The sequence below is a fragment of the Escherichia sp. 20412-1 genome (assembly GCF_003027595.1).
GTDB lineage: Bacteria > Pseudomonadota > Gammaproteobacteria > Enterobacterales > Enterobacteriaceae > Escherichia > Escherichia marmotae.
Genome location: NZ_PYQM01000001.1, coordinates 1 through 56,267, shown reverse-complemented (window position 1 = coordinate 56,267; position 56,267 = coordinate 1). Strand labels below are relative to the sequence as shown.

Annotated in this window: 62 protein-coding genes and 3 pseudogenes (1 of these 65 running past the window's edge); 29 read left to right on the top strand and 36 right to left on the bottom strand. The window is 48.3% G+C overall.

The window, feature by feature from the left end; all coding sequences use genetic code 11:
• From manY to mntP, 4 genes are all read left to right on the top strand, one after another.
• Positions 1-705 carry the 3' portion of a PTS mannose transporter subunit IIC gene (gene manY / locus C7B16_RS00330; protein WP_000406934.1) on the top strand. Its footprint begins 96 nt before the window's first position, so 705 of the gene's 801 nt are visible here — the last part of the coding sequence; its start codon lies beyond the left edge, outside the window; its stop codon occupies positions 703-705.
• A 12-nt stretch (positions 706-717) separates the two neighbouring features.
• Entirely contained in the window at positions 718-1,569 is an 852-nt protein-coding gene (gene manZ, locus C7B16_RS00325) for a PTS mannose transporter subunit IID (RefSeq protein WP_107179243.1), read from the top strand.
• 54 nt (positions 1,570-1,623) lie between these two features.
• Positions 1,624-2,082 carry a DUF986 family protein gene (locus C7B16_RS00320; RefSeq protein ID WP_107179242.1) on the top strand — a complete coding sequence of 153 codons (459 nt, stop codon included), beginning with the start codon at positions 1,624-1,626 and terminating at the stop codon, positions 2,080-2,082.
• Positions 2,083-2,499: 417 nt separating this feature from the next.
• Positions 2,500-3,066: a manganese efflux pump MntP gene (mntP, locus tag C7B16_RS00310; RefSeq protein WP_001027737.1), complete on the top strand. Its 567-nt coding sequence runs from the start codon at positions 2,500-2,502 to the stop codon at positions 3,064-3,066.
• Here mntP and rlmA read toward each other — a convergent pair.
• The 5 genes from rlmA to mgrB form a co-directional block, all read right to left on the bottom strand.
• Positions 3,063-3,872, bottom strand: coding sequence for a 23S rRNA (guanine(745)-N(1))-methyltransferase (gene rlmA / locus C7B16_RS00305; protein WP_000010094.1), 810 nt, complete (start codon positions 3,870-3,872; stop codon positions 3,063-3,065). The two genes, mntP and rlmA, sit on opposite strands and share 4 nt — an antisense overlap.
• Positions 3,873-4,038: 166 nt before the next feature.
• Positions 4,039-4,248, bottom strand: coding sequence for a transcription antiterminator/RNA stability regulator CspE (cspE, locus tag C7B16_RS00300; RefSeq protein WP_001062678.1), 210 nt, complete (start codon positions 4,246-4,248; stop codon positions 4,039-4,041).
• Positions 4,249-4,287: 39 nt separating this feature from the next.
• Positions 4,288-4,404: a DUF2627 domain-containing protein gene (locus C7B16_RS00295; RefSeq protein WP_032141266.1), complete on the bottom strand. Its 117-nt coding sequence runs from the start codon at positions 4,402-4,404 to the stop codon at positions 4,288-4,290.
• Between the two features lie 659 nt (positions 4,405-5,063).
• Positions 5,064-5,351 carry a YebO family protein gene (locus C7B16_RS00285; RefSeq protein WP_001006870.1) on the bottom strand — a complete coding sequence of 96 codons (288 nt, stop codon included), beginning with the start codon at positions 5,349-5,351 and terminating at the stop codon, positions 5,064-5,066.
• A gap of 74 nt (positions 5,352-5,425) precedes the next feature.
• Positions 5,426-5,569 (bottom strand): PhoP/PhoQ regulator MgrB, encoded by a 144-nt coding sequence (mgrB, locus tag C7B16_RS00280; protein ID WP_000714549.1) that lies wholly within the window; start codon positions 5,567-5,569, stop codon positions 5,426-5,428.
• 157 nt (positions 5,570-5,726) lie between these two features.
• Here mgrB and C7B16_RS00275 point away from each other — a divergent pair, with 157 nt between their 5' ends.
• Positions 5,727-5,966, top strand: coding sequence for a YobH family protein (locus C7B16_RS00275; RefSeq protein ID WP_001211005.1), 240 nt, complete (start codon positions 5,727-5,729; stop codon positions 5,964-5,966).
• Between the two features lie 154 nt (positions 5,967-6,120).
• Here C7B16_RS00275 and kdgR read toward each other — a convergent pair whose 3' ends face one another.
• Positions 6,121-6,912 (bottom strand): DNA-binding transcriptional regulator KdgR, encoded by a 792-nt coding sequence (kdgR, locus tag C7B16_RS00270; protein ID WP_001262177.1) that lies wholly within the window; start codon positions 6,910-6,912, stop codon positions 6,121-6,123.
• 176 nt (positions 6,913-7,088) lie between these two features.
• On the opposite strand from kdgR, the gene C7B16_RS00265 reads away from it, so the two are divergent.
• Complete coding sequence (locus tag C7B16_RS00265) at positions 7,089-8,462, top strand: MFS transporter (RefSeq protein ID WP_010376166.1); 1,374 nt, start codon at positions 7,089-7,091, stop codon at positions 8,460-8,462.
• 46 nt (positions 8,463-8,508) lie between these two features.
• Here C7B16_RS00265 and htpX read toward each other — a convergent pair whose 3' ends face one another.
• The 4 genes from htpX to msrC all read right to left on the bottom strand — a co-directional run bounded on the left by htpX (position 8,509) and on the right by msrC (position 12,942).
• On the bottom strand, positions 8,509-9,390 hold the full coding sequence (gene htpX / locus C7B16_RS00260) for a protease HtpX (protein ID WP_000984500.1): 882 nt from the start codon (positions 9,388-9,390) through the stop codon (positions 8,509-8,511).
• A gap of 191 nt (positions 9,391-9,581) precedes the next feature.
• Entirely contained in the window at positions 9,582-11,630 is a 2,049-nt protein-coding gene (gene prc, locus C7B16_RS00255) for a carboxy terminal-processing peptidase (RefSeq protein WP_001516268.1), read from the bottom strand.
• 19 nt (positions 11,631-11,649) lie between these two features.
• Entirely contained in the window at positions 11,650-12,348 is a 699-nt protein-coding gene (gene proQ, locus C7B16_RS00250) for an RNA chaperone ProQ (protein WP_107179241.1), read from the bottom strand.
• Positions 12,349-12,444: 96 nt separating this feature from the next.
• Entirely contained in the window at positions 12,445-12,942 is a 498-nt protein-coding gene (gene msrC, locus C7B16_RS00245; protein ID WP_001043873.1) for an L-methionine (R)-S-oxide reductase, read from the bottom strand.
• A gap of 129 nt (positions 12,943-13,071) precedes the next feature.
• On the opposite strand from msrC, the gene yebS reads away from it, so the two are divergent.
• The 5 genes from yebS (at position 13,072) to C7B16_RS00220 (ending at position 19,124) form a co-directional block, all read left to right on the top strand.
• The gene (yebS, locus tag C7B16_RS00240; protein WP_001516266.1) at positions 13,072-14,355 is read left to right on the top strand and encodes a membrane integrity lipid transport subunit YebS; all 1,284 of its coding nucleotides are present in this window, start codon (positions 13,072-13,074) and stop codon (positions 14,353-14,355) included.
• A complete protein-coding gene (yebT, locus tag C7B16_RS00235; protein WP_000076949.1) occupies positions 14,324-16,957 on the top strand; it encodes a lipid-binding membrane homeostasis protein YebT in 2,634 nt (877 codons plus the stop codon). The genes yebS and yebT overlap by 32 nt, the downstream gene beginning before the upstream one ends.
• A gap of 79 nt (positions 16,958-17,036) precedes the next feature.
• Positions 17,037-18,476 carry a 16S rRNA (cytosine(1407)-C(5))-methyltransferase RsmF gene (rsmF, locus tag C7B16_RS00230; protein WP_107179292.1) on the top strand — a complete coding sequence of 480 codons (1,440 nt, stop codon included), beginning with the start codon at positions 17,037-17,039 and terminating at the stop codon, positions 18,474-18,476.
• A gap of 115 nt (positions 18,477-18,591) precedes the next feature.
• Positions 18,592-18,828, top strand: coding sequence for a YebV family protein (locus tag C7B16_RS00225; RefSeq protein WP_001516264.1), 237 nt, complete (start codon positions 18,592-18,594; stop codon positions 18,826-18,828).
• A 104-nt stretch (positions 18,829-18,932) separates the two neighbouring features.
• Entirely contained in the window at positions 18,933-19,124 is a 192-nt protein-coding gene (locus tag C7B16_RS00220; RefSeq protein ID WP_001516263.1) for a YebW family protein, read from the top strand.
• Here C7B16_RS00220 and pphA read toward each other — a convergent pair whose 3' ends face one another.
• From pphA to yobA, 4 genes are all read right to left on the bottom strand, one after another.
• Positions 19,125-19,781, bottom strand: a complete 657-nt coding sequence (gene pphA / locus C7B16_RS00215; protein WP_000806226.1) for a protein-serine/threonine phosphatase — start codon at positions 19,779-19,781, stop codon at positions 19,125-19,127. It abuts the gene before it with no gap.
• Positions 19,782-20,190: 409 nt separating this feature from the next.
• Positions 20,191-20,532, bottom strand: coding sequence for a YebY family protein (locus C7B16_RS00210; protein ID WP_000976465.1), 342 nt, complete (start codon positions 20,530-20,532; stop codon positions 20,191-20,193).
• A 12-nt stretch (positions 20,533-20,544) separates the two neighbouring features.
• Complete coding sequence (copD, locus tag C7B16_RS00205) at positions 20,545-21,417, bottom strand: copper homeostasis membrane protein CopD (protein ID WP_107179240.1); 873 nt, start codon at positions 21,415-21,417, stop codon at positions 20,545-20,547.
• A 3-nt stretch (positions 21,418-21,420) separates the two neighbouring features.
• Positions 21,421-21,795: a CopC domain-containing protein YobA gene (gene yobA, locus C7B16_RS00200; protein WP_000168753.1), complete on the bottom strand. Its 375-nt coding sequence runs from the start codon at positions 21,793-21,795 to the stop codon at positions 21,421-21,423.
• A 138-nt stretch (positions 21,796-21,933) separates the two neighbouring features.
• Between yobA and holE the strand changes: the two genes are divergently transcribed.
• From holE to exoX, 3 genes are all read left to right on the top strand, one after another.
• Positions 21,934-22,164 (top strand): DNA polymerase III subunit theta, encoded by a 231-nt coding sequence (holE, locus tag C7B16_RS00195; protein ID WP_000916764.1) that lies wholly within the window; start codon positions 21,934-21,936, stop codon positions 22,162-22,164.
• Between the two features lie 100 nt (positions 22,165-22,264).
• Entirely contained in the window at positions 22,265-22,921 is a 657-nt protein-coding gene (gene yobB / locus C7B16_RS00190) for a carbon-nitrogen hydrolase family protein YobB (protein ID WP_061090866.1), read from the top strand.
• A 24-nt stretch (positions 22,922-22,945) separates the two neighbouring features.
• Entirely contained in the window at positions 22,946-23,608 is a 663-nt protein-coding gene (exoX, locus tag C7B16_RS00185) for an exodeoxyribonuclease X (protein WP_000944296.1), read from the top strand.
• Here exoX and ptrB read toward each other — a convergent pair.
• The 4 genes from ptrB to yebG all read right to left on the bottom strand — a co-directional run bounded on the left by ptrB (position 23,605) and on the right by yebG (position 27,553).
• Positions 23,605-25,665 carry an oligopeptidase B gene (gene ptrB / locus C7B16_RS00180; protein ID WP_016248631.1) on the bottom strand — a complete coding sequence of 687 codons (2,061 nt, stop codon included), beginning with the start codon at positions 25,663-25,665 and terminating at the stop codon, positions 23,605-23,607. The two genes, exoX and ptrB, sit on opposite strands and share 4 nt — an antisense overlap.
• 208 nt (positions 25,666-25,873) lie before the next feature.
• On the bottom strand, positions 25,874-26,533 hold the full coding sequence (locus C7B16_RS00175; RefSeq protein WP_000024720.1) for a tellurite resistance TerB family protein: 660 nt from the start codon (positions 26,531-26,533) through the stop codon (positions 25,874-25,876).
• 306 nt (positions 26,534-26,839) lie between these two features.
• Positions 26,840-27,196, bottom strand: coding sequence for a protein YebF (gene yebF / locus C7B16_RS00170; protein ID WP_001516261.1), 357 nt, complete (start codon positions 27,194-27,196; stop codon positions 26,840-26,842).
• Positions 27,197-27,262: 66 nt separating this feature from the next.
• The gene (gene yebG / locus C7B16_RS00165; protein WP_016248628.1) at positions 27,263-27,553 is read right to left on the bottom strand and encodes a DNA damage-inducible protein YebG; all 291 of its coding nucleotides are present in this window, start codon (positions 27,551-27,553) and stop codon (positions 27,263-27,265) included.
• 141 nt (positions 27,554-27,694) lie between these two features.
• On the opposite strand from yebG, the gene purT reads away from it, so the two are divergent.
• The gene (purT, locus tag C7B16_RS00160) at positions 27,695-28,873 is read left to right on the top strand and encodes a formate-dependent phosphoribosylglycinamide formyltransferase (protein WP_107179239.1); all 1,179 of its coding nucleotides are present in this window, start codon (positions 27,695-27,697) and stop codon (positions 28,871-28,873) included.
• A 55-nt stretch (positions 28,874-28,928) separates the two neighbouring features.
• On the opposite strand, the gene kdgA is transcribed toward purT, so the two are convergent.
• The 4 genes from kdgA to C7B16_RS00140 all read right to left on the bottom strand — a co-directional run bounded on the left by kdgA (position 28,929) and on the right by C7B16_RS00140 (position 33,444).
• On the bottom strand, positions 28,929-29,570 hold the full coding sequence (gene kdgA / locus C7B16_RS00155) for a bifunctional 4-hydroxy-2-oxoglutarate aldolase/2-dehydro-3-deoxy-phosphogluconate aldolase (RefSeq protein ID WP_000800529.1): 642 nt from the start codon (positions 29,568-29,570) through the stop codon (positions 28,929-28,931).
• Positions 29,571-29,607: 37 nt separating this feature from the next.
• Positions 29,608-31,419 (bottom strand): phosphogluconate dehydratase, encoded by a 1,812-nt coding sequence (gene edd / locus C7B16_RS00150; RefSeq protein WP_107179238.1) that lies wholly within the window; start codon positions 31,417-31,419, stop codon positions 29,608-29,610.
• Between the two features lie 234 nt (positions 31,420-31,653).
• Entirely contained in the window at positions 31,654-33,129 is a 1,476-nt protein-coding gene (zwf, locus tag C7B16_RS00145) for a glucose-6-phosphate dehydrogenase (protein WP_000301721.1), read from the bottom strand.
• A 15-nt stretch (positions 33,130-33,144) separates the two neighbouring features.
• The gene (locus C7B16_RS00140; protein ID WP_000155615.1) at positions 33,145-33,444 is read right to left on the bottom strand and encodes a hypothetical protein; all 300 of its coding nucleotides are present in this window, start codon (positions 33,442-33,444) and stop codon (positions 33,145-33,147) included.
• Between the two features lie 22 nt (positions 33,445-33,466).
• Between C7B16_RS00140 and hexR the strand changes: the two genes are divergently transcribed.
• A complete protein-coding gene (gene hexR / locus C7B16_RS00135) occupies positions 33,467-34,336 on the top strand; it encodes a DNA-binding transcriptional regulator HexR (protein ID WP_001056699.1) in 870 nt (289 codons plus the stop codon).
• Between the two features lie 126 nt (positions 34,337-34,462).
• Positions 34,463-35,905, top strand: coding sequence for a pyruvate kinase (pyk, locus tag C7B16_RS00130; RefSeq protein ID WP_000091161.1), 1,443 nt, complete (start codon positions 34,463-34,465; stop codon positions 35,903-35,905).
• Positions 35,906-36,059: 154 nt separating this feature from the next.
• Here pyk and lpxM read toward each other — a convergent pair whose 3' ends face one another.
• From lpxM to znuA, 3 genes are all read right to left on the bottom strand, one after another.
• Positions 36,060-37,031 (bottom strand): lauroyl-Kdo(2)-lipid IV(A) myristoyltransferase, encoded by a 972-nt coding sequence (gene lpxM, locus C7B16_RS00125; RefSeq protein WP_107179237.1) that lies wholly within the window; start codon positions 37,029-37,031, stop codon positions 36,060-36,062.
• Between the two features lie 118 nt (positions 37,032-37,149).
• Positions 37,150-38,472, bottom strand: a complete 1,323-nt coding sequence (gene mepM, locus C7B16_RS00120) for a murein DD-endopeptidase MepM (RefSeq protein ID WP_001184055.1) — start codon at positions 38,470-38,472, stop codon at positions 37,150-37,152.
• A 15-nt stretch (positions 38,473-38,487) separates the two neighbouring features.
• Positions 38,488-39,420 carry a zinc ABC transporter substrate-binding protein ZnuA gene (gene znuA, locus C7B16_RS00115; RefSeq protein ID WP_107179291.1) on the bottom strand — a complete coding sequence of 311 codons (933 nt, stop codon included), beginning with the start codon at positions 39,418-39,420 and terminating at the stop codon, positions 38,488-38,490.
• Positions 39,421-39,498: 78 nt separating this feature from the next.
• Between znuA and znuC the strand changes: the two genes are divergently transcribed.
• Positions 39,499-40,254 carry a zinc ABC transporter ATP-binding protein ZnuC gene (znuC, locus tag C7B16_RS00110; protein ID WP_001516255.1) on the top strand — a complete coding sequence of 252 codons (756 nt, stop codon included), beginning with the start codon at positions 39,499-39,501 and terminating at the stop codon, positions 40,252-40,254.
• Positions 40,251-41,036, top strand: a complete 786-nt coding sequence (gene znuB / locus C7B16_RS00105; RefSeq protein WP_000571466.1) for a zinc ABC transporter permease subunit ZnuB — start codon at positions 40,251-40,253, stop codon at positions 41,034-41,036. The genes znuC and znuB overlap by 4 nt, the downstream gene beginning before the upstream one ends.
• 836 nt (positions 41,037-41,872) lie before the next feature.
• On the opposite strand, the gene C7B16_RS00100 is transcribed toward znuB, so the two are convergent.
• The 3 genes from C7B16_RS00100 to C7B16_RS00090 all read right to left on the bottom strand — a co-directional run bounded on the left by C7B16_RS00100 (position 41,873) and on the right by C7B16_RS00090 (position 43,435).
• The gene (locus C7B16_RS00100) at positions 41,873-42,319 is read right to left on the bottom strand and encodes a YcgN family cysteine cluster protein (protein WP_001516253.1); all 447 of its coding nucleotides are present in this window, start codon (positions 42,317-42,319) and stop codon (positions 41,873-41,875) included.
• Positions 42,320-42,410: 91 nt separating this feature from the next.
• On the bottom strand, positions 42,411-43,070 hold the full coding sequence (locus C7B16_RS00095; protein ID WP_000284291.1) for a fumarylacetoacetate hydrolase family protein: 660 nt from the start codon (positions 43,068-43,070) through the stop codon (positions 42,411-42,413).
• A gap of 71 nt (positions 43,071-43,141) precedes the next feature.
• Positions 43,142-43,435, bottom strand: a complete 294-nt coding sequence (locus tag C7B16_RS00090; RefSeq protein WP_001516252.1) for a YcgL domain-containing protein — start codon at positions 43,433-43,435, stop codon at positions 43,142-43,144.
• A 128-nt stretch (positions 43,436-43,563) separates the two neighbouring features.
• Between C7B16_RS00090 and minC the strand changes: the two genes are divergently transcribed.
• The 6 genes from minC (at position 43,564) to C7B16_RS00065 (ending at position 46,499) form a co-directional block, all read left to right on the top strand.
• Entirely contained in the window at positions 43,564-44,259 is a 696-nt protein-coding gene (gene minC, locus C7B16_RS00085) for a septum site-determining protein MinC (protein ID WP_001516251.1), read from the top strand.
• Between the two features lie 23 nt (positions 44,260-44,282).
• The gene (minD, locus tag C7B16_RS00080) at positions 44,283-45,095 is read left to right on the top strand and encodes a septum site-determining protein MinD (protein WP_000101053.1); all 813 of its coding nucleotides are present in this window, start codon (positions 44,283-44,285) and stop codon (positions 45,093-45,095) included.
• 3 nt (positions 45,096-45,098) lie between these two features.
• A complete protein-coding gene (minE, locus tag C7B16_RS00075) occupies positions 45,099-45,365 on the top strand; it encodes a cell division topological specificity factor MinE (protein ID WP_001185664.1) in 267 nt (88 codons plus the stop codon).
• A 287-nt stretch (positions 45,366-45,652) separates the two neighbouring features.
• On the top strand, positions 45,653-45,799 hold the full coding sequence (locus C7B16_RS25755; protein ID WP_375120766.1) for a hypothetical protein: 147 nt from the start codon (positions 45,653-45,655) through the stop codon (positions 45,797-45,799).
• 16 nt (positions 45,800-45,815) lie between these two features.
• Positions 45,816-46,160, top strand: coding sequence for a YMGG-like glycine zipper-containing protein (locus tag C7B16_RS00070; protein ID WP_000726984.1), 345 nt, complete (start codon positions 45,816-45,818; stop codon positions 46,158-46,160).
• A 3-nt stretch (positions 46,161-46,163) separates the two neighbouring features.
• Positions 46,164-46,499, top strand: a complete 336-nt coding sequence (locus tag C7B16_RS00065) for a YmgD family protein (RefSeq protein WP_000979974.1) — start codon at positions 46,164-46,166, stop codon at positions 46,497-46,499.
• A 307-nt stretch (positions 46,500-46,806) separates the two neighbouring features.
• Here the strand turns inward: C7B16_RS00065 and ymgF are convergent, their stop codons facing one another.
• The 3 genes and pseudogenes from ymgF to C7B16_RS25750 form a co-directional block, all read right to left on the bottom strand.
• The gene (ymgF, locus tag C7B16_RS00060; protein ID WP_001065870.1) at positions 46,807-47,025 is read right to left on the bottom strand and encodes a cell division-associated protein YmgF; all 219 of its coding nucleotides are present in this window, start codon (positions 47,023-47,025) and stop codon (positions 46,807-46,809) included.
• Between the two features lie 170 nt (positions 47,026-47,195).
• A complete protein-coding gene (locus C7B16_RS00055; RefSeq protein ID WP_001246517.1) occupies positions 47,196-48,719 on the bottom strand; it encodes a cyclic diguanylate phosphodiesterase in 1,524 nt (507 codons plus the stop codon).
• A gap of 672 nt (positions 48,720-49,391) precedes the next feature.
• Positions 49,392-49,477, bottom strand: a pseudogene (locus tag C7B16_RS25750) (capsid protein); the annotation flags it as partial.
• 52 nt (positions 49,478-49,529) lie between these two features.
• Between C7B16_RS25750 and C7B16_RS00045 the strand changes: the two are divergent.
• Together C7B16_RS00045 and C7B16_RS00040 are read left to right on the top strand one after the other, a co-directional pair.
• Positions 49,530-49,859, top strand: a complete 330-nt coding sequence (locus tag C7B16_RS00045) for a YkgJ family cysteine cluster protein (RefSeq protein ID WP_032240664.1) — start codon at positions 49,530-49,532, stop codon at positions 49,857-49,859.
• 274 nt (positions 49,860-50,133) lie between these two features.
• Positions 50,134-50,850 carry a YebC/PmpR family DNA-binding transcriptional regulator gene (locus tag C7B16_RS00040; RefSeq protein WP_000532916.1) on the top strand — a complete coding sequence of 239 codons (717 nt, stop codon included), beginning with the start codon at positions 50,134-50,136 and terminating at the stop codon, positions 50,848-50,850.
• 112 nt (positions 50,851-50,962) lie between these two features.
• On the opposite strand, the gene C7B16_RS00035 is transcribed toward C7B16_RS00040, so the two are convergent.
• On the bottom strand, positions 50,963-51,289 hold the full coding sequence (locus tag C7B16_RS00035) for an EthD family reductase (protein ID WP_000092982.1): 327 nt from the start codon (positions 51,287-51,289) through the stop codon (positions 50,963-50,965).
• 228 nt (positions 51,290-51,517) lie between these two features.
• Between C7B16_RS00035 and C7B16_RS00030 the strand changes: the two genes are divergently transcribed.
• A complete protein-coding gene (locus C7B16_RS00030; RefSeq protein WP_016248625.1) occupies positions 51,518-52,429 on the top strand; it encodes a LysR family transcriptional regulator in 912 nt (303 codons plus the stop codon).
• Here the strand turns inward: C7B16_RS00030 and C7B16_RS00025 are convergent, their stop codons facing one another.
• The gene (locus tag C7B16_RS00025; RefSeq protein WP_107179236.1) at positions 52,430-53,539 is read right to left on the bottom strand and encodes an alkene reductase; all 1,110 of its coding nucleotides are present in this window, start codon (positions 53,537-53,539) and stop codon (positions 52,430-52,432) included.
• A 184-nt stretch (positions 53,540-53,723) separates the two neighbouring features.
• Positions 53,724-54,030 (bottom strand): annotated as a pseudogene (locus tag C7B16_RS00020) (terminase small subunit); the annotation flags it as partial.
• A gap of 764 nt (positions 54,031-54,794) precedes the next feature.
• On the opposite strand from C7B16_RS00020, the gene ynfU reads away from it, so the two are divergent.
• Positions 54,795-54,965 (top strand): putative zinc-binding protein YnfU, encoded by a 171-nt coding sequence (ynfU, locus tag C7B16_RS24950; RefSeq protein WP_001405948.1) that lies wholly within the window; start codon positions 54,795-54,797, stop codon positions 54,963-54,965.
• A gap of 279 nt (positions 54,966-55,244) precedes the next feature.
• Here ynfU and cspB read toward each other — a convergent pair whose 3' ends face one another.
• Complete coding sequence (cspB, locus tag C7B16_RS00010; RefSeq protein ID WP_000066486.1) at positions 55,245-55,460, bottom strand: cold shock-like protein CspB; 216 nt, start codon at positions 55,458-55,460, stop codon at positions 55,245-55,247.
• Between the two features lie 372 nt (positions 55,461-55,832).
• A pseudogene (locus C7B16_RS00005) lies at positions 55,833-56,138 on the bottom strand (antitermination protein); the annotation flags it as partial.
• Positions 56,139-56,267: the final 129 nt, after the last annotated feature.

The window sequence follows — 56,267 nt, the reverse complement described above, 5'->3', positions numbered from 1 at the left end:
TTAATCGCCTGTACCCTGGTGGGTATCGTTCTTGGGGATATGAAAACCGGTATTATTATCGGTGGTACTCTGGAAATGATCGCTCTGGGCTGGATGAATATCGGTGCCGCAGTTGCGCCTGACGCCGCTCTGGCTTCTATCATTTCTACCATTCTGGTTATTGCAGGTCATCAGAGCATCGGTGCCGGTATCGCGCTGGCAATCCCGCTGGCCGCTGCGGGCCAGGTGCTGACCATCATCGTTCGTACCATCACCGTTGCTTTCCAGCACGCTGCGGATAAGGCGGCTGAGAATGGCAACCTGACGGCAATTTCCTGGATCCACGTTTCTTCGCTGTTCCTGCAAGCGATGCGTGTGGCTATCCCGGCCGTAATTGTTGCGCTGTCTGTAGGCACCAGTGAAGTTCAGAACATGCTGAACGCCATTCCGGAAGTGGTGACCAATGGTCTGAACATTGCTGGCGGCATGATCGTGGTTGTTGGTTATGCAATGGTTATCAACATGATGCGTGCAGGCTACCTGATGCCGTTCTTCTACCTCGGCTTCGTAACCGCAGCATTCACCAACTTTAACCTGGTTGCTCTGGGTGTAATTGGTACTGTTATGGCAGTGCTCTACATCCAACTTAGCCCGAAATATAACCGCGTAGCTGGTGCGCCTGTTCAGGCTGCTGGTAACAACGATCTCGATAACGAACTGGACTAACAGGTGAGCGAAATGGTTGATACAACTAAAACTACCACCGAGAAAAAACTCACTCCGAGTGATATTCGTGGCGTCTTCCTGCGTTCTAACCTCTTCCAGGGTTCATGGAACTTCGAACGTATGCAGGCACTGGGTTTCTGCTTCTCTATGGTTCCGGCGATTCGTCGCCTCTACCCTGAGAACAATGATGCCCGTAAACAGGCGATTAAACGTCACCTCGAATTCTTTAACACCCAACCGTTCGTGGCTGCGCCAATTCTGGGCGTAACCCTGGCGCTGGAAGAACAGCGTGCTAACGGCGCAGAGATCGACGACGGTGCTATCAACGGTATCAAAGTAGGTCTGATGGGTCCGCTGGCAGGCGTGGGTGACCCGATCTTCTGGGGTACGGTACGTCCGGTTTTTGCAGCTCTGGGAGCCGGTATCGCGATGAGTGGCAGCCTGTTAGGTCCGCTGCTGTTCTTTATCCTGTTTAACCTGGTGCGTCTGGCAACACGTTACTACGGCGTAGCGTATGGTTACTCCAAAGGTATCGATATCGTTAAAGATATGGGTGGCGGCTTCCTGCAAAAACTGACGGAAGGGGCGTCTATTCTCGGCCTGTTTGTCATGGGGGCGTTGGTTAACAAGTGGACACATGTCAACATCCCTCTGGTCGTCTCTCGCATCACCGACCAGACGGGTAAAGAGCACATTACCACTGTCCAGACCATTCTTGACCAGTTAATGCCAGGCCTGGTGCCGCTGCTGCTGACCTTTGCCTGTATGTGGCTGCTGCGCAAAAAAGTTAACCCGCTGTGGATTATCGTTGGCTTCTTCGTCATTGGTATCGCTGGTTACGCTTGCGGCCTGCTGGGACTGTAATACTGTTGTACACTACCGGGGCCTTTTGGCCCCGTTTTTTTATCTGGAGGATTAATGACAATCACGGAACTGGTACTGATTCTGTTCATCGCCGCACTGCTTGCTTTTGCGATATACGATCAGTTCATCATGCCCCGCCGCAACGGCCCCACCCTGCTGGCAATTCCTTTGCTCCGGCGCGGTCGCATCGATAGCGTTATCTTTGTCGGGCTGATTGTCATTCTTATCTATAACAATGTAACCAGCCATGGCGCACAAATAACCACCTGGTTATTAAGTGCACTGGCGCTAATGGGATTTTATACTTTCTGGATCCGGGTTCCGAAAATCATCTTCAAACAAAAAGGGTTTTTCTTCGCCAATGTTTGGATTGAATATAGCCGAATTAAAGCGATGAACTTATCGGAAGATGGTGTACTGGTGATGCAATTAGAACAGCGCCGTTTGTTAATCAGCGTCCGAAATATCGACGATCTGGAAAAGATTTATAAACTTCTAGTTTCAACTCAATAAGTTATCAACTTAGCCAAAGCTATGTGTAGTGTATTTTTAATAACCAGACATAGCTTAGGCTATATTACGTCGTCCCTTATTTGTTATTATTTTTAACGTTTTATTGATATATAAATCTAAATGAAAATCGTTATCAGTAATAGCAATAGAATAATATATTCTGACAGTTGTTTTATATTCTCAAAATATGTTAAGGTTGCGCCCTCATTTGGGGAGTAGCCGATTTCCAGACTCCGGAAATGTACGTGTCAACATACTCGTTGCAAAACGTGGCGCGTACGGACTGAACATTTTCAGTCAGGCGAGACCATATGCACATCAATCGCTATGCCTGCATGAGCGCTTCTTGTCGTTCGTGTGTGCATGTTTGCTGGGGGCGATGATGTGTTTTATGGATACCCCGGTCAGGACATTGTCATGAATATCACTGCTACTGTTCTTCTTGCTTTTGGTATGTCGATGGATGCCTTTGCTGCATCAATCGGTAAAGGTGCCACCCTCCATAAACCGAAATTTTCTGAAGCTCTGCGAACTGGCCTTATTTTCGGTGCCGTCGAAACGCTGACGCCGCTGATTGGCTGGGGGATGGGCATGTTGGCCAGCCGTTTTGTCCTCGAGTGGAACCACTGGATTGCGTTTGTACTGCTGATATTCCTCGGCGGGCGAATGATTATTGAGGGTTTTCGCGGTGGAGATGATGAAGATGAAGAACCGCGTCGTCGTCACGGTTTCTGGTTGCTGGTGACTACCGCAATTGCCACCAGCCTGGATGCAATGGCTGTTGGTGTTGGTCTGGCCTTCCTGCAAGTGAACATTATCGCGACTGCGCTGGCGATTGGCTGCGCCACCTTAATCATGTCAACATTAGGCATGATGGTGGGCCGCTTTATCGGTTCAATTATTGGGAAAAAAGCGGAAATTCTTGGCGGGCTGGTGCTTATTGGCATTGGCGTCCAGATCCTCTGGACGCACTACCACAGCTAATTTATTCGTTGCCAGACGTGAATATTAAAATCCGTCTGGCAATTAAATTCTTCTTTTGCTGCCAACGCTTGCCATACCTCTGGCTTTGCGCGCCAGGCAAACGGCGTCATCTGTAACAACGCAACCGCCTCATCTCCGCGCAGGCGCATCGGATAATGTAATTCATTACTCCGCTGCAGCTCAAAACCATCCAGTTTCTCAGCATGGGGCGCATGTAGATGTACTTCGTCGTAAATTAAACCCTTCAGCTCCATTAAATGCCGTGGCCCAGGAGTAGCGGTAATGACCCACCCACCCGGTTTGACTACTCGCGCTAATTCTTCTGCTTTGCACGGTGCGTAGATACGGATAATGGCATCCATACTGGCATCAGAAAACGGCAGACGGTGGCTGGAAGCGACACAAAAGGTGACCTGCTGATAGCGTTTCGCAGCAGCTTTAATCGCGACCTTAGAGACATCCAGACCAAAAGTCGTCACGCCAGGTAAGACATCGGCAAAAGCATGGGTGTAGTACCCTTCCCCACAACCAATATCCAGTATCGCCGTTGCGTGCTGCTCAAGACATTCACACAATTGAGCGACAATCGCATCGCGAAGCGGCTGATAATGACCGGCATCTAAAAATGTACGCCGCGCTTGCATCATTTCCGCACTATCGCCCGGATCGCGAGAACGTTTATGCTGAACGGGCAGCAAATTAACATATCCCTCTTTCGCCATATCAAATTGATGCCGTTGGGGACAGATATAGCTGTTTTTTTCAAGCGCTAAAGGCTGATGACAAAGTGGACAGGAAAATGACATGACAACTCCGGCAGGATACTAAAGGCCGCAAGTGTAACGCGAATCGCACGACTGGCAAATATCCGGAGACAGGAACGAAAATAAAACAAAGTAAAAAGCCTCGCAAATTCGACGAGGCTTTATAGCGAGATTGAAGCGCGTTTACACTTCAGATCAGTGGATTCGATCAGATAGCTGTTACGTTAACAGCCGCCGGACCTTTCTGGCCGTCCTGAATTTCGAACTCAACGTTCTGGCCTTCGGCCAGAGTTTTGAAGCCATTACCCTGGATAGCAGAGAAGTGTACGAACACATCTTTGCTGCCATCTGCCGGAGTAATGAAGCCAAAACCTTTAGACTCGTTGAACCACTTAACCTGACCTTTAATCTTTGCCATTTGAAAAATTCCTTAGATTGTTTTCTTCGCCCGCAGGCATTACAGAGATAAAACTGACACATTACTGCATGAGGCACTAATATAAGGCTCGGCAGAGAAGCGGTATTCAACGACAACGTGTTTACTCAGGACTTCTTTACTGAAAATGCCACACATAAACAGAACTGTACCTCGTTTAACCCGAAACTGTTATCACATACAACGTTAATTATGGCAAGCCATTTTTAAACATGTCTCGATCAGCCGCACAAATCTCGATACGCCTTCCACTTTTTTTGCACACTTATGCAACGGAATACGTGCCGATATATCGATGCACTTAACCATACCATTACACGCAGATACTTGACCTGATGCAGTTTCTAACATAGTTCAATAAGTTCAGTTCTTCCAGAGCAGCAGTACAAGTTATTACGCAATGCGAGCGATATCACTTTTTATGATATATAACGAATAAAATGTTATATAACTTCACCCAATAAAACAGATAGTTAACAACATACACAGGTGAAATGAAGAAACCAGACTTAATGCTCATTATTAATTTAAAATAAGAAAAATTGATGAATTACTAAAAAGTGAAGGGAGAAACGTTTCGCTAATAAATAATACCGCAATTGATCACAATTCCGATGTAAACATCCCAATAGCTTAGTGCGATTAATATCTTTTTCCGATACCGCTATTATGAAATAAATAACACGATAAATAATCGAAGTCAGACCAGAGTATTAATTTGAATCAATTGCACCACTATAGTGCGGATAAGATGAGTAACCCATCAGCATTAGGGCTACTCAAATTTTGAGGAAAGATTACCGTTCCGCTACCAGGCGGATGATATCTTCATCTTCAGCCGTTTTTAGGTTCTCAGCAGTATTCGCATCCGTTTTTTCAGGTTCGTTTGCTTCGCACAAACGACGTAACAGTGCATTTTGCCGTTTTTGCTGTTCCAGCAATGCCTCAAGAAGTTCAATCTGTTCGTTAGTCCGTGAACTGGCACGGTTGATGAAAAACCACAAGATGAGCCCAATAGCGAGAATTACCACCGATACAACCAAAGACGCAACGTTCATTACGCCTGAATTTACAACTTCGTTCATTTCACCACCTCTAAGTAGAGGTGTCATTCTACCACTGCCACACAGGAAGGAAATCTACTGCTGAAAAAATGATATCACCACGGGATAAATTGATTGATGGCACAAATTCCGCTGAAAAATTGTACATCCTGATCGCACATCATGTTGAATACCTGCGCCCATAGCAGCAAGCAAGCCAGCACAGCAACAACCAGAACGACCCATCGAAACTTTTTCACTCCATTCTCCGTTTAACCTACCTTATGTCATTAAACTATCATGCGTTAGTTAAACAGCGCCTAACCATGTCGATATTCGTGCTTTTTCGGAACTATACGCTTGCTTCAGTCCATATTACCGCTACGATTAAGCGAACAAAAAAGAGAAGAGGTCATAATGCGATTCATTATTCGCACAATTATGTTGATAGCACTGGTATGGACAGGATTATTACTAAGCGGATATGGTGTTCTGATTGGAAGCAAGGAAAATGCCGCTGGGTTAGGGTTGCAATGCACCTATCTGACGGCCCGGGATACCAGTACGGTACAATACCTGCACACTAAAAGTGGTTTTTTCGGGATAACCGATTGCCCACTATTACGTAAAAACAATATCGTCGTCGATAATGGCTAATAGATTAAGGTATAAATACCCACATTAAACTCAATGAATAAAACGTACACTTATCACCAACGTATACGATATTACGCCAGCCATCAGTAACTTTATTTACCCCCCACCAGATAAGAACCTGTCTGAATATTATACAGACAGGTTCTAACTCTAATCAGAACGGATAGTCGTGATACCCCATTTGCGAGGAAATTTTACGTGCGGCCGTATGCAACATAGCTACGTACTCCTGCAAACGCTCTTCAGAGAAACGCAGCGTTGGGAAGGAGATGCTCAGACCGGCAATAACCACACCAAAGCGGTCAAATACCGGAACCGCGATACAGCGTAGTCCTTCTTCCTGCTCTTCGTTATCTTCACCATAACCTTGCTCGCGCACCTGGTCCAACACCGGTAGTAACGCTTCGGTACTGGTAATGGTACGATCGGTACTGCGTTTATACTCAACGCCCTCAAGGATCTGCTTCACTTCATCACGATCGCGCCAGGCCAGCAGCACTTTACCAATCGCGGTGCTGTAAAGCGGATTACGACGACCAATCCGTGAATACATGCGCAAATTGTACATAGAGTCAATTTTGTGGATGTAAACAATGCTGTCTTCGTCCAGTGCGCCAAGGTGGATGGTTTCTTTCGTCAGGCGGGAGATTTCGCGCATCTGGATATCTGCGCTACGAATGAGATCGACGTTTTGTAAGGCACGAGCCCCCAACTCAAACAATTTCAGGGTCAGAGAATATTTCTCCGACTCTCCTTCCTGCGCCACATACCCCAGGGTTTTCATGGTTTGTAAAAAGCGATAAACGGTGCTTTTTGACATCATGACGCGCTGTGACAGCTCGGTTATCCCTATTTCGCGCTCTTCGCCCAGCGCCTGTAAAATGCCAAAAACCTTCAGTACAGAAGATACAGAATCAGGCTGTTTATCCAGATCTGCGTTAGCCATTTATCACCTCATTGCGAGTGTTTTATAAAAATCAGAACTGTTTTTTATTATAATTTCGCGCCTGGGTGGTCGCAATCCATCTTTTGCCGGTTAGTTACAATTCTGCGACATCCGCCGTGAATATCAGTGCTAGAATCATAACCCTGTTGATTATCATCCAAAGATATAAAATTCCTATGCCAAAAGTTCAGGCCGATGGCCTGCCGTTGCCTCAGCGATACGGCGCGATTTTAACCATTATTATCGGTATTTCGATGGCGGTCCTCGACGGCGCTATCGCCAACGTCGCCTTGCCAACTATTGCTACTGATCTTCACGCCACGCCAGCCAGTTCTATTTGGGTGGTGAATGCCTATCAAATCGCGATTGTCGTCTCCCTGCTTTCGTTTTCGTTTCTGGGAGATATGTTTGGCTATCGACGCATTTATAAATGCGGCCTGGTCGTATTTCTGCTGTCATCGTTGTTCTGTGCCCTTTCTGATTCGCTGCAAATGCTAACTCTGGCGCGTGTAATACAAGGTTTTGGTGGCGCAGCACTAATGAGCGTCAATACTGCTCTTATCCGGCTAATCTATCCACAGCGTTTTCTGGGGCGGGGAATGGGAATTAACTCGTTTATTGTCGCCGTCTCCTCTGCTGCCGGGCCAACTATCGCCGCGGTAATCCTCTCCATCGCGTCATGGAAGTGGCTATTTTTAATCAACGTACCGTTGGGTATTATCGCCCTGCTTCTGGCAATGCGTTTTCTGCCACCTAATGGTTCTCGTGCCAGTAAACCACGTTTTGACCTGCCCAGCGCCGTGATGAACGCGTTAACATTTGGTCTGCTTATTACCGCGTTGAGTGGTTTTGCTCAGGGGCAATCGCTGACGTTGATTGGTGTAGAACTGGCGGTAATGGTTGTCGTTGGTATTTTCTTTATTCGTCGTCAGCTTTCTCTTCCCGTGCCGCTGTTGCCAGTGGATTTACTGCGTATTCCGCTTTTTTCACTGTCTATTTGCACGTCTATTTGTTCTTTCTGCGCACAGATGCTGGCAATGGTCTCCCTGCCCTTTTATCTGCAAACGGTGCTCGGACGTAGTGAAGTGGAAACAGGTCTACTTCTGACCCCATGGCCGCTGGCAACAATGGTGATGGCACCGCTGGCAGGTTATCTGATAGAACGCGTGCATGCTGGGTTACTTGGAGCTTTAGGGTTGTTTATTATGGCGGCGGGGCTTTTTTCGCTGGTTCTCTTGCCTGCTTCACCTGCCGATATCAATATCATCTGGCCTATGATCTTGTGCGGTGCCGGTTTTGGATTATTCCAGTCACCCAATAACCACACCATTATTACTTCCGCCCCGCGGGAACGTAGCGGCGGTGCCAGTGGCATGTTAGGTACGGCTCGTCTGCTTGGTCAGAGTAGTGGCGCAGCGTTGGTGGCACTGATGTTAAATCAGTTTGGTGATAATGGTACGCACGTCTCGCTGATGACCGCGGCTATTCTGGCAGTAATCGCTGCCGGTGTTAGTGGTTTACGGATCACCCAGCCACGATCCCAGGCATAAAAAAAGCGCGTCAACCTGGACGCGCTTTTTGAGTATTTATTTCATCTTACTTCAGGTATTCACCCGTGCGCAGAGCCTCAATACGTTTATCCAGCGGCGGGTGGGTCATGAACAGCTCGCTCAGCGATTTTGACTTACCGTTAATGCAGAAAGCCATCATGCTGGTTGCTTCTTGCGGTTCATAGCTGGTTTTCAGGCGCTGTAGCGCAGCAATCATTTTTTCACGGCCAACCAATTTGGCTGAACCGGCATCAGCGTGAAATTCACGGTGACGCGAGAACCACATGGTGATAATGCTCGCCAGAATACCAAACACTAACTCCAGTACCGTCGCAACTGCAAAGTAGATCAGCGGGTTGCCGTTACTCTCTTCGCCTTCGTCGCGGTTACCGCCCATGAAGCCAGCGGCCAGTTGTGCCAGAATACGGGAAATAAAGATAACAAAGGTGTTCACCACGCCCTGAATCAGCGTCATGGTAACCATGTCACCATTAGCAATGTGGCTAATTTCGTGGGCAATTACCGCCTCGGCTTCATCCGGGCTCATGTTTTGCAACAAACCCGTGCTGACAGCAACCAGAGAGGCATCCCGGCGCGCACCGGTTGCAAAAGCGTTAATGTCCGGCGCATGGTAGATAGCCACTTGTGGCATAGCAATCCCAGCCTGACGCGCCTGGGTTGCAACAGTATTGATCAGCCAACGTTCCCTTTCGTTACGCGGTTGCTCGATCACTTCCCCGCCAACAGATCGTAATGCCATCCATTTGGACATCAGAAGCGAAACGAAGGAACCACCGAAGCCGAACAGCAAGGCCATAATCATCAGCCCCTGAACGCTGCTCGACTGTATCCCTGTCAGGCTCAGTACCAGCCCGAAAACGACCATAACGGCCAGGTTCGTTAGCAGGAAGAGCGCGATTCGCATCATAATTTTCTTTTTACCTCAGTTTAACAAAACGCAATATGCGATACCCACATCGTATGGGTTACTCGACTATTTTCAAGTCTGGATAGAGCGTAAGTCACCAGAAAGACACAACTTTACATTTTGTAGCATCTGATTTACGGCATCTTGCCGCTGTTAAAAAATCAGGCACAATTTCTTGTGCCTGATTGATGTTACTTGACGGGAGCGGGCTGTTCCGCGGGTCTGGCTTTTTCCAGACGCGCCAAATCAAGCGCGATGTTCACTGTCTCATCCAGATATGGATCCGGCTCCTTATAATCTTTTGGCAGATCATCCAGTTTCTTCAATGCCGGTTTTCCTTCGCGTTTAAAGCGATCGTTCAACCGCGCCAGACGCGTCGCATCATCTTCGTTATTCTCTTTTTCACGCACGGCGTAGTTCAGAGAGACGATGTTACGCTTATCCTTCATGGCGTTGAAGCGAGCGATATCCTTCATGATATTCTGGAATTCAGGATCCTTCGCGATACGCGCATTATGTTCCTTCAACAACTCCGGCTCAAATGCCGTTAAGTCTCCTGATTTCACATAGGTTGCTGCGTCGATGCTATCCCACGGCAGCGCATTATCTTCGAATTTCTCACCCGTTTCCGTCTCTTCATTGCCCGTAGGCATGATGATATCTGGCGTTACGCCCTTACGTTGCGTACTGCCACCGTTAACGCGATAGAATTTCTGGATTGTATATTGTACTGAGCCTAACGCAGGCCATTCTGGGCGCAACATCTGATCGTAGATGCGGTTCAGAGAGCGATACTGCTGGACTGTGCCTTTACCAAATGTCGGCTCGCCCACAACCAGCGCGCGACCATAATCCTGCATTGCGGCAGCAAAGATTTCCGAAGCCGAAGCACTGAAACGGTCAACCAGCACCACCAGCGGGCCTTTATAGAAGACCTGGCCGTCGGTATCACTGTCTTCACGGACTTTACCGTTGTTATCGCGAACCTGCACAATCGGACCTGATGGGATAAACAAACCAGAGAGCGATACCGCTTCAGTCAACGCACCGCCACCGTTGCTACGCAGGTCGATGATGACACTGCTGACATTTTGTTTTTCCAGTTTCTGCAGTTGAACTTTGACATCGTCCGTCAAGCCAACATAGAAGCCCGGAATATCCAGCACACCGACTTTTTCTTTGCCAACCGTCTTCACAGACATTTTAACGGCACGGTCTTCCAGACGAATGCGCTCACGCGTCAACGTCACCGTGCGGGTTTTAGTGCCTTTACCCGCAGGTAAAATTTCCAGACGAACCTTACTGCCCTTCGGCCCTTTGATTAAGGCAACAACATCATCAAGACGCCAACCGATCACATCAACCATCGGTTTACCGGTTTGTCCGACCCCGACAATTTTGTCACCAACGCTAATCGCTTTACTTTTCGCAGCCGGACCACCCGCCACCATCGAATTGATAACGGTGTAGTCATCATCCATTTGCAACACTGCGCCAATACCTTCCAGCGATAAACTCATTTCAGTATTGAACTGTTCGGTATTGCGCGGGGAAAGGTAGTTGGTATGCGGATCAATTTCGCGTGCGAAAGCCGTCATTGCCAGCGAGAAAACATCTTCGCTGTTAGTTTGCGCCAGGCGGCGAATAGCAAATTTGTAACGACGCGTCAGGGTTTCACGAATTTCTTTATCCGTTTTTCCCGCCAGCTTCAGGCTTAACTCGTCGAATTTAACTTTGCTGTCCCACAGCGCGTTTAACTCAGCCTCATTTTTCGGCCAGGGCGCTTTGCTGCGGTCAAGGTTATAAGAATCATTACCGGTAAAATCCATCGGTTTTTCCAGTACCGACAATGCATACTGGTAACGTTCGAAGCGGCGTTTTTGCGCCAGATTGTAAAGATCGTAGAAAACGTCGAGTTTGCCGGAACGAAGTTCATCGCCCAACTCGGTTTTCTTTTTCGCGAATTGTTCGACATCGCTAGCCAACAGCACGTTGTGGCTGTAATCAAGCAGATTCAGGTAGCGGTCAAAGATTTTGGCCGAGAACGCCTGATCGAGGTCGAATTGTCGATAATGGGAACGGGTGAAGCGCGACGTTACGCGCTCACTCACAGTTGCATGCTGCGTCTCTTCCTTTAATACCGGAATCTGATCAGCACGCGTAATATCTTCTACAGCGAAGGTCTGGCCTGCTATTGCAAGCAGGCCAGCTAACGCGGTAAGCCTAAAAAACATGTTCATGCCTGGCCCGGCCTCCGTTTCAGAACACCAGGTGTTCTGCGCGCACAATCAAAGACATACCCGAATTCAGTTGGACGCGGACGCCGTCTTTGGTGATTTCTAATACGGTGGCATCCATCGCGTTTTGACCAGCTTTCACCTTCAGGGCTTGTCCGACAGTCAGAGCTGAAATGTCAGAAACCGGGGTATGCTGTTCTTCGCGAGGTGCTTTTACTGTTTTTGGCGCTTTCTCAGCCGGTTTTTGCGCACGAGGTTTGCGCTCGGCGCCTTCTTTACGGCGTTGCGCAACAGGACGTGGTTTACGTTCACGACGTGGTGCATCTTCTTTCTCACCAGCAGCGATGGCAGCTTCGCGTTTTTTAGCTTGCTGTTCAGCACGCTGGGCCTGAACGCGCGCTTTCGCTTCTTCAAGCTGCTTGCGAGCATGTTCTACATGTTGCTCGTCCAGCTCACCGCAAGGGTTGCCGTCAAGATCGACACGCGTCGCGCCTGGTTTAACACCATACAGGTAGCGCCAGCTCGAAGTGTAGAGACGTAAAGCGGATCGCAGTTGCGTTTTGCTCAGGTTCATTTCCCCGGCAACACGATCGACCAAATCCTGAAAAATACCGATTTTCAGCGGACGCGCTTCACCTTCCGCACTGAAACAGTGGGGAAAACGTTCGGCCAGAAACGCGATTACTTCTTTACTGCTATTCAACTTAGGTTGATTTTCCATGAAATTTCCTGATTACAACGGACGTAGCCAACAAGCGCAGGCATGAACAGGCGTCATTATAATGACGCCATCAGTAAATGCTACGTTATCCGTTGATTATCCTGCGACGCTCGCAAAGAATTTTTTGTAATCCGTCGTTGCAAGCACCTTTTCAAGCTGTGCCACAAGCTGACGTAAGCCTTGTTCGTCCTCGTCGGTGAAGCGACCGAAGACGGTACTGTCGATGTCGAGAACGCCAATAATCTGATTTTTCACCACCAACGGTAGAACAATTTCAGAATTACTCGCCGCATCACAGGCAATATGTCCATCGAATGCGTGAACATCCTCGATTCGCTGTACTTCGTTACGGGCAACCGCGGTGCCACACACGCCGCGCCCGACGGGGATCCGTACGCAGGCAATTTTGCCCTGAAACGGTCCGAGAACCAACGTCTCATCTTCGAGTAGATAAAACCCCGCCCAGTTTACGTCGGCCAGACGTTCGTATAATAACGCGCTGGTATTAGCCAGTGTTGCCAGAAAACTGGTTTCTCCCGCCATCAGCGCATTAAAGTCGCGGTTTAAGTCCGCGTAAAATTCTGTTTTGTTCATTATATAATCACTTGGTTGTCTTACCTGGAACTGCCAGCCTATTAAAATAAGCATTAAATGCGTTAATGCTCAAGATCATTCCCATCATGAGTTAAGATTAGTGTTAATTCTTATTACATTTGGCGCGTCATGGCTCTTTACACCCCACAAGTTACGCCAACAAAAAAAATAACAGTGAGATCAATTGGCGAAGCGTTGCCGCATGGTGATTACCAACGCTGCCCGCAATGTGACATGCTGTTCAGCCTGCCAGAGATAAATTCACACCAAAGTGCCTATTGCCCACGCTGCCAGGCAAAAATCCGTGACGGACGCGACTGGTCGCTAACGCGCCTGGCGGCAATGGCCTTCACAATGCTGTTGCTGATGCCTTTTGCGTGGGGCGAACCACTATTGCATATCTGGTTGTTAGGTATTCGTATTGACGCCAACGTAATGCAAGGCATCTGGCAAATGACCAAACAGGGAGATGCGGTAACGGGCGCAATGGTTTTTTTCTGCGTTATCGGTGCCCCCCTCATTCTGGTGACATCTATTGCCTGGTTGTGGTTTGGTAATCGGCTGGGAATGAATTTACGTCCGGTGTTGCTGATGCTTGAGCGGCTGAAAGAGTGGGTAATGCTGGATATCTACCTGGTCGGCATTGCCGTTGCCTCTATAAAGGTGCAGGACTATGCCCATATCCAGGCCGGTGTCGGCCTATTCTCTTTTGTAGCGCTGGTTATTTTAACGACGGTGACGTTGTCACATCTTAATGTTGAACAGTTGTGGGAGCGATTTTACCCTGAACGCCCTGCCACGCGTAGGGATAAAAAACTACGCGTTTGTCTGGGGTGTCACTTTACCGGCTACCCTGATCCGCGCGGTCGCTGTCCCCGTTGCCATATCCCGCTTCGCCTGCGTCGCCATCATAGTATTCAAAAATGTTGGGCGGCGCTGTTAGCTTCAATCATCTTGTTATTTCCTGCCAACCTGTTACCTATTTCGATCATTTATCTGAACGGTGGTCGACAAGAAGATACGATCCTTTCCGGGATTATGTCGCTGGCGAACAGCAATATTGCCGTTGCCGGAATCGTATTTATCGCCAGTATTCTGGTGCCATTTACCAAAGTGATTGTTATGTTCACTTTATTGTTGAGCATTCATTTTAAGTGCCAACAGGGGTTACGTACGCGAATAATGTTACTGCGAATAGTGACCTGGATTGGCCGCTGGTCGATGCTGGATCTGTTTGTCATTTCTTTAACCATGTCGCTGATTAATCGCGATCAAATCCTCGCTTTTACTATGGGACCGGCTGCGTTTTATTTCGGCGCAGCGGTTATTTTGACTATTCTTGCAGTGGAATGGCTGGACAGCCGCTTACTTTGGGATGCACATGAGTCAGGAAACGCCCGCTTCGACGACTGAAGCGCAAATTAAAACTAAACGCCGTATCTCACCTTTCTGGCTACTGCCATTCATCGCGCTAATGATAGCCGGTTGGCTAATTTGGGGGAGTTATCAGGATCGAGGCAATACCGTCACCATCGATTTTATGTCGGCGGATGGCATTGTTCCGGGTCGCACACCTGTTCGCTATCAGGGCGTTGAAGTCGGAACGGTGCAGGATGTCAGTCTGAGCGACGATCTGCGTAAGATTGAAGTGAAGGTCAGCATCAAGTCCGATATGAAAGATGCGTTGCGCGAAGAGACGCAGTTCTGGCTGGTGACGCCAAAAGCTTCGCTGGCAGGTGTTTCCGGGCTGGATGCGCTGGTCGGCGGAAACTATATCGGCATGATGCCAGGTAAAGGTAAAGAGCAAGATCACTTTGTCGCCCTCGATACCCAGCCCAAATATCGGCTGGATAATGGTGATCTTATGATCCATCTGCAAGCCCCCGATCTTGGTTCGCTGAACAGCGGCTCGTTGGTCTATTTCCGCAAAATCCCGGTGGGGCGAGTCTATGACTATGCGATCAATCCCAATAAGCAAGGCGTGGTGATTGATGTCCTGATTGAGCGGCGCTTTACCGACCTGGTGAAAAAAGGCAGTCGCTTCTGGAACGTTTCTGGCGTTGATGCCAATGTCAGTATCAGTGGCGCGAAGGTGAAACTGGAAAGTCTGGCTGCTCTGGTTAACGGTGCGATTGCCTTCGACTCGCCGGAAGAGTCGAAACCTGCCGATCCGGAAGATACCTTTGGTCTGTATGAAGATCTCGCCCACAGCCAGCGTGGGGTGCTCATAAAACTGGATCTGCCAAACGGAGTCGGATTAAGCGCCGATTCAACGCCGCTCATGTACCAGGGACTGGAAGTCGGGCAACTGACCAAACTGAATTTAAATCCAGGTGGCAAAGTTACTGGTGAAATGACCGTTGATCCCAGCGTAGTTACCCTACTTCGTGAAAATACTCGCATTGAGTTACGTAACCCGAAATTATCCCTCAGCGATGCCAATCTGAGTTCCCTACTGACCGGCAAAACCTTCGAACTGGTGCCAGGTAATGGCGAGCCACGCAAAGAGTTTGTTGTTGTACCTGGCGAGAAAGCCCTGCTGCATGAACCGGATGTTATGACGCTGACCCTGACCGCGCCGGAAAGTTACGGTATTGATGCCGGTCAGCCGTTAATTCTGCATGGTGTACAGGTAGGCCAGGTAATTGAACGTAAACTTACCAGCAAAGGCGTCACCTTTACCGTTGCCATCGAACCGCAGCATCGTGAACTGGTAAAAGGTGACAGCAAATTTGTCGTTAATAGCCGTGTTGACGTGAAAGTGGGACTGGATGGCGTCGAGTTCCTCGGTGCCAGCGCCTCAGAATGGCTCAACGGTGGCATCCGCATTCTGCCGGGCGAAAAAGGCGAGATGAAAGCCAGCTATCCGCTGTATGCCAATCTGGAAAAAGCCCTGGAAAACAGCCTGAGCGATTTGCCTACAACGACCGTGAGTTTGAGCGCAGAAACGCTGCCAGATGTGCAGGCGGGATCGGTAGTGCTGTACCGCAAATTTGAGGTTGGTGAAGTTATTACCGTACGTCCTCGGGCCAATGCCTTTGATATCGATCTGCATATTAAGCCGGAATATCGCAATCTCCTGACCAGCAACAGTGTGTTCTGGGCGGAAGGTGGCGCAAAAGTTCAGCTTAACGGCAGCGGCCTGACCGTACAGGCATCACCGCTTTCACGGGCATTAAAGGGGGCTATCAGTTTCGATAACCTCAGCGGTGCCAGCGCCAGTCAGCGTAAAGGCGACAAGCGAATTCTATATGCTTCCGAAACAGCCGCTCGTGCGGTTGGCGGGCAGATTACGCTCCATGCTTTCGATGCCGGAAAACTGGCTGTTGGTATGCCAATTCGCTATCTCGGTATTGATATCGGGCAGATCCAGACGCTGGATCTGATCACCGCACGCAATGAAGTACAGGCAAAAGCGGTGCTCTATCCAGAATATGTCCAGACCTTCGCCCGCGGAGGTACGCGCTTCTCGGTGGTCACACCACAGATTTCGGCAGCGGGCGTTGAGCACCTTGATACCATCCTTCAGCCGTATATCAATGTCGAACCTGGTCGGGGTAATCCTCGCCGTGACTTTGAGTTGCAAGAAGCCACCATTACCGATTCTCGTTACCTTGATGGCTTAAGCATTATTGTTGAAGCGCCAGAAGCCGGGTCATTAGGCATTGGTACTCCGGTACTGTTCCGTGGTCTGGAAGTAGGTACGGTTACCGGAATGACGCTGGGGACATTGTCAGATCGGGTGATGATTGCGATGCGCATCAGTAAGCGATACCAGCACCTGGTGCGTAACAATTCCGTCTTCTGGCTGGCATCGGGCTACAGTCTGGACTTTGGCCTGACGGGTGGTGTGGTGAAAACCGGCACCTTTAATCAGTTTATCCGTGGAGGGATCGCCTTCGCTACCCCACCAGGGACGCCACTGGCACCGAAAGCTCAGGAAGGCAAACACTTCCTGTTGCTGGAAAGCGAACCGAAAGAGTGGCGTGAATGGGGCACCGCCCTGCCTCGTTAATCTCCTCCTGCTCCGGCGTGCCTGCGCCGGAGCGTTTATGCTAAACTGCGCGCCTGTTTTTTTCCGCTGGTACATACTTGTGGCTCAACACACCGTTTATTTCCCGGACGCCTTTCTGACGCAAATGCGCGAAGCGATGCCTTCGACACTCTCTTTTGATGATTTTCTCGCCGCCTGCCAGCGCCCGTTGCGCCGCAGCATTCGCGTTAATACGCTGAAAATCTCCGTTGCTGATTTCCTGCAATTAACCGAGCCTTACGGCTGGACGTTAACACCGGTTCCCTGGTGTAAGGAGGGTTTCTGGATTGAACGCGACGATGAAGAGGCATTACCGTTGGGCAGTACCGCCGAACATTTAAGTGGCCTGTTTTATATTCAGGAAGCCAGTTCGATGTTACCGGTTGCGGCGTTGTTTGCCGATGGTAACTCCCCGCAACGGGTGATGGATGTGGCGGCTGCGCCGGGATCAAAAACCACGCAGATTGCTGCGAGTATGAATAATGAAGGCGCGATCCTTGCCAATGAGTTTTCCGCCAGCCGGGTAAAGGTGTTACATGCCAATATCAGCCGCTGCGGTATCAGTAATGTAGCTTTAACGCATTTTGATGGCCGCGTGTTTGGTGCAGCGTTGCCAGAAATGTTCGACGCCATTTTGCTGGATGCTCCCTGCTCCGGTGAAGGTGTGGTACGTAAAGACCCCGACGCGCTGAAAAACTGGTCACCGGAAAGCAACCTGGAAATCGCCGCCACCCAGCGTGAACTGATTGACAGTGCATTTCATGCCTTACGTCCTGGCGGTACGCTGGTTTACTCGACCTGTACCTTAAACCGTGACGAAAACGAAGCCGTTTGCCTGTGGCTGAAAGAGACTTATCCCGATGCAGTAGAGTTTTTGCCGTTGGGCGATCTCTTCCCTGATGCAAAAAAAGCGCTGACCGAAGAAGGCTTCTTGCACGTCTTCCCACAAATTTATGACTGCGAAGGCTTCTTCGTTGCTCGTCTGCGTAAAACTCAGGCCATTCCTGCCTTACCCGCACCGAAATACAAAGTGGGCAATTTCCCGTTTAGCCCAGTAAAAGATCGCGAAACCGCACAAATTCGGCAGGCGGCTGCGAATGTTGGCTTACAGTGGGACAAAAACCTGCGTCTCTGGCAGCGTGATAAAGAAATCTGGTTATTCCCGGTGGGCATTGAAGCGTTGATCGGTAAAGTCCGATTTTCTCGTCTGGGAGTAAAACTTGCCGAAACGCATAACAAAGGTTACCGCTGGCAGCATGAAGCGGTCATTGCCCTTGCCTCACCCGACCACGCTAACGCGTTTGAGCTAACACCACAAGAAGCAGAAGAGTGGTATCGCGGGCGCGATGTTTACCCGCAGACCGCACCAACCGGGGATGATGTGTTGGTCACCTTCCAGCGCCAGCCAATCGGTTTAGCCAAACGTATTGGCTCGCGACTGAAAAACAGTTACCCGCGTGAGCTAGTGCGCGACGGAAAACTTTTTACGGGTAAAGCCTGACAGTACACAAAAAGCGCACGTTTTGACTGGCGAATCTGACTGCCTTGACTAGGCTGAAAAATGGTGCGATCGGACTGGTCGTACCACAACCAGCACTTCAATGGAGAGCACGAAGATGAAAACCAGTGTGCGCATAGGCGCTTTTGAAATCGATGACGGCGAGTTACACGGCGAATCGCCTGGTGACCGAACGTTGACCATTCCCTGTAAATCTGACCCGGATTTATGTATGCAACTGGATGCCTGGGACGCCGACACCAGCATTCCTGCCCTGCTAAACGGCGAACACTCTGTCCTTTACCGTACCCGCTACGATCAACAGTCCGATGCCTGGATTATGCGTCTTGCCTGATCCAAAAAGAACCCGTCGGCATGACGGGTTATTTATCCCGGTTATTTTCCCGTTGTAAAATCTCTCCTAAACTTAACGGTACGGCAACGCACTTCGAGGATGAAATGTTCGCGCTGGTACTTTTTGTTTGCTATCTGGACGCTGGTTGTGAAGATATTGTGGTTGATGTCTACAATACGGAACAGCAGTGCCTCTACTCAATGGACGATCAACGGATCCGCCACGGTGGCTGTTTTCCCGTTGAAGATTTCATTGATGGGTTCTGGCGGCCTGCGCAAGATTACAGTGACTTTTAATTACTGGAGTCGTTCCAACGTGAGTGTTCCACCAAAGACCGCGCCGGTATCAATATAATGCAAGTTACCGATATCTACGCGATGGCGTAATGGCGTATGACCAAACCAGAAATGATCAGCGCCGGTAATTCCCTGCCCTTTTCGGCCTTCACGCAATCGCGAGCGACTCCACAACACCTGATGCAGATCGACTTCCTTATGCCACTCATAAATATCATTGGGGTAATCCGCATGGGCGATGACATGCAGTCCGCTACTACAGCTTAATTCAATTATCCACGGCAAAGACCCGCACTTTTCCAGCGCCCTTCTCGCTTGCTCACGTTGGTGCTCTGTCAGTGCGGCAAACCAGTCGCCACCATTCATAAACCACAAAGACATCTGCTGCGATGCCAGCGCATCCATCGCCATCTGCTCATGATTGCCTCTTACCGCCCTGACCCAGCGTTGATCCAGTAATTGCAGGCAACGCAAACTCTCCGGGCCACGATCGATAACGTCACCAACCGAGATTAACAAGTCTTGCCACGGGTCAAACCGGCAGAACCATAATTTCTCTCGCAGTTGCGCCAGGCAGCCATGAATATCACCCACCAGCCAAATATGTCGCCACTGACTACCATCAATTCTCTGATAGATGTGGCCTGCCTGTTTCATCAATTCCTTACTCCCGCGCATAAGATCACATTATTTTAACAAAAATGTTAAAAAAGCCTGGACTGAAACAGTAGAGTGTGTGTTATGGTTGATTGTGAAGTCAGTGAGGGAAAAGCAGTAATGCCATTATCAAACTGGCTTTATAGATAAAAAGAGACCGAACACGATTCCTGTATTCGGTCCAGGGAAATGGCTCTTGGGAGAGAGCCGTGCGCTAAAAGTTGGCATTAATGCAGGCTTAGTTGCCTTGCCTTTTAAGAATAGATGACGACGCCAGGTTTTCCAGTCCGCGCGTAAAGTGGTCAGAAAAAAAGCGCGTTTATCATCCTCTAAAATGTTAAAAACCGCCCGTTCTGGTGAAAGCACCCGGGCGGTTTTTTATTTAAAATCAAAAAATTACTATAGATAATTAACAGAGTCTCTCAGCTCTTTCAATAAACGGTGCCAGACTCACTTTTTCACCTGGTTTATTGGGATCATCAATCTGGATCACCGAAATGGGCTGGGCTTTAGTCTTCCCGCTGGCTACTTCCTTTTGTGCGATATCGTTTAAAGGATACTGCACCAGGGTACTTGGGTTAATGACATACAAAGCATTGCCCGGACGACAGGTCAGCATCACCTCTTCGCGATTAAACGCCCATTTGTCTTTACCCATTTCAAAACGGCTGACGGTAATCACCTGCGGAGCCGCCAACGCCGCTGCCGAACTGGTGAGTAACAGAAACGCCAGAATACTTTTTTTCATCATTTTCGTAATCCATCAAAAAGGTTCGAGAGTCGCAAGCAGGCTGATAATCACCAGCACTACCGCACCTATCGCCCATTCGAGTTTAGTCATCCACACAAACCAGGGTGCCGCACGGTCTTCGTCCTGCCCCATGCGCGGAACAAGAACATAACGATTTGCCAGCGCGATGGCCACCATAACCATTACCAGTATGACTTTAAGTAATAAAAGCTGCCCCCAGTACGTCACTTGTGTGGGGGAAAATCCAGTGATTAACAATGTATTAAGCACACCACTGCCCAGTACACCTATCACAGCAAAATGTCCACACCGGGAAAATCGCATCAGTGCATGAATGGCCTCACGTCGCCAACGCCCTTTCACCAACTGCATACACCAGACGACCGGCAGCAAGCCACCAAACCATGCCGCCGCACAGATCAGATGTACGGCGTGATTCGTCTGATGGATTTTCGCCGTTAATCCTTCGTTTAATGTCGCGTGTCCTACTCCCGCCATCAAAATAAATTGCGCGGTAGTTAACATAAACAACAAACGAGGCATATTCCGTGGTTGCATCAGAGCCACGGTCAGCGTAACGAGGGCGAGAACGATTTGCCAAATCCAGACACCACCAAACTGTGTTTGTAACACCGACAACCAAATGTTCAACGACACCACATCCGGCCATCCCGCGCCCATCAACCCTCCCTGAACGGCGAACATCGCAGCGGCACTGCTCAAACTCCAGACGGCGGCGTGCTGTTGTATACGCAGAAAACGTTTCGCCAGTAATCGACGAATTGTTACTGGTGCCAGCCATGCTCCATACATCGCGAAGCCAAAGACCAGCATCAGGGAGATAAAATGGATAAATCGTAGTGCGACCCAGGTAAACGCCAACATGCTTTATTTCACTGTAAAGGTGTATTGCCCTTTGGTTTTATGCCCGTCCACCGAAACAACATGCCAGTTAACGGTATAACTCCCGGGCTTCAGGGCGTCGGCAAGCGGAACAATCAATTGGGTTTTGTCCTGTTCATTACGCTTCGCGGGTAACGTTTTAATATTTTCATTCTTTGAGCCAATGACTTTTGCGCCGCTGAACCCGGGTTCAATACTTTCAGAGAAGTTTAAAGTAATAGCCTGTGGAGCAGCGATAACCTCCGCATTCGCCGCAGGATACTGATGCGTCAAATGCGCATGCGCCCAGGCAGAAGGTACTCCCAGCGAAGCTGTCAGAAATGTCAGCGCATAACGAAGGGAACGTGCAGTTGAAGCCATATTATCTATTCCTTTTTGTAATAACTTTTTTACAGAGCATAACCTTGTCTAATGATAGAGTCGAGGATCATCAATTCCGGCTTGCCATCCTGGCTAACTCTTAGTAACTTTTGCCCGCGATTAATGAGGAGACACAGCATGTTGAAGAATCTGGCCAAACTGGATCAAACTGAAATGGATAAAGTTAATGTCGATCTGGCGGCCGCCGGGGTAGCATTTAAAGAACGTTACAATATGCCGGTGATTGCTGAAGCGGTTGAACGTGAACAACCAGAACACCTGCGAAGCTGGTTTCGTGAGCGCCTTATCGCCCACCGTCTCACCTCTGTAAATCTGTCACGTTTACCTTACGAACCTAAACTTAAATAAACCTTATATTAAGTTACACTTCCTTACATGATGCCTGCTAAATTATGAGTATTTTCTTATTCTCACCAATATTTGCGGACACTGTGAAAAGGAAGTCATCATGTCATACAGGAAAGTCGCAGCAGCACAATATGAGCCTCGTAAAGCCTCACTCACTGAGCAGGTAGCCCATCATCTGGAGTTCGTGAGGGCTGCCGCCAGACAGCAGTGTGAACTTTTGGTTTTCCCCTCGCTTTCTCTACTGGGATGTGATTATAAACGACGCCCTCTTCCTGCCCCGCCCGACCTCTCGCTGTTAGACCCGCTTTGTTATGCCGCAACGACTTATCGAATGACCATTATTACCGGCCTTCCCGTTGAATATAACGATCGATTTATTCGTGGAATTGCCGTATTTGCACCGTGGATGAATGCGCCAGCAATTTATCATCAAAGTCACGGAGCATGCCTGGGGCGACATTCCAAAACCATCACGGTGGTGGATGGACAACCTGAAGGTATTGATATGGACCCGAGCTGCTCACTCTTTACCACCGGTCAGTGTATCAGCGAGCCAGATTTATTGACTTCTACTCGCCACTTACAATTTTTCTCACATCAATATTCCATCGCTGTTCTAATGGCTAATGCCCGCGGTAATAGTGCATTGTGGGATGAATATGGTCGCCTCATCGTCCGCGCCGATTACGGTTCGTTATTGTTAGTTGGTCAGCGCACATCGCAGGGTTGGCAAGGCGATATCATTCCATTACGCTAGGCGTTTTCGACCCGGAGTTTTGCCATGTTGCGTATTATCGATACTGAAACCTGCGGTTTACAGGGAGGGGTCGTGGAGATTGCCTCTGTTGATGTTGTTGACGGGAAAATCGTTAACCCTATGAGTCACCTGGTTCGCCCCGACCGCCCTATCACTCCGCAGGCTATGGCGATCCACCGTATTACTGAAGCCATGGTTGCTGACAAACCGTGGATTGAAGACGTGCTCCCACACTACTACGGTAGTGAATGGTATGTCGCCCACAACGCCAGCTTTGACCGCCGTGTACTGCCTGAAATGCCCGGTGAGTGGATCTGCACGATGAAATTGGCCCGTCGTTTGTGGCCTGGGATCAAGTACAGCAACATGGCGCTGTATAAAACACGTAAGCTCAATGTGCAAACGCCGCCGGGGCTGCATCACCACCGTGCGCTGTATGACTGTTACATCACCGCGGCCTTACTTATCGATATTATGAACACATCCGGCTGGACGGTAGAACAAATGGCGGATATCACCGGGCGTCCGTCATTGTTAACGACATTCACGTTTGGCAAGTATCGCGGCAAAGCGGTATCAGAAGTTGCAGAGCGCGATCCGGGCTATCTGCGCTGGTTGTTTAATAACCTCGACAGTATGAGCCCGGAACTGCGTTTAACCTTGAAGCACTATTTGGCGGATGCTTAAGCCGCTGGCTGACCAGGTAATGTTCCCTGCGCCAGCGCGACCAGAAAAGCATATTCCATTGCCACACCTTCGTAAGATTTAAAGCGACCGGATTTGCCGCCATGCCCCGAGTCCATGTCGGTACATAACAGCAACAGATGGTCGTCTGTTTTAAGCTCGCGCAATTTAGCCACCCATTTTGCCGGTTCCCAGTATTGCACCTGTGAATCGTGTAAACCTGTCGTCACCAGCAAATGTGGGTAAGCCTGCGCCGTGACATTGTCATACGGGCTGTAGCTTTTCATGTACTCGTAATATTGTAGATCCTGCGGATTCCCCCACTCTTCAAACTCGCCCGTAGTGAGCGGAATCGACTCATCAAGCATCGTCGTCACCACATCGACAAACGGCACCTGGGCAATAACGCCGTGGAACAATTCTGGTCGTTCATTGATAGCGACCCCCATCAACATGCCACCCGCGCTACCACCCATCGCATAACAGAGCGAAGGAGAACCGTAACCCAGCTTTAACAGTGCGTCGCAGGCATCAAGATAATCATTGAAAGTATTTTTCTTTTTCAGGAACTTGCCATCTTCGTACCACTGCTGCCCCAGTTCACCACCGCCACGAACATGCACAATGGCGTAGACAAAGCCGCGATCCAACAAACTCAGGCGACTAAAACTGAAATCGGCATCAATACTTGCGCCGTAAGAACCATATCCGTACACCAGCAGCGGGTTGTGCCCTTTGCGGAAATGTTTGCGATGATAAACCAACGAAACCGGAACTTCGACGCCATCACGGGCGGTGATCCACAGGTGTTCACTACGGTAATTCTCTGCATCAAAACCGGGCACTTCAGTTTGTTTTAATACGCGGCGTTCACCGGTGTCCATATCCAGTTCAAACAGCGTGTCTGGCGTGGTCATGGAGGAATAGCCGTAACGCAATCGCGAAGTTTCAGGTTCCGGATTATAGGCAATCCAGGTGACGTAAGCCGGATCGTCAAAAGCAATACCGATAACTTCCCGCGTTTTGCGATTGATTTGCCGCAGACTGGTTAACCCACGCTGGCGCTCTTCAACCACCAGCCAGTCGGTAAACAGCGTAAATCCTTCCAGCATGATGTTATCGCGTGGCGGAATTAACTCTTCCCACTGCTGCTCTTCACGCATTCGGGTACGATATAAACCAAAGTTTTTGCCGTTACGGTTAGAGCGTAGATAAAAGCGGTGCTGATAATGATCGAGACTGTATTCGTGATCTTTACGCCGCGGCAAAAAGACAAACGGTTCTGCATCGGCCAGCTCGGCATCCAGCAGACGAACTTCACTGGTCGTGGCGCTGGCAAGGTGAATAACCACATAGTGTTTTGATGTCGTTTTATGCAGACTGACATAAAACGTATCGTCTTTTTCTTCGTAGATCAGTTTATCTTGCGATGCCGGAGTCCCGATGGCGTGCCGCCAGACCTGATAAGGCAGCAGAGTTACCGGATGCTTACGCACATAATAAAAAGTCCATGAGTCATTCGCCCAGACAAAGCTGGGTTCCACATTATCCAGCAGTTCGGGATACCAGTTGCCCGTTTCAAGATTGCGAAAACGGATGCCGTACTGGCGTCGGGAAAGGAAATCTTCTGCCAGCGCCATAATGGTGTTATCGGGCGTTATAGCCATGCCGCCCATAGAATAAAATTCACTGTGTGCCGCCCGCTTGTTGGCATCAAGCAACGTTTCCCATTCGTCCCACTCTTCAGTGAATGCAGACTGGCGTTGATAAATGGCATATTCACTGCCGGGTTCATAAATATGCCGGTAACGATAACCGTTTTTAATATAAGGCGCAGAGACTTCTCTTTGCGGGATACGCTCAATGATTTCTTTTAGTATCCGATCCTGCAGGGCTTGTTGCGAAGCCATCACCTGGTGCCCGTAACTATTTTCCTGTTGCAGGTAATTCAGTACTTCCGGCTGCGAGCGCGTGTCGTCCCGCAACCAGTAGTAATTGTCGATACGCGTATCACCATGAAGCGTCATGGCATGGGGAATTCGAGCAGCTTTGGGTAGCATGTTATTGTTCTTTCTGGTTGAAGCATCTTATAAGGGTGGCAAAACTCACCCGGGATGCAAGCGAAACAGGACAGTCATTGCAGCGATGATGACACGTTATGAAGTGAAAATCGAAAGGTAGCAGGCAGATAAAATCAGTCGGTTCAACTAGCTGTGCGAGTTTGTATAGCCCGAAAAACGTAAATATAGGGCTATACAGAGAGAAGGATTATTCAGACAAAGTACGCTTTTGCTGTTCGAGATCGCGTTCGATCCCTTCGCGAACATCCTGGGGAATTTTCAGCGCGTCGCCCAGTGCATTCAGGTAACTACGCTCCATAAAATGGTCAATATCAATAGCTGCACAGCTCAGGAAATAGATTTCCAGCGCCTCTTCTTCGTTTCGAACCCCCAGGGCCAGACGCTGAGGATCCAATGGCTGTTCGATTGCCTGCTCGATAAGAACACGGCCCTGCTCTTCTACACCCGCTTCACGCAATTGCTGATCGATAGCCGCACGCTCTTTGGCATCAATATGACCATCACTTTTAGCGGCAAATACCAGCGCGAGGATCAAACGTTCCGTGCGCTCATCCAGCGGCGTGCTCTGGGTGCCGAATTGCGGTTCGTTCTGGTGCGCCGCGCGAATTTTATCTTTGTATTTGTTCCACAGCACCGTACCAGCCACCGCGCCACCGCCTACCAGCAACGCGTTCGTGCCATACTTCGTTAAAAGTTTACGTGCTGATTTATTCGCTACCAGTAACCCAGCCAGCCCGCCTAATGCGCCCGGCACTAAAAGTTTGCCCAATCCCTGATCCGTAGACGAGGAGGTAGAAGAACTGTTTTGCCCGAGAAGGGATTGCAGTTGATTTAACCAGTTAGCCATGTTTGCTCCTCAATAACCATTTTAATGCCTGTAGCATAGCGGATGAGGATGTCAGAAAGTGTATATTGAGGCAAAAGATGCGCAAATTAGCGGACAGCAAGGAAGCCAGCCACGGAAAATGGTGATCGGGTTATTTAGGGTAATTGCGATGGTAGAGGTTTGTAGCCGTAATTGGAGTTGCCTTATGCTGATTGCCTGATGCGACGCTGTCGCGCCTTATCAGGCCTGCGGGATCTGGTGCGTTATAGAGCGGATAAGACGCTCGCGCCGCATCCGCCAGGGGTTATGTGCAATGACTGACAGCAATTAACGACGCTGGTAATCCGCCATTCCCGCTTTACAGTCCACATTAACCAGATAATGAATATCAGCGCTTTTACCACGCACTGTCAGCGGAACTGACCATTTATCATCTTTACCCTGAATATCCTGCACACTGACCCACGCTACCGGATCGGCCTGACCAACGATTTTTTGATCGTCTGCCCAGCGCGCGACGCGGTTTTGTTGATAATCGCGTTTTACACTCGCAGCGATTCCGGCAGCATCCAGACCTTCACACTTTGGGAAAGTGACCGACTTGCTGGTTTCGTTATTTGCAGCGAAAACTGATGCACAGGCAGAAAGCAGTAACAGCCCCAACAACGCCCCTCTTTTTTTCATGTTTTTCTCCATAGCACAATGATTCAGGAGAAAGCATGGTACAAATTATCAGGAGCGCAAGTGGCTTCAGGCGGCGTGTGTCTCATCTGCCACATCAGAGCGACTACCGACCACCTGGGGAGACGGTAATTTACCAGTTTTCAGAATCGTGCTAAGCACATCTTTCTGTTCTGCCAGCCACAGCGAAAGCGCTTCACGTTGCTCGTCTTCCATTTGTACTGGAGAACTTGTCAGCCAGGTGTCGAGCAGATCCGCCGTATCAAGCATTTTGTCATAAGCATCGGCTTCCTTTTTGCTGGTAAACGACATCTTCTCTTCGCCCTCACGAATGACTACGTATTTAATTTCAACCGCCATTTGCAGCCTCTCACAATAACTGTAATTTTATACAGTATAATTCTTTTCGGTCTTGAAATCAACACGAGCAATCAAGCAATAAAGACATACGCAAACGTTTTCGTTTATACTGCGCGCGGAATTAATCAGGGGATATTCGTTATGACGTTATTAGGCACTGCGCTGCGTCCGGCAGCAACTCGCGTGATGTTATTAGGCTCCGGTGAACTGGGTAAAGAAGTGGCCATCGAGTGCCAACGCCTCGGTGTAGAAGTGATTGCGGTCGATCGCTATGCCGACGCGCCAGCCATGCATGTCGCGCATCGTTCTCATGTCATCAATATGCTGGATGGCGATGCGTTGCGCCGTGTGGTTGAACTGGAAAAACCGCACTATATCGTGCCGGAGATCGAAGCTATTGCCACCGATATGCTGATCCAGCTTGAAAAGGAAGGGTTGAATGTTGTCCCCTGCGCTCGTGCGACTCAGCTAACGATGAATCGCGAAGGGATCCGTCGCCTGGCGGCAGAAGAACTTCAGCTTCCCACTTCAACGTATCGTTTTGCCGATAGCGAAAGTCTTTTCCGCGAGGCGGTTACCGCCATTGGCTATCCCTGTATCGTTAAACCGGTCATGAGTTCTTCCGGCAAGGGGCAGACGTTTATTCGCTCTGCCGACCAGCTTGCTCAGGCGTGGGAGTACGCCCAGCAAGGTGGTCGCGCCGGGGCGGGCCGCGTGATTGTTGAAGGCGTGGTTAAGTTTGACTTTGAGATTACCCTACTAACCGTCAGTGCGGTGGATGGCGTCCATTTCTGTGCACCAATAGGTCATCGTCAGGAAGATGGTGACTATCGCGAATCCTGGCAACCGCAGCAAATGAGTCCACTGGCTCTGGAACGCGCGCAGGAGATTGCCCGCAAAGTGGTGCTGGCGCTGGGCGGCTATGGTCTGTTTGGTGTGGAGTTGTTTGTCTGTGGCGATGAGGTGATTTTCAGTGAAGTCTCCCCTCGCCCGCATGACACCGGGATGGTGACGTTAATTTCTCAGGATCTCTCGGAATTTGCCCTGCATGTACGCGCGTTCCTCGGACTGCCTGTTGGCGGGATTCGTCAGAATGGCCCTGCCGCTTCTGCTGTTATCCTGCCGCAACTGACCAGTCAGAATGTCACGTTTGATAATGTGCAGAATGCCGTTGGCGCAGGTTTGCAGATTCGTTTATTTGGTAAGCCGGAAATTGATGGCAGCCGTCGTCTGGGTGTGACACTGGCTACAGCGGAGAGCATTGATGAGGCGATTGAACGCGCGAAGCACGCCGCCGTACAGGTGAAAGTACAAGGTTAAGTCCGTCAGAAACACGCTGCAAAAATGCCCGATCATGGATCGGGCATTTTGACTTTTACAGCTTCGCGCCTTCTACTGCTTCACGTGCCAGCTTAGTGATGCGGTCGTAATCGCCTGCTTCCAGCGCATCCGCCGGAACCAGCCATGAACCACCGATACACAGCACGCTTTTCAGCGCCAGGTAGTCACGGTAGTTAGCCGGAGAAATACCACCAGTCGGGCAGAAACGAACCTGGGAGAACGGGCCTGCGATCGCCTGCAGTGCTTTCACGCCGCCATTAGCTTCCGCCGGGAAGAATTTGAACTCTTTCAGGCCGTAGTCCATACCCAGCATCAGTTCAGAAACAGTGCTGATACCTGGAATCAGAGGAATGGAGCCTTCAGTCGCTGCTTTCAGCAGTGGTTCAGTCAGACCCGGGCTAATGGCGAACTGTGCGCCTGCTTCGGTCACTTCTGCCAGTTGCTGTGGGTTCAGCACAGTACCAGCACCCACAATCGCTTCCGGTACTTCTTTGGCGATTGCACGGATAGCATCAACTGCACACTCGGTACGCAAAGTCACTTCCAGAACGCGCACGCCACCAGCAACCAACGCTTTTGCCATTGGCACCGCGTGTTCCAGTTTGTTTACCACAATAACCGGTACAACCGGGCCAGTGGTCAGGATTGATTCTGCACTTGTTTTCCAGTTTTTCATCAGAGTTTTCTCTCGCCTGATTACAAATTTTGTCGTCTTAAAAAGTGATACAGGTTGCGCCCTGTTCGGCACCGGACAGTTTTTCACGCAAGGCGCCGAATAATTCACGTCCTGTTCCTACGCGTGACGCGCTCAGGTCAGGAATGTGTGGTTCGCGAGCAGCCAGTTCCGCTTCGTCTACCAGCAACGTCAGTTCGCCTGTCTGTCCATTCACACGAATGATGTCTCCATCGCGCACTTTCGCCAGTAACCCGCCATCGTAGGCTTCTGGTGTTACGTGGATAGCTGACGGCACTTTACCTGAAGCACCGGAGAGGCGTCCATCGGTAACTAACGCAATTTTGAAACGCCGGTCCAATAATACACCAAGTGGCGGCATGAGTTTATGTAATTCTGGCATTCCGTTCGCTTTTGGCCCCTGATGACGAACAACAACCACACAATCACGGTCCAGCAAACCCGCTTCAAAGGCTGGCATAACGTCATGCTGGCTCTCGAAAACAACCGCAGGCGCTTCAATTACCTGGTTTTCAACGGGTACAGCGGAGGTTTTCATAACCGCACGGCCCAGGTTACCGCTTAACACTTTTGTCCCACCATGATGAGAGAAAGGTTGTTCGAAGGAAGCGATCACATTGCTGTCGAGCGATTTTTCTGCACCTTCTCGCCAGTCCAGCTCACCGTTATTCAGCCACGGCTCGAGGGTATAACGAGAAAGACCAAAACCCGCTACCGTATTCACATCTTCATGCAGCAGACCCGCCTTGAGCAGTTCACGCACCAGCACCGGTACGCCCCCCGCCGCCTGGAAGTGATTAATATCGGCCGGGCCGTTCGGGTAGAGACGCGCCATCAGCGGTACGACATCAGAAAGATCAGAGAAGTCATCCCAGTTAATCTGAATACCCGCCGCACGCGCCATCGCCACCAGGTGCATTGTATGGTTAGTGGAACCACCTGTTGCCAGCAGCGCCACGATACCGTTCACCACCACTTTCTCATCAATCATCTTACCGATTGGCATCCATTCATTACCATTGCCGGTCATGCGTGTAACCTGGCGCGCAGCGGCTGCAGTTAATGCATCACGCAGTGGAGAGTCCGGATGAACAAAAGAAGAGCCTGGCAACTGCATCCCCATAAATTCAACCACCATCTGATTGGTGTTGGCTGTACCGTAAAAAGTACACGTACCCGGCGCATGATAAGACGCGGCTTCTGACTCCAGCAGCGCCATACGATCCACTTTTCCTTCAGCATAAAGCTGGCGAATGCGAACTTTCTCTTTGTTTGGCAAACCACTTACCATCGGGCCTGATGGCACAAATACCGCAGGCAGATGACCGAACGACAGTGCAGCCATCGTCAGCCCTGGGACAATCTTGTCGCACACGCCGAGGAACAGCGCGCCATCAAACATGTTATGAGACAGCCCCACCGCCGCCGACATGGCAATCACTTCGCGGCTTAACAGCGACAGCTCCATTCCGTCCTGCCCTTGGGTGACACCATCGCACATCGCCGGAACCCCCCCCGCCACCTGGCCGACCGCGTTAGCTTCATGCAGTGCTTTACGAATGATCTCTGGATAATGTTCATAAGGCTGGTGGGCAGAGAGCATGTCGTTGTAGGAGGTGATAATGGCGATATTGTTACGCAACATGCTTTTCAGGGAGGCTTTGTCTTCTGGCTGGCAAGCGGCGAAACCGTGTGCCAGATTACCGCATGCCAACTGCGAACGATGAACGGTCGAGGTTTTCGCTTGTTCGATCCGGGCGAGATAAGCAGAACGAGTCGCGCGCGAACGTTCAATAATTCGATTTGTTACGCGTAACAATTGTGGATTCATAAAGGCTCCTGAAATTGAGTTGTCAGAGCAGGGTGATTCACAATGCGTTTCACTCAAGAAAAATATGACTGAAACGCCTGTAACCGGAGCTCATAGGGCAGAAACGTTTCAGTGAGTGTAATAAAAAAAGCCTCGTGGGTGAATCCACACGAGGCTCAAAAGTGTAAAAATTACTCTACAATCTGTGCAAGATCATGTTACCGGTAAAATAACCCGTAAGGATAAGTCGAGATATTACTCAAACTCATTCCAGGAGCGACCGTCACGGGTAATCATCGCCACCGAGGCAACCGGGCCCCAGGTTCCGGCCTGATACGGTTTCGGCGCATCGTTGTCCATCGCCCATGCTTCAGTAATGGAATCTACCCATTTCCACGCTTCTTCCACTTCATCGCGACGCACAAACAACGCCTGAATACCGCGCATCGTTTCCAGCAACAGACGCTCATAAGCATCAGCCAGATGCGTCTGATTAAAGGTTTCTGAATAGCTCAGATCCAGTTTGGTGATTTGCAGATTATGTTTGTGATCAAGACCAGGGACTTTATTCAACACCTGGATATCCACGCCCTCATCGGGTTGCAGACGAATAGTCAGTTTGTTCTGCGGCAGATCCTGCCACGACTCTTTGAACAGATTCAGTTCTGGTGTTTTGAAATAGACCACAACTTCAGAGCATTTTGTCGGCAGACGTTTACCTGTTCGCAGGTAGAACGGCACGCCAGCCCAACGCCAGTTATCGATGTCGACGCGGATAGCCACGAAGGTTTCCGTGTTACTGCTTTTATTCGCACCCTCTTCTTCCAGATAGCCTGGTACTTTTTTGCCCTGAGCGAAGCCTGCGGTGTATTGCCCGCGTACTGTTTTTTCACGCACATTGGTGCGGTCAATTCGACGCAATGACTTCAGTACTTTCACTTTTTCATCACGGATGCTGTCGGCGCTCAGGTCGGACGGCGGAGACATCGCAATCATGCAAAGAATTTGCAGCAGGTGGTTCTGGATCATATCGCGCATCTGACCGGCTTTATCAAAATACCCCCAGCGCCCTTCGATTCCGACCTCTTCTGCCACCGTGATCTCAACATGATCAATGGTGCGATTGTCCCAGTTGTTCACAAACAGAGAGTTAGCAAAACGCAGCGCCAGCAGGTTCAGTACCGTTTCTTTACCCAGATAGTGGTCGATACGGTAAACCTGGCACTCCTCGAAATATTCGCCTACCTGATCGTTAATTTCACGCGAAGTCGCCAGTGATGTTCCCAGCGGTTTTTCCATGACCACGCGAGCAGGTTTAGCATTCAGTTTTGCCTCACCCAGCCCTTTGCAGATCGCACCAAAGGTGCTTGGTGGCATGGCAAAGTAGTTAATGGTGATACGATTTTTTTGATCCAGCATCGCGCCAAGGCGGTTGAATGCGGCCGTGTCATTGACATCAAGATTACAAAAATCCAGACGCGCACTCAGGGTATCCCACAGACCTTCATCAATGGTTTCTTTCATGAAGGTTTCAAGCGCCTCGCGGACAACTTTGGTATATGCCGCTTTATCCCAGTCAGCACGCCCTACGCCGATAATCCGGGTGTCCGGGTTGAGCTGACCGGCTTTTTCCAGTTGATACAGGGAAGGCAGCAATTTACGACGCGCAAGGTCGCCTTTCGCGCCGAAAATGACCAGGTCACAGGCCTGGGCTGTTTGCGTTACCGCCATGTCATTCTCCTTAAGTTAACTAACCCGGTACTTAAGCCTGGGTATATTTGTAATTTTCTTACGGTGCACTGTACTGCTTTTACGGGCTTGCGAAAACTGTAAACGCTTATCCACCCGTGCGATTACAGCAAAAGCGCGCAAAGTGCGGCAAAACTGATAAAAAAACCATCGTTTTCCATTGGGTAAAAATCTGACACTGATCATGTTATGAAAAAAAATAACAACTTTTTTATCTGCTTTTGTCATTAACCCAGCACACAGGCGTAATATCTGACAAAACTGCATTTCGATTTCTTTCAGTGCGGAAATCGTCATTACCCGTGAGTCTCTTTACATCATGAATATGCTGGAAAAAATCCAGTCTCAACTGGAACATTTGAGCAAATCAGAACGCAAAGTTGCCGAGGTCATTCTTGCTTCGCCCGACAACGCGATCCATTCGAGTATTGCTGCTCTGGCGCTGGAAGCCAATGTTAGCGAGCCGACGGTGAATCGTTTCTGTCGCAGCATGGACACTCGCGGTTTTCCTGATTTTAAACTGCATCTGGCGCAAAGTCTGGCGAATGGCACTCCTTATGTTAATCGCAACGTCAATGAAGATGACAGCGTTGAATCATACACAGGGAAAATATTTGAGTCGGCAATGGCTACTCTTGATCACGTCCGTCACTCGCTGGATAAATCCGCCGTCAATCGTGCCGTTGATCTCCTCACCCAGGCGAAGAAAATTGCCTTTTTTGGATTAGGTTCTTCCGCTGCCGTTGCCCACGATGCGATGAATAAGTTTTTTCGCTTCAATGTTCCGGTGATCTACTCGGACGATATCGTACTGCAACGAATGAGTTGTATGAATTGTAGTGATGGTGACGTCGTTGTGCTGATTTCCCACACCGGCAGAACAAAAAATCTGGTTGAACTGGCGCAACTGGCGCGAGAAAACGACGCAATGGTGATTGCCCTCACCTCAGCGGGAACGCCACTCGCCCGGGAAGCAACGCTGGCAATTACCCTCGATGTACCGGAAGATACTGACATTTATATGCCCATGGTCTCTCGACTTGCACAGTTGACCGTGATAGATGTGCTGGCAACAGGATTTACTTTGCGACGCGGAACAAAATTCAGAGATAACTTGAAGCGGGTCAAGGAAGCTCTCAAGGAATCGCGTTTTGATAAGCAGTTACTTAATTTAAGTGACGATCGCTGAAACGATAGTCACTGTTCTATCCTTATACGACATTCGCATGTGTTTAATTTAGAACCGTTATCGTTTTAATTTATGCGAATTTCATGTTCAAGCAACACCTTGTTGTTTCAGTCAACGGAGTATTACATGTCCAGAAGGCTTCGCAGAACCAAAATCGTTACCACGTTAGGCCCGGCTACTGATCGCGATAATAACCTTGAAAAAGTTATCGCTGCCGGCGCAAACGTTGTACGTATGAACTTTTCTCACGGCTCGCCTGAAGATCACAAAATGCGCGCAGATAAAGTTCGTGAAATTGCCGCAAAACTGGGGCGTCATGTGGCTATTCTGGGTGACCTTCAGGGGCCAAAGATTCGTGTATCTACCTTTAAAGAAGGTAAGGTGTTCCTCAACATTGGGGACAAATTCCTGCTGGATGCTAACCTGGGTAAAGGTGAAGGCGATAAAGAAAAAGTCGGTATCGACTATAAAGGTCTGCCTGCTGACGTCGTGCCTGGCGACATCCTGCTGCTGGACGACGGTCGCGTACAGTTAAAAGTGCTGGAAGTTCAGGGCATGAAAGTGTTCACCGAAGTCACTGTCGGTGGCCCTCTCTCTAACAATAAAGGGATCAACAAACTCGGCGGCGGTCTGTCGGCTGAAGCACTGACCGAAAAAGATAAAGCTGATATTCAGACTGCCGCACTGATTGGCGTGGATTATCTGGCAGTTTCCTTCCCGCGCTGTGGCGAAGATCTGAACTATGCCCGCCGTCTGGCACGCGACGCAGGTTGTGATGCGAAAATTGTCGCCAAGGTTGAACGTGCGGAAGCCGTTTGCAGCCAGGATGCAATGGACGACATTATCCTCGCCTCTGACGTGGTGATGGTCGCACGCGGTGACCTCGGCGTTGAAATTGGCGATCCGGAACTGGTCGGCATTCAGAAGGCGTTGATCCGTCGTGCGCGCCAGCTTAACCGTGCGGTAATTACAGCGACCCAGATGATGGAGTCAATGATCACCAACCCGATGCCAACCCGTGCAGAAGTTATGGACGTGGCAAACGCCGTGCTGGATGGTACTGATGCCGTGATGCTGTCTGCAGAAACCGCTGCGGGCCAATACCCTTCAGAAACAGTTGCTGCGATGGCGCGCGTTTGCCTGGGTGCTGAAAAAATCCCGAGCATTAACGTTTCTAAACACCGTCTGGACGTTCAGTTCGATAATGTGGAAGAAGCAATCGCCATGTCCGCGATGTATGCAGCTAACCACCTGAAAGGGGTTACCGCTATCATCACCATGACCGAGTCTGGTCGTACCGCGCTGATGACCTCCCGTATCAGTTCCGGTCTGCCAATTTTCGCCATGTCTCGTCATGAGCGTACCCTGAACCTGACTGCACTTTATCGTGGTGTCACGCCGGTCTATTTTGACAGTGCAAGTGATGGCGTAGTTGCGGCCAGCGAAGCGGTAAATCTGCTGCGCGATAAAGGCTATCTGATGTCCGGCGACCTGGTCATCGTCACCCAGGGCGACGTAATGAGTACCGTGGGTTCTACCAATACCACGCGTATTTTAACTGTTGAGTAAGTAAGTTGCCGGATGCGGCGTAAACGCCCTGTCCGGCCTACAACACCTTGATAATTCAAAAGATTACAAATCGTCTGTAGGCTCGATAAAATTACTCATCAGGCAAACTTGAACTTATCAACTAACGGAAGCCTCTCCTCGTGAGAGGCTTTTTTTATTTGATGGGATAAAGATCTTTACGTTTATACGGCTGGATTTCACCAGGCTTCCGGGTCTTGAGCAATTTTAAAATCCAGGTGTATTGTTCTGGTCGCGAACCAACAAAAATCTCGACTTCTTCATTCATCCGCCGCGCAATCGTATGATCATCCGCTTCTGACAAGTCGTCCATCGGCGGGCGCACCTGAATCGTCAAACGGTGCGTCTTGCCATCATAAATCGGAAACAGCGGTACGACGCGCGCACGACACACTTTCATCAAACGACCAATCGCGGGCAGCGTCGCTTTATAGGTTGCAAAGAAATCAACAAATTCGCTGTGCTCCGGGCCATGATCCTGATCGGGCAAATAATAGCCCCAGTAGCCCTGACGAACCGACTGGATGAACGGTTTAATGCCATCATTTCTCGCGTGAAGACGTCCGCCAAAACGACGACGCACGGTGTTCCAGACATAATCAAAAACTGGATTGCCCTGATTATGGAACATTGCCGCCATTTTCTGTCCTTGCGAGGCCATCAGCATGGCGGGGATATCCACTGCCCAGCCGTGCGGCACCAGAAAGATCACTTTCTCGTTGTTACGCCGCATCTCTTCGATGATCTCCAGCCCCTGCCAGTCGACGCGCGGCTGAATTTTCTCCGGCCCACGTATCGCCAGTTCCGCCATCATCGCCATCGCCTGGGGCGCTGTGGCAAACATCTCATCAACAATCGCTTCGCGTTCGGCTTCGCTACGTTCCGGAAAACAGAGGGACAGGTTGATCAACGCACGACGGCGCGAGCTTTTTCCCAGTCGTCCGGCAAAACGCCCGAGTCGCGCCAGAATGGGATCGCGGAATTTCGGAGGTGTTAAAGCAATACCGGCCATCGCCGCCACGCCCAACCAGGCTCCCCAGTAGCGCGGATGGCGAAAGGATTTATCAAACTCAGGAATGTATTCACTATTATTTTTTTTCGTTTCCATGCTTTTCCAGTTTCGGATAAGGCAAAAATCAATCTGCTGATAGTGTAGCGGCGCAATTTGCCCCGCACCAAATAAAAAAGCCGGTACTGACTGCGTACCGGCTGCGAATGGATGTTAATTAATCAAACAGTAGCTGCGGCACAATCTCTTTGGCCTGCGCCAGGAACTCGCGACGATCGGAACCTGTCAGCCCTTCGGTACGCGGCAGTTTCGCCGTCAGCGGGTTTACAGCCTGCTGGTTGATCCATACTTCATAGTGCAGGTGTGGTCCGGTTGAACGCCCGGTGTTACCGGATAGCGCGATACGATCGCCACGTTTCACCTTCTGCCCCGGTTTCACCAGAATCTTACGCAAGTGCATATAACGCGTGGTATAGCTACGACCATGACGGATCGCAACATAATAACCTGCAGCGCCACTGCGTTTGGCTACTACCACTTCACCGTCACCCACCGAAAGCACCGGTGTACCCTGTGGCATCGCGAAATCAACACCTCTGTGTGGTGCAACACGACCAGTTACCGGGTTCAGACGACGCGGGTTAAAGTTAGACGAGATGCGGAACTGTTTCGCCGTCGGGAATCGCAAGAAACCTTTCGCCAGGCCAGTACCGTTACGGTCATAGAACTTGCCATCTTCAGCGCGGATTGCGTAATAATCTTTGCCTTCAGAACGCAAACGCACGCCCAGCAACTGGCTTTGCTCACGTTTGCCATCAAGCATTTCACGCGACATTAATACAGCAAATTCATCGCCTTTTTTCACCTTCCGAAAGTCCATCTGCCACTGTAGCGCTTTGATCACTGCGCTCACTTCAGCGCTGGTCAAACCAGCATTTCTGGCGCTGGCAACAAAGCTCGACCCAACGGTGCCTTTCAGTAGATTATTAACCCACTCCCCTTGCTGCATTTCGCTGGTCATTTTAAAACCATTAGCAGCAGTGCGATCATAGGTACGGGTTTCGCGGCGAGAAACTTCCCAGGTCAGACGCTGTAAATCGCCCTCTGCGGTTAATGTCCAGGAGAGTTGTTGACCAATTTTCAGGTTACGCAGATCTTTATCCGCAGCAGCCAGTTGGGTGATATCACCCATCTCAATACCATATTGATTGAGGATGCTACTTAGCGTATCGCCTGTGGAAACGACATATTCATGCACACCCGCTTCACCAGCGGTTTTGTCGTCCAGTTCGTCCTGCGGAATGGCTTCATCTTCTTGTGCGGTTTGATCAATCGGTTCACTGGCTTCAGGTAAGAGTGAACGGATTTCGTTCTGTTCCAGCTCAATTGTTTTGACAATTGGCGTGGCGTCGCGGTGGTAAACATAGGGCCGCCAGACAGCGACGGCCAGGGTAAGAACGGTGAGCGACCCCAGCATAACGCGGTGTGGTCGCGGTAAATTATTAAACGCCAGGGCGACAGAGCGGGCTATCTGTTGCACGTAATCACTTCCTCATTAATCTCCTTTCAGGCAGCTCGCATACTGGTTGGCTAATTGATTCAGAAACTCTGAATAACTTGTTTTACCCAGTTTGATATTCGTCCCAAGGGGATCCAACGTTCCCATACGAACGGATGTCCCTCGTGCGACGCTTTCAACGACCGCTGGCCTGAACTGTGGCTCAGCAAAAACGCAGGTTGCTTTTTGCTCAACCAACTGTGTACTTATTTGATGTAAACGCTGCGCGCCCGGTTGAATCTCTGGGTTAACGGTAAAATGACCAAGCGGTGTCAGTCCGAATTGTTTTTCGAAGTAGCCATAAGCATCATGAAAAACGAAATAACCTTTTCCCTTGAGCGGCGCGAGCTCATTACCAACCTGTTTATCGGTTGCAACTAATTGTGCCTCAAAATCCTTCAGGTTGGCGTCAAGTTTGGCTCGACTTTGCGGCATAAGTTCCACTAATTTTCCATGGATTGCAACCGCTGTAGCCCGCGCTATCTCTGGGGAAAGCCAAAGATGCATGTTGAAATCGCCGTGATGGTGATCTTCGTCACTTTTTTCCGCGTGGTTATGATCATCATCATCGTCGTGAATACTTTTCATCAGCAGCGGTTTTACATTCTCAAGCTGCGCAATCGTTACCTGTTTCTCCTCTGGTAATTTGCTCACCGGCTTTTGCATAAACGCTTCCATCTCCGGGCCAACCCAAACGACTAAGTCCGCGTTCTGTAAGCGTTTTACATCCGATGGACGCAGTGAATAATCGTGTTCAGAAGCACCGTCCGGAAGTAATACCTCGGTCTCTGTTACCCCATCAGCAATGGCGGAAGCGATGAATCCGACAGGTTTAAGCGAAGCAACAACGGCGGCATTTGCGGCCTGTGTTGCGCCCCCCCAGAGAGCAGCGGATAATGCTGCGAAAAGAAGCGTTTTTTTATGTAACATAATGCGACCAATCATCGTAATGAATATGAGAAGTGTGATATTATAACATTTCATGACTACTGCAAGACTAAAATTAACATGACAAGTCTGGTTTCCCTGGAAAATGTTTCGGTCTCTTTTGGCCAACGCCGCGTCCTCTCTGATGTGTCGCTGGAACTTAAACCTGGAAAAATTTTGACCTTACTTGGGCCGAACGGTGCCGGTAAGTCGACGCTAGTGCGGGTTGTGCTCGGACTGGTAACACCTGATGAAGGTGTTATCAAGCGCCACGGAAAACTGCGCATCGGATATGTGCCGCAGAAGCTGTATCTCGACACCACGTTGCCACTAACTGTAAACCGTTTCTTACGCTTACGCCCCAGTACACATAAAGAAGACATTCTGCCTGCACTGAAACGCGTTCAGGCCGGGCATCTGATTGACGCGCCAATGCAAAAGCTCTCTGGTGGTGAAACGCAGCGTGTATTGTTGGCACGCGCGTTGTTAAATCAACCGCAATTATTAGTGCTGGATGAACCTACTCAGGGCGTGGATGTGAATGGTCAGGTTGCGCTGTACGACCTTATTGACCAACTGCGCCGCGAACTGGATTGCGGCGTTTTAATGGTGTCTCACGATCTGCATCTGGTGATGGCCAAAACCGATGAAGTACTTTGTCTGAATCATCACATCTGTTGTTCCGGCACACCGGAAGTCGTTTCCCTGCATCCGGAATTTATTTCGATGTTCGGACCTCGGGGTGCTGAACAGCTAGGTATCTATCGCCATCATCATAATCACCGCCACGATTTACAGGGGCGAATTATTCTGCGTCGGGGAAATGACCGCTCATGATTGAATTATTATTTCCCGGTTGGTTAGCCGGGATCATGCTGGCCTGTGCTGCAGGTCCGCTGGGTTCGTTTGTTGTCTGGCGTCGTATGTCTTATTTCGGTGACACGCTGGCTCATGCGTCTTTACTGGGAGTCGCGTTTGGTTTGTTACTGGATGTGAATCCTTTCTATGCGGTGATTGCGGTTACGCTGCTGCTGGCGGGCGGCCTGGTATGGCTGGAGAAGCGCCCACAACTTGCGATCGATACGTTATTGGGAATTATGGCGCACAGTGCATTGTCGCTGGGTCTGGTCGTCGTCAGCCTGATGTCTAACATTCGCGTTGACTTGATGGCATACCTGTTCGGTGATTTGCTGGCAGTAACACCGGAAGATCTTATCGCTATTGCGATTGGCGTGGTTATCGTGGTGGCGATTCTGTTCTGGCAATGGCGCAATTTACTGTCGATGACGATTAGCCCGGATCTGGCGTTTGTTGATGGTGTGAAATTACAGCGTGTGAAATTGTTGTTGATGCTGGTGACCGCATTGACGATTGGCGTAGCAATGAAATTTGTTGGCGCGTTGATTATTACCTCGCTGTTGATTATTCCTGCGGCTACTGCGCGCCGTTTTGCCCGCACGCCGGAACAGATGGCTGGTGTCGCTGTTGTAGTAGGAATGGTTGCTGTAACGGGCGGTTTAACATTTTCCGCGTTTTACGATACGCCAGCAGGCCCCTCGGTGGTGTTGTGTGCAGCGCTGTTGTTCATTCTCAGTATGATGAAAAAGCAGACCAGCTAAGTTGCGACTGGCACTATACAGTGCCAGTTTCATCAACCAGGCCACCACATTGCGGACATAATCAAAAAAACATACCGTTAAGAACGATCGAACAGTGAGAACATAAATCTGTATATGTTCTGAATGAGACCCGTGTTCGGGTTCGACGAATTAAACGGCTATATTAGCAAATCTCCTTTTACAGCTATTCTCCCTCTCAAAAAAGCGAAATCAGATCAAACCCCTCTCACTTGTGAGGGATATTATCGTCTCTCTGGAAAATGCCCGTACAGGCAGATACATAATCTCTGGAAACTGGTAATAAATACAGTAGTGTGGCACGGCGAAATATATGTATTAGCAGGGAAATATTTATACAAAAAATGGATAATTACCATCAAATGCAATCTTGCGATTAAAGATCATTTCACATCATCAGAAACAGAAAGCGGTATACGGATGATCAATCTTAGGCAGGCCGTTATTAATGTGCTGATAATTCAGATGGCTTTTACCAGAATAGGTAAATAACCTTATATTGAGGTTCATCTTCGTTCCTCACTTGATGGCAAGAAATAACAAAGGTGGTAAACGGCATGCACCTGGCTCATTTGGTGCTAACTGAAACAACATTCTAAAAAGAGCAGCTATGTGTTTGTAACGTGTACAAATCAAGGCGCACATTTGCTTGTAGAGCACTAAGCGCAGGTCATTGCTGCACAAATGGGGCAGATTTCTGCTCAGATGGGTGTCAGACAATAATGGCAATCCACTGGCAATTCTGGATGCTAATTTCAGTTCTGATGCACCAACAATGCCCCATGCACAAAACAAGTAATCCCTTCGGTTTCAGTTGCTCACTGTGCCCAGTCAGGTTTATTGAGTATATGATCCTGCCAGTCGATCACTTCTGATTCTTTCACCGCGATATGACGTACGGAGATTCGCTCACCATGCATTGCCGCTTTCGAACCGGTAATCAGTGGGTGCCACCCAGGCAATGCCTTCCCTTCCGCCAGCAACCGATAAGCACAGGTCATCGGTAGCCATTCGAATGTTGGCAGATTCTCACGGGTTAATTTAATGCAGTCAGGTTCAAACTCGAAGCGGCGTTCGTAGTTACGACATTGACAGGTTTTAATATTAAGCTGACGGCAAGCGACGTTAGTGAAGTAGATTTCGTCAGTATCTTCATCCATCAGTTTATGCAGACAGCACTGACCACAACCATCACACAACGACTCCCATTCTGCATCGCTCATTTCATCCAGGGTTTTACTTTGCCAGAAAGGTATATCGCTCATCAGGTGTTCCGCCATTACGTTAAAACGCACCTTATAACCAGTCTGGCACAGCGTTGCAAGTATTGCCGCCTCTTTCAGGCGGCAAAAAGTATTACAAAACGCGAGTTGTCAACGAATGACTACCGAAAGTGATGATCAGTTCATCACCGCTGTGTAGTGGTCCAACACCATCAGGCGTGCCTGTTAGTACAACGTCACCAGGCTTGAGGGTAAAAAACTTGCTCATATAAGCAATCAGCGGAACGATTTTATGGATCATATCTGCCGTTGTACCCTGTTGACGAACGACACCATTTACACTTAAGCCTAGCGACGTATTTTGTGGATCGCCAGTGAACTCTGCAGCGGGAATAAACCCGGACAGTGGGCAAGAGTTATCAAACCCTTTAGCTTTTTCCCATGGCTGCCCGGCTTTCTTCATCTTTCCCTGAACATCACGTAATGTCAGATCGAGCGCCACACCATAACCGGCAATGGCTTTGCGTACATGCTCTTCCGTGGCCTGGCGTAGCGTCGCGCCGATCAACACCGCCAGTTCAACCTCATGATGAACCGCACCGAAATCAGAGGGGATGGCCAATGGCTGGCGCAGATCGCACAGTGCCGTTTCGGGTTTAATGAACAACACTGGCTCTTCAGGCACTTCACTCCCCATCTCTTTAATATGTTTGGCATAATTACTGCCAACACAGACCACTTTACTCACCGGATAATCCAGCAGCGCACCTTGCCAGTTGTGATGTTGATACATAACGTTCCTCTCACTTCATCGTGGTTCTTAAAACCCGCTCCGACAAATATGGTGCCACCGCCGGATATCGGTTATTTTTTAGTGCTGTCTGTATTTTTCGCCATCACAGAAAGATGTTGCTTCAGCAAATCCTCGGGAGGTGGTGGCAATTGAAGATAATAGCCATGCTCAGCTAATGCCTGTTTAACTTTCTCAATATCGGCATTTACCAGTTTCTTTCTCCCGTCCAATGGAAGAATCATCGCAAGTTGAGGTTGACCAAAACCTTTCATCAGCTCCTCTGGAACACGCGAAAAGTCGTCTTTTTTTTCAACATATAAATAGGTCTGGTCACGTTTGCTACTTCGATAGATCACACAAAACATAATTTTACTCTGAATAAATGGGGGGGTGACTTGCCTCAATATAATCCAGACTATAACATGCCTTATAGTCTTCGTAATATCATCGCACGCTGATGATGATGGTAATTAGCTAATTGAGTAAGGCCAGGATGTCAAACACGCCAATCGAGCTTAAAGGTAGCAGCTTCACCTTATCTGTGGTTCATCTGCATGAGGCAGAACCTAAGGTTATTCATCAGGCGCTGGAAGACAAAATCGCTCAGGCTCCCGCATTTTTAAAGCATGCCCCCATCGTACTCAATGTCAGTGGCCTCGAAGAACAGGTCAACTGGTCTGCAATGCATAAAGCTATCTCGGCAACGGGCTTGCGGATCATTGGTGTCAGTGGCTGCAAAAATGCGAAACTGAAAGCTGAAATCGAAAAAATGGGGTTGCCAATCCTGACTGAAGGAAAGGAAAAAGCGCCGCGTCCAGCTCCGGCCCCCCAGGCTCCTGCGAAAAATACAACGCCGGACACAAAAACGCGCTTAATAGATACCCCAGTGCGTTCCGGTCAGCGCATTTATGCGCCACAATGTGATCTAATTGTTACAAGCCATGTTAGCGCAGGGGCAGAATTGATCGCAGATGGTAACATTCATGTCTATGGCATGATGCGCGGTCGTGCGCTGGCGGGGGCAAGTGGTGATCGGGAAGCACAAATATTTTGTACGAGCCTGATGGCAGAACTGGTCTCTATCGCAGGTGAATACTGGCTGAGTGATAAAATCCCAGCAGAATTTTATGGCAAAGCGGCACGGCTGCAATTAGTCGAAAACGCTTTGACCGTTCAATCGTTAAATTGATCCCTTTTTAACAAGGAATTTTTATGGCACGCATTATTGTTGTTACTTCGGGGAAAGGGGGCGTTGGAAAGACAACCTCCAGCGCGGCCATCGCCACTGGTTTGGCCCAGAAGGGAAAGAAAACTGTCGTGATCGATTTTGATATCGGCTTGCGTAATCTCGACCTGATTATGGGTTGCGAGCGCCGGGTCGTTTACGATTTCGTCAACGTCATTCAGGGCGATGCAACGCTAAATCAGGCTTTAATTAAAGATAAGCGTACTGAAAACCTCTATATTCTTCCGGCATCACAAACTCGCGATAAAGACGCCCTCACCCGCGAAGGGGTCGCCAAAGTTCTTGATGACCTAAAAGCAATGGATTTTGAGTTTATTGTTTGTGACTCACCGGCGGGTATTGAAACCGGTGCATTAATGGCGCTCTATTTCGCAGATGAAGCTATTATAACCACGAACCCGGAAGTCTCATCAGTTCGTGACTCAGACCGTATTTTAGGTATTCTGGCGTCGAAATCCCGTCGAGCAGAAAACGGTGAAGAACCGATTAAAGAGCACCTGCTATTAACGCGCTATAACCCAGGCCGCGTTAACAGAGGCGACATGTTGAGCATGGAAGACGTACTGGAGATCCTGCGCATCAAGCTCGTCGGCGTGATCCCAGAGGATCAATCAGTATTGCGCGCCTCTAACCAGGGGGAACCGGTTATTCTCGATATCAACGCCGATGCGGGTAAAGCCTATGCTGATACCGTAGAACGTCTGTTGGGAGAAGAACGCCCTTTCCGCTTCATTGAAGAAGAGAAGAAAGGTTTCCTCAAACGCTTGTTCGGAGGATAAGTTATGGCATTACTCGATTTCTTTCTCTCACGGAAGAAAAACACGGCCAATATTGCAAAAGAACGGTTGCAAATTATTGTTGCTGAACGCCGGCGCAGCGATGCAGAACCGCACTATCTGCCGCAGTTGCGTAAAGATATTCTTGATGTCATTTGTAAATACGTACAAATCGATCCCGAGATGGTGACTGTTCAGCTTGAGCAAAAAGATGGTGATATTTCCATCCTTGAGCTTAACGTGACCTTGCCGGAAGCAGAAGAGCTGAAATAAGCCGTATTAGCTCAGACCTGATCTGACAGTTACCGGTGATTTATACAGGTATCTGTCAGATTACATCCGATTTAAGTTTTTCTCTGCCTGGCTACCCCCTTCCCCGCCAAACAGATTCACATTACTGCCGCCAGAAGATAATCACTTACATTACGTTTTCTGATAAATATTGTTCACATATAAATTACACAATAATATTGATATTTCAGATCACCTTACCTTTACAATACCACGTTAACATTTGATGACATTTCTTGAATAAACATTTCAAATCAATGAGTTAATTATTGTTTAAGATTATTCCCATTCAAGCAAAAACCATAATTCTTATTATACAAACCGCGCTCATTTTGAATTATCTGAATAATAGAGAGCGTTCTTTAGTTAAGCTGTTCTTAATTGAAGACGAAATTATTGTGTGTGCAACTTACTAAATACCGGACATCTAAGTTGAAGAAAAAAATACTCGCCTTAGGGCTTATCTCAGCATTGCTCTGCTCCGCGCCAGCGATGGCGGATATGAATCGCACCACGAAAGGTGCACTGTTAGGCGCAGGCGTTGGTTTACTGACTGGCAATGGTGTTAATGGCGTACTGAAAGGTGCTGCTGTGGGCGCTGGCGTTGGTGCAGTAACAGAAAAAGGCCACGATGGTAAAAATGCCCGTAAAGGCGCAAAAGTGGGTGCCGCCGTTGGCGCGGTCACTGGCGTTCTGACCGGCAATGGTCTTGAAGGCGCAATTAAAGGTGCCGTAATTGGCGGTACGGGTGGTGCAATTCTGGGTAAAATGAAATAAGGAATGATGATGAAAAAATTTGCTTTACTGGCGGGGCTGTTCGTCTTCGCACCAATGACCTGGGCTCAGGACTATAATATTAAGAATGGTTTGCCAGCAGAAACCTATATTACCTGCGCAGAAGCCAACGAAATGGCAAAAACTGACAGCGCACAGGTTGCAGATATCGTTGCGGTAATGGGTAACGCCAGCGTTACCAGCCGTGATTTAAAGATTGAGCAATCACCGGAACTGAGTGCCAAAGTGGTAGAAAAACTGAATCAGGTTTGTGCCAAAGATCCGCAAATGCTGTTAATTACCGCAATTGATGACACCATGCGTGCCATCGGTAAAAAATAATCGATAATGTAGCACCGCGCCGATTGATTCGACGCGGTGTATTTTTAGCGGGTGAACAGACTTACAGACAATACTGAAGCACTGATTATTTATTTTGGTGATTTTATTGATTTAGTTTTTTATTCTTCACAAAAACTATTTCCCTGCAATCATATTCGTATACGCGTTACTCACCGCCAAAGCAATTCCTCAAATTAAATCCGGATAGTTTTTCAGTTTTAATGATTAATTATTCAATGATTGGACTTATAAACACGCCTGATCAAATATCCTATAAGTCCAGATTATCAAAATATAATGAAAAAGATTAATGTTGATCCCTTTGACTTACAAACTTTTCTCTTAATCGGTTAAGCAAATTGATCACCAACCAAACAAGTGCATTGATTAAATTTATGGTAACCAGCACTTCTCCCAGCCAGATGCTGGGTTTGGCGACCAGGATCACCAGAATGGTGATCAGCATAAACGCGATGGAGAAGATGATATACAAAGTGAAATAATCCAGGCTATTACTATTGTTCATGCTACTGACGGCGATCCTGAAAACAATTTCAGATAATTATAGCAAACAAAATAATGAACAATAGTAACAAGACGCAACGAGCTAATTATCTGTCTACAATTGCACCACCACAGAGTCTTTTCGATCATTTTTTAGTCAGGCATCATCATGCTACGTGAATTAGTACCTATTCACTCAACAACCACCTTCACCCTCGGTTTTGAGAGAATAATTTTGACTAACTCAATATACGTCACCGGTTTATAGAAATAATACCCCTGCTGAAACGTGATATTATTTTTGTTCAGGTAATCGAGTTGCTCCTTCGTTTCGACACCTTCGGCAACAATACTGATAGAAAGTTTGCGCGCCAGATCCAGCACACAGTCCAGAATTCGGGTGGAATCTGGATCTGCGTTGACCCGACCAACGAAACTGTGATCAATCTTAATATAATCGATGTGCAGATCATGGAGATAAGAAAGTCCCGAGTACCCCGTACCAAAATCATCCAGCGCAATGACAAAGCCATTTTCATGCAGAATATTTAGTCGCTGGACAAGGTTTTCATCAACATGCAAAGCTTCACGCTCAGTAACCTCAAGAACGAGATTCAAATCATGGCGCGTGAAGCTGTCCCGGTATTTCAGACACTCTTCAACAAACGTAGGCGAAATAATATGTGAGGCGCTAAAATTAATCCCTACATGGAAACCTTCCGGCAGTTTACTTGCGATCGCGTTCATTTGTGTGGCGACCTGGTTCATCAGACTTTGGGTGAGCGGAACTATCAACCCTGATTTTTCAGCAAGTGGAATAAATGCTGCGGGTGAAATATATCCTCCGCGAGGATGTTTCCACCTGGCAAGTACTTCTACGCCGCGTAACGTCCCTTCCCGGCCATTAACCACGGGTTGGTAAAAAGGTACAATTTCACCATTGCTTATTGCTCTACGCAGGATCTCTTCAGGTGTGTCACTCTTGTTAAAATATTTATCAAGCAAAAAAGCAGCAGAACAGGAGATTAACAGGCTGAATATCAAAATACCCAAACCTTTATCGATAAGTCTGGTGAAATTAAATAGCGGCGGTTGGTTATAGATAATACTGAAATGATATTCTGTGGAATTTACCCGTCCAGAAAATTGATGGCTGCCATTGAGAGTTGTCACATCTCCTGACGGTCCAATAATGCTATTCCCCACGCGCAAAGTATATTTCACCCCCTTCAACGGCACATTGAGCGCCCCGCGGATATGCTGGTCACTAATTGTCACCAGGATACGCGTATCAGCGAATTGAATCTGATAAAGGAGGATGGGTAATCTATTTACGGTGTCGATCGCCGGAGCCAATAGCAAATTGTTGTCAGATATAACAGGAATACGGGATAGCAGAACCCGATTACCTGGTAGCGATGTACACCAGACTGCACCTTGTTTGAGAATGATGATCGTCCGCAGATGTGGTTTCAGCGCAGCCTCTGTACCTAGTTGGTATTGTTCATCCAGATCGCACCTCTTCCCGGCAATTTTCATTGCCGTTCGAGTCGCCTGTGACGCTTCCTCAAGAATATGATTAATGTTGTTAGCGGCGTACCTCGCCCCCGCCAGGCTCTCTGCTTTTGCGGAATACCAGAGCTGAAAATTCAAAATAGACACACCAGTAAGAAACAAGCACACCGCAACGAGGATGGGGATAAGTGTATTGCGCATTTGCGTGTCCCGGGGCCATTATTTTGTGTTCATTCGCTCAATCTGGCGTCTACAAAGAGCATGGTAGAGAGAACCAGAAATATCCATACTCTTGATGAAATTTTGCCCTCTATGCCGTAACTTAAAGCAGAGAAAAAGCATTGGACAACAAAACGGAACAAGAATATTGGTCAGGCAAAGTTCTCTGTGTCCCCTTCACTTTTATACATAAGCTATCAATAAGTAAGGATATGATGAACTGGCACAACGTCGATGGGGCCTCGCTGGTAAGGTGGGTGTTAATTTTCCAGTACGTGCCCCCGCGTCTTTTCTTCGATAGCGGCGGCTCCAGATCATAAGATGGAGATGCCAGACCATGTCGCTCAATAGCCACATCCCAAATCAGCACCAATACATACAGCAAAATCACTAGAATGAATGTGAAACACGGATAGCAGTAATATAAGCCTTACACGTTAAAACAAGAAAAATAACTTTTTCTGATGAACTTACCTAACCAATTAGAATTAAAAAGAAATCACTAATCGCTATATTTAGCAAGTCGGACTATAGGGACAATATAATACAGACTCTGGTTACATAAGACGTTCACTTTTCACAAACCACCACGTTACAAATTGTAAAGATTAACTCTTCCAGTTTGCATTCAACTTGTCTGGTCATATCTAAATAGATATGTAAAATTGATAACGGCTGGTAATCATTCAATACTCGCACTATAGAAAGTTCGCCAGCCTGCCGCAGGCACGTGCTTTCATATGACGTGTCTGCGGTTTCGTTGTGATATTTAAATAGTAGTACTGGTGAATTATGAGCAATCCGAATCCATGCCTGACGTGTGGTGCCTGTTGTGCATTTTTCCGCGTCTCTTTTTACTGGGCCGAAGCTGATGATGCAGGCGGCACCATACCGGCTCATCTGACTGAGCAGATATCCCCTTACCACCGATGTATGCGCGGTACTAACCAGAAGAATCCACGCTGTGTTGCCCTGGCTGGAACGCCTGGAAAAAACGCCTGCTGCACAATATACAAGAATCGCTCATCCACATGTAGAGAATTCGCCATGTCTGGCGAGCATGGAGAAATTAATGAGGCATGTAATCGCGCCCGAGCTAAATATGGGCTACCGCCAATTTAAAACTGCGCCTCCTTAATAAGGCATTCAGGTGTCAAAATCAACCATACCGCGACATTATTGTTGCGGTTTAATTATTAACAATGAAAAATGAAATCATAAAATAACGCATCGACAATAATTAACATCGTTAAAATTAAATATCCTTGCGTGAAAATAGAATATTTTATATTCCCATAGACGAATTTTTTCATGTTATGATATAATATAATACGATGAAAAAACACAAGTTATCAACTTGTCGGTAATGTAAATAAATTTCGAGGAGATCATTCCAGTGGGACGTAAATGGGCCAATATTGTTGCTAAAAAAACGGCTAAAGACGGTGCAACGTCTAAAATATATGCAAAATTCGGTGTAGAAATCTATGCTGCAGCTAAACAAGGTGAACCAGACCCTGAATTAAATACATCTTTAAAATTCGTTATTGAGCGTGCGAAGCAGGCACAAGTTCCAAAACACGTCATTGATAAAGCAATTGATAAAGCTAAAGGTGGCGGAGATGAAACGTTCGTACAAGGACGTTATGAAGGTTTTGGCCCCAATGGTTCAATGATTATCGCCGAAACGTTAACTTCAAATGTTAACCGCACGATTGCTAATGTTCGCACAATTTTCAACAAAAAAGGCGGAAATATCGGAGCGGCAGGTTCTGTCAGCTATATGTTTGACAATACTGGAGTGATTGTATTTAAAGGAACAGATCCTGACCATATTTTTGAAATTTTGCTTGATGCTGAAGTTGATGTTCGCGATGTGACCGAAGAAGAAGGAAATATCGTTATTTATACTGAGCCTACAGACCTTCACAAAGGAATTGCAGCGCTAAAAGCAGCCGGAATTACTGAGTTCTCAACAACAGAATTAGAAATGATTGCTCAATCAGAAGTTGAGCTTTCACCAGAAGATTTAGAAATCTTTGAGGGACTTGTTGATGCCCTTGAAGATGATGATGATGTTCAAAAAGTATATCATAACGTTGCAAATCTCTAATTATGAATTTAAGAAATCTGCCTTTATGGCAGATTTCTTCACCTTATCTTAGATTTACCTAAAAACTCCGCATTAAATCCAGTACCTCTACCGCTCCCGGCATGTTAAGGCATTAGCGCTTTCTGATTTCAGTGATGTAGGTAATGGCAGCATGTTCAACAAAATTGGACACGTCGTCATAGGCTTCTTTACCGACGGGAGAATTGAATGCTGCGATAGCGTCTTCAAGTGAGTCGAACCACAGTTCGGAGAAACCGTCGACGGGGGAATCGGGATATTTTTCCCGATCGATGGGGTTGAGTACATAACCTCTTAAGCCGGGGAGTCTGAGCGCTATCGCTGTATGTACCTCATCCCAGTATTTAACAAAATCGTCGAAGCTCTGTCCTTTTTTACGGGTAAGAAAGCCCACATGTTTGAAACCGTTAGCAGATGACATCATATTCTCCTCTGTATTAATTCATGTTTTTGTAAAACTGGCCGACGAAATCCGGCATCGTCTTGCAATTTAGATGAAGCGTAATAGAGAAGGTGACTATGGCTGTTTTTCTTCGTGCGATAAACACGCTTTCACTCGTCTCTGAGTAGACATAGATTCTACAAATCGTTTTCAATTTATTATAAAATAAATCTATGTATACAGGGCTAATACCTCTCACGGACAATTATGAGAAGAACAGATCATCTGGGGGGAATTACGGCTTTTGTCGCCACAGCCCAGCAAGGAAGTTTTACGGCAGCAGCGGAAAAGCTGGGGCTGACAAAGTCTGCCATAGGAAAAAGCGTCAGTCGTCTGGAAGACCGCCTCGGGTTGAAGCTTTTTCAACGTTCCACCCGTCGGTTAAGCCTGACGCCTGATGGCGAGCGTTTTCTTGCCAGTTGCCAGAGCGCAATAGATATCCTGGAGCAGGCTGAGGCGGAACTGACGTCACATACCTGCCAGCCCTCCGGGCGCCTGCGGGTAGATTTACCTGCAGCCTTCGGACGACAGCGCATCCTTCCTATCCTGCTTGATATCACCCGACGCTACCCCGAACTGGCGTTGACCGTTACGTTCAGCGAGCGGTTCGTTAACCTGATTGATGAGGGGATCGATCTTGTCGTTCGCATTGGTGAGCTGTCAGACAGCAGTGGGCTGGTTGCCAGAAGACTGACAACCCAGAAGCTGGTGATCTGCGCCTCTCCAGATTATCTGTTCAACCACGGCGAGCCTGTCAGTATTGATGACCTGAATCACCATCAGTGCGTTGTCGGCTTTCGCCGTAACCAGCCTGTTTCGTGGTTGCTGAAAGAGGGGGATGGTCAAATCAGCCGCTTTGTCCCTCCGCCGACCCATGAGTTTGCCGATGGTGACGCGATGCTCGCTGCTACCCTGGCGGGAGGGGGATTGTCGCAACTCCCCCTCTGGTTGGTGGGCAGATATCTCGACGAGGGTAAATTGCGGGAAGTGCTGCCCGGACACTCCGGCGGGGAGATGCCTATCAGCGCGCTGTGGCCAAAAAGCCGCCAACTGCTGCCCAAAATCCGCTATGTAGTGGATACCCTGGTCAGGGCTGCGGAAGACGGCCTGCTTGATTAATTATTCCCTGCTATCGGACCAGAAGGGGTAATCCGTATAGCCTTTTTCATCTCCGCCGTACATCGTTGCCCGGTTAACGTCATTCAACGGCCAGTCATTAACCATTCGTTCCACAAGATCCGGGTTCGCAATGTAAGGCCGACCAAAACCAATCAGGTCAGCTTTCCCCTCCTGGAGATATGCTTCGGCACGCTGCTTATCAAAGCCACCGGTAATAATCAAAGGTCCGGAATAAGCTGCACGAAATTTTTCAATAAACCCGGCAGGGATGGCCTGTTCTCCCAGTGTTTGCTGGTCGCTCAGATGAACATACGAGAGAGAACGGGCGCTGAGTTTATCAGCAAGCATCAGCCAGGTTTCTTCCTCGCCATCAAAAGGACGCATGTCAAACAGACGCCCGAAGGGAGCCAGGCGGATACCCGTTTTACCTGAGCCGATGGCCGTAGAGATTGCGTCAGTCACTTCCAGAACAAAGCGCAGGCGATTGTCAGTATCCGCGCCACCGTACTCATCCTTGCGAGTATTCAGCCCACCATTAATAAACTGCTCAAGCAGATAGCCATTGGCGGCGTGGATCTCAACACCATCAAAGCCCGCCCGAATAGCATTTTTAGCGGCCTGAACGTAATCCTGCACCACGGCTTTAATCTCGGGGATCGACAGCGCACGGGGTTCCGATACCGGAACCGGACCGGGTTTGCCGTTTTCGTCGCGTGCGTAGCAGGTGGAATTATTGGCTTTAACTGCCACCGAACTGACGGGGGCCTGTCCATTAGCCTGCAAACTTGTGTGAGAAATTCGCCCGACGTGCCAAAGTTGAATATAAATTTTTCCGCCAGCGTCGTGGACCGCTTTTGTAACTTTTCCCCATCCCTGCACCTGAGCATCGCTGTAGATTCCGGGAGTGAAAAGATAACCCTGTCCCTGGACGGAGATTTGCGATCCTTCTGTAATAATGAGCCCTGCAAATGCGCGCTGCTGATAATATTTTGCAGTCAGTTCATCTGGAGTATCGTCTGAAATTGCCCGTGAGCGGGTCATTGGTGCCATAACGACGCGATTTGCCAAGTTAGTGTCACCGGCCTGAAACGGGGTAAATAATTTTTCCATTTTTATCTCCTTTACTGGAGGAAGTATGATGGTCTCAACGACGTAATAAAAAAACAGCACTCTGGTCCGAACTAAGTAGACATAATTTCTACATTTAGTGTTCTCTCAGTATTAAGCCGTCATATTTTTGTTTTTAGGTGATGTCCCACGTGGAGATAAAGCCTGCCGCAAAGTTGATGAAGGCTCAGTACATCTGCTTCTGGCACATAACAGTCTTCCAGACAGCGGTCGATATATTCACTCGGCCCCGTATCAGTTCATCCAGTGCGGTTGCTTTGTTCATGGCTTTGATGATGTCCCGTTTCAGGAAATCAATATGCCGGTTATCCAGCTCAAGAAAATGCTGCTGCACCACAGGGGTATTCCGTCGAGAATACTGGCAATTTCACCTGCAATCCGTGAAAGCACAAAAGTACAAAATGCGGTTTCCACCACTTCAGCAGAGTCTCTGGTATTTTCAGCTCCTGTGCGTCGGTCTGCGCACGTGTAAGTTCTGAATAGTACGGACATTCGCACCAAAAATGTCAGCCGACTGCTTTTTGTTGACTTCCATTGTTCATTCCACGGAAAAAACAGAGAAGGAAGCAGCAGAGGCCAAAAAGCCCATTTTCAGTAACTGTCGTTTTCTTTCTTTTTAGGCGGTGTTTTAAATAAAAACATTAAGTTACTGTGAAGAAGAACGAAACGCCTTAAACCGGAAAATTTTCATAAATAGAGAAAACCCGCGCGCCTTCCCCCCCCCCCCCGTAGTCTGCCGGATTGCCGGAAAGGGCCTGCAAAATTTTAGTCACCAAGTCCAGTTATAAGAGGAGCATTCCTGTCTCATATTCTCTTTTTCTGCTCCTCACTCTGAGGGAAATAACGATTTTTGGAAGTAATAGCAACCGCAACAGTCTTGCGTAATGATGGCGGCATCATTCATCTCTCGCAGTCTTACGCCTCTCTTCTTTAATCTTGAAATGTGACGGAGTTCCGGCAATGCCCAGAAACCAGCATTACAGGCCGATGTGCCACAGGCGACGCCAGTTGTTATTATCAATGGATTTCATATCCTCACCCCGATGTGCGCGAATGGTGCAGTATGTTTGAAAAGATCGGAGTCTACGGGTTAGTTTTTACAGCAAACATTGTTCACAACAACACTAAAAAACAGAAATTTAAAATAATAGGGTTAAAACCCATGTATTAAATAATAATGCGCGATATGTTTTGTTATTTAGTGTATTGTATACGACCATTTACACAGGAAAAGCCTATGTCAGAACGTAAAGACTCAAAATCACGCCGTAATTATCTCGTTAAATGCTCCTGCCCAAACTGCACCCAAGAATCAGAACACAGTTTTTCCAGAGTACAAAAAGGTGCCCTTTTAATCTGCCCTCATTGCAACAAAGTATTCCAAACAAATCTTAAAGCTGTTGCCTGATTTTTGATTACTTATCAAGAGCTTTGATATTTTAATAATATATTTAAATCAGATAAGAAAAAACCCGCCTGAGCGGGTTTGAGATTGTGGTGCTTTTTGTGGGAGTCACCCACTTACGCACTTTGTTTTACTATGCCAGCAGTTAGCTTCTGCTATTAAACTATTCATACAGCAGACCTGTACTTCACCACAAAATGGGATTCTATATCCATTACTCTATCTGCATCTCTACTCAGGCATCAGCCATCTTCGTTATCGTATACAGTCGAGTCCTGGATTTTAATCGGTAATTATAACATTTGCTGCCGCAGGACCTTTAGCACCACTCTCTACAGAGAAGGTAACCTTTTGACCTTCAAATAAGGTTCGATAATTATCATTCTGAATCGCAGAAAAATGCACAAACACATCTTTACTACCATCAACAGGAGAAATAAAGCCGAAACCTTTATCAGCGTTAAACCATTTTACTAAACCAGTCATTTTATTTGACATTCTACATTCCTTAACTTGAGCCTTTCGGCATAAATGGTTTGTATAACAGAAACGACTTCGTGCTTAATTGGAGAGACTCAAAGAAGGAATATGTGAATAACACCTGAAATGAGAACTGCTTTAGTAAACTACTTCGTATATCGTCTGTTCTTCAAACCGACGCAATCATTAACGCATAGTTGTACACATAGAAGCAATGTTTATTTTAGACATCCAGCCACCCCCTCCAATTTAAAACACAAAAAACTCTCATTAGCGGGTTTTCTACTTTTTCTCAACACCGGATATACAAAGCCCATCGTTGAGAAAATCTCACCCATGTTTTTTGAAGCAAAAAGCAAGCATCATGCCGCCATCTTCGCTGAAAATTATTTATATTGTCAATTTCCTTAACTGCACCTCACATACGCTTCTTCCTGCCAGCACTTTGTAACCAGTTTATCAATAACGTCAGCATATCCTTTATCCCATTGATAATCCGTCATGTCTGGAACCAGCTTCTGGACATGACATCGCACCTGGGGGGCGGTAAACGACTAAACCAATTTCCATTGCAACGTCCGCACATCTTATAAACAGGCACGCCATGAAGCCGGATTCTTTTTTATCCAGGACAATACCTTTACCCTTACACCCTCTGCTCACCGTGCTGACTTCTCCCTTGCCATGACAATACTGACTAGACTAGCCCCCAGAATCTCCAGACAACCAATATCACTTAAATAAGTGATAGTCTTAATACTAGTTTTTAGACTAGTCATTGGAGAACAGATGATTGATGTCTTAGGACCGGAGAAACGCAGACGG

Bases quoted from the DNA above. Each gene is read 5' to 3' on its own strand.
- manZ (WP_107179243.1), top strand. From the start codon at position 718: ATGGTTGATACAACTAAAACTACCACCGAGAAAAAACTCACTCCGAGT.
- C7B16_RS00320 (WP_107179242.1), top strand. From the start codon at position 1,624: ATGACAATCACGGAACTGGTACTGATTCTGTTCATCGCCGCACTGCTT.
- mntP (WP_001027737.1), top strand. From the start codon at position 2,500: ATGAATATCACTGCTACTGTTCTTCTTGCTTTTGGTATGTCGATGGAT.
- rlmA (WP_000010094.1), bottom strand. From the start codon at position 3,872: ATGTCATTTTCCTGTCCACTTTGTCATCAGCCTTTAGCGCTTGAAAAA.
- cspE (WP_001062678.1), bottom strand. From the start codon at position 4,248: ATGGCAAAGATTAAAGGTCAGGTTAAGTGGTTCAACGAGTCTAAAGGT.
- C7B16_RS00295 (WP_032141266.1), bottom strand. From the start codon at position 4,404: ATGTGTGGCATTTTCAGTAAAGAAGTCCTGAGTAAACACGTTGTCGTT.
- C7B16_RS00285 (WP_001006870.1), bottom strand. From the start codon at position 5,351: ATGAACGAAGTTGTAAATTCAGGCGTAATGAACGTTGCGTCTTTGGTT.
- C7B16_RS00275 (WP_001211005.1), top strand. From the start codon at position 5,727: ATGCGATTCATTATTCGCACAATTATGTTGATAGCACTGGTATGGACA.
- kdgR (WP_001262177.1), bottom strand. From the start codon at position 6,912: ATGGCTAACGCAGATCTGGATAAACAGCCTGATTCTGTATCTTCTGTA.
- C7B16_RS00265 (WP_010376166.1), top strand. From the start codon at position 7,089: ATGCCAAAAGTTCAGGCCGATGGCCTGCCGTTGCCTCAGCGATACGGC.
- htpX (WP_000984500.1), bottom strand. From the start codon at position 9,390: ATGATGCGAATCGCGCTCTTCCTGCTAACGAACCTGGCCGTTATGGTC.
- prc (WP_001516268.1), bottom strand. From the start codon at position 11,630: ATGAACATGTTTTTTAGGCTTACCGCGTTAGCTGGCCTGCTTGCAATA.
- proQ (WP_107179241.1), bottom strand. From the start codon at position 12,348: ATGGAAAATCAACCTAAGTTGAATAGCAGTAAAGAAGTAATCGCGTTT.
- msrC (WP_001043873.1), bottom strand. From the start codon at position 12,942: ATGAACAAAACAGAATTTTACGCGGACTTAAACCGCGACTTTAATGCG.
- yebS (WP_001516266.1), top strand. From the start codon at position 13,072: ATGGCTCTTTACACCCCACAAGTTACGCCAACAAAAAAAATAACAGTG.
- yebT (WP_000076949.1), top strand. From the start codon at position 14,324: ATGAGTCAGGAAACGCCCGCTTCGACGACTGAAGCGCAAATTAAAACT.
- C7B16_RS00225 (WP_001516264.1), top strand. From the start codon at position 18,592: ATGAAAACCAGTGTGCGCATAGGCGCTTTTGAAATCGATGACGGCGAG.
- C7B16_RS00220 (WP_001516263.1), top strand. From the start codon at position 18,933: ATGTTCGCGCTGGTACTTTTTGTTTGCTATCTGGACGCTGGTTGTGAA.
- pphA (WP_000806226.1), bottom strand. From the start codon at position 19,781: ATGAAACAGGCAGGCCACATCTATCAGAGAATTGATGGTAGTCAGTGG.
- C7B16_RS00210 (WP_000976465.1), bottom strand. From the start codon at position 20,532: ATGATGAAAAAAAGTATTCTGGCGTTTCTGTTACTCACCAGTTCGGCA.
- copD (WP_107179240.1), bottom strand. From the start codon at position 21,417: ATGTTGGCGTTTACCTGGGTCGCACTACGATTTATCCATTTTATCTCC.
- yobA (WP_000168753.1), bottom strand. From the start codon at position 21,795: ATGGCTTCAACTGCACGTTCCCTTCGTTATGCGCTGACATTTCTGACA.
- holE (WP_000916764.1), top strand. From the start codon at position 21,934: ATGTTGAAGAATCTGGCCAAACTGGATCAAACTGAAATGGATAAAGTT.
- yobB (WP_061090866.1), top strand. From the start codon at position 22,265: ATGTCATACAGGAAAGTCGCAGCAGCACAATATGAGCCTCGTAAAGCC.
- exoX (WP_000944296.1), top strand. From the start codon at position 22,946: ATGTTGCGTATTATCGATACTGAAACCTGCGGTTTACAGGGAGGGGTC.
- ptrB (WP_016248631.1), bottom strand. From the start codon at position 25,665: ATGCTACCCAAAGCTGCTCGAATTCCCCATGCCATGACGCTTCATGGT.
- C7B16_RS00175 (WP_000024720.1), bottom strand. From the start codon at position 26,533: ATGGCTAACTGGTTAAATCAACTGCAATCCCTTCTCGGGCAAAACAGT.
- yebF (WP_001516261.1), bottom strand. From the start codon at position 27,196: ATGAAAAAAAGAGGGGCGTTGTTGGGGCTGTTACTGCTTTCTGCCTGT.
- yebG (WP_016248628.1), bottom strand. From the start codon at position 27,553: ATGGCGGTTGAAATTAAATACGTAGTCATTCGTGAGGGCGAAGAGAAG.
- purT (WP_107179239.1), top strand. From the start codon at position 27,695: ATGACGTTATTAGGCACTGCGCTGCGTCCGGCAGCAACTCGCGTGATG.
- kdgA (WP_000800529.1), bottom strand. From the start codon at position 29,570: ATGAAAAACTGGAAAACAAGTGCAGAATCAATCCTGACCACTGGCCCG.
- edd (WP_107179238.1), bottom strand. From the start codon at position 31,419: ATGAATCCACAATTGTTACGCGTAACAAATCGAATTATTGAACGTTCG.
- zwf (WP_000301721.1), bottom strand. From the start codon at position 33,129: ATGGCGGTAACGCAAACAGCCCAGGCCTGTGACCTGGTCATTTTCGGC.
- C7B16_RS00140 (WP_000155615.1), bottom strand. From the start codon at position 33,444: ATGACGATTTCCGCACTGAAAGAAATCGAAATGCAGTTTTGTCAGATA.
- hexR (WP_001056699.1), top strand. From the start codon at position 33,467: ATGAATATGCTGGAAAAAATCCAGTCTCAACTGGAACATTTGAGCAAA.
- pyk (WP_000091161.1), top strand. From the start codon at position 34,463: ATGTCCAGAAGGCTTCGCAGAACCAAAATCGTTACCACGTTAGGCCCG.
- lpxM (WP_107179237.1), bottom strand. From the start codon at position 37,031: ATGGAAACGAAAAAAAATAATAGTGAATACATTCCTGAGTTTGATAAA.
- znuA (WP_107179291.1), bottom strand. From the start codon at position 39,420: ATGTTACATAAAAAAACGCTTCTTTTCGCAGCATTATCCGCTGCTCTC.
- znuC (WP_001516255.1), top strand. From the start codon at position 39,499: ATGACAAGTCTGGTTTCCCTGGAAAATGTTTCGGTCTCTTTTGGCCAA.
- znuB (WP_000571466.1), top strand. From the start codon at position 40,251: ATGATTGAATTATTATTTCCCGGTTGGTTAGCCGGGATCATGCTGGCC.
- C7B16_RS00100 (WP_001516253.1), bottom strand. From the start codon at position 42,319: ATGAGCGATATACCTTTCTGGCAAAGTAAAACCCTGGATGAAATGAGC.
- C7B16_RS00095 (WP_000284291.1), bottom strand. From the start codon at position 43,070: ATGTATCAACATCACAACTGGCAAGGTGCGCTGCTGGATTATCCGGTG.
- C7B16_RS00090 (WP_001516252.1), bottom strand. From the start codon at position 43,435: ATGTTTTGTGTGATCTATCGAAGTAGCAAACGTGACCAGACCTATTTA.
- minC (WP_001516251.1), top strand. From the start codon at position 43,564: ATGTCAAACACGCCAATCGAGCTTAAAGGTAGCAGCTTCACCTTATCT.
- minD (WP_000101053.1), top strand. From the start codon at position 44,283: ATGGCACGCATTATTGTTGTTACTTCGGGGAAAGGGGGCGTTGGAAAG.
- minE (WP_001185664.1), top strand. From the start codon at position 45,099: ATGGCATTACTCGATTTCTTTCTCTCACGGAAGAAAAACACGGCCAAT.
- C7B16_RS00065 (WP_000979974.1), top strand. From the start codon at position 46,164: ATGATGATGAAAAAATTTGCTTTACTGGCGGGGCTGTTCGTCTTCGCA.
- ymgF (WP_001065870.1), bottom strand. From the start codon at position 47,025: ATGAACAATAGTAATAGCCTGGATTATTTCACTTTGTATATCATCTTC.
- C7B16_RS00055 (WP_001246517.1), bottom strand. From the start codon at position 48,719: ATGCGCAATACACTTATCCCCATCCTCGTTGCGGTGTGCTTGTTTCTT.
- C7B16_RS00045 (WP_032240664.1), top strand. From the start codon at position 49,530: ATGAGCAATCCGAATCCATGCCTGACGTGTGGTGCCTGTTGTGCATTT.
- C7B16_RS00035 (WP_000092982.1), bottom strand. From the start codon at position 51,289: ATGTCATCTGCTAACGGTTTCAAACATGTGGGCTTTCTTACCCGTAAA.
- C7B16_RS00030 (WP_016248625.1), top strand. From the start codon at position 51,518: ATGAGAAGAACAGATCATCTGGGGGGAATTACGGCTTTTGTCGCCACA.
- C7B16_RS00025 (WP_107179236.1), bottom strand. From the start codon at position 53,539: ATGGAAAAATTATTTACCCCGTTTCAGGCCGGTGACACTAACTTGGCA.
- ynfU (WP_001405948.1), top strand. From the start codon at position 54,795: ATGTCAGAACGTAAAGACTCAAAATCACGCCGTAATTATCTCGTTAAA.
- cspB (WP_000066486.1), bottom strand. From the start codon at position 55,460: ATGTCAAATAAAATGACTGGTTTAGTAAAATGGTTTAACGCTGATAAA.